Source organism: Paenibacillus thiaminolyticus, from assembly GCF_003591545.1.
GTDB classification, from domain to species: Bacteria; Bacillota; Bacilli; order Paenibacillales; family Paenibacillaceae; genus Paenibacillus_B; species Paenibacillus_B thiaminolyticus_A.
Map to the genome: position 1 here is coordinate 1 of NZ_QYZD01000010.1, position 57,671 is coordinate 57,671.

The following is a 57,671-nucleotide window of genomic DNA, read 5'->3' on the forward strand; positions in this document are numbered from 1 at the left end:
TGAGGTCCTTGAGCGCCAGTTGCCCCTTGAGGTCCCTGATCGCCTTGAGGCCCTTGAACGCCTTGAACGCCTTGAGGCCCTTGAGGTCCTTGAGGTCCAACTCCTCCATCTGTCCGTGCAGCCTCCCAATGATTCAAAATGGGATCGGCTACTACTCTAACCACTCCGGCGTTGGGTACAAGAAATACCCTCATACTGTCACCCGGATTGAAATTCATTTGAGCGGTGAAGTTTACTGTGAAAGGAAAATCAGGTTTATCCGTATTTCGGATGAATAACCTTCCGGAGTTGTTAGGTCCTTCCAATACGAGTGCAATGAATTCGACTTGAGGGTTCGCCACAAGCACAAGGCTGACGCTTATCGTATACACGCCACCCTCGCTGGCGACGAAGGTAGAAGTCGCTGGGTTGTACTCGCCGTTCAAATCATACTCAACGGTTTGAAAGAATAAATTGAACGGTCCTGGATTTAAAATAATTTGATCTGCACTCGCACGAGCTCTAAATGCGGATTCGGCCAACTGGATGTCACCTCCGTATACTGATGCAGCTCCACTCCCAAAAAACTTAAGATAGTAGAGCCTTTAATATAATATGTGGTAATGCGCAGCGAGCCTCGGCTTTTACCAGAGGTGAAATCGTATATTGTGAAATGGCCGTAAAAGCTTCATTTCCGGGTAACCTGTTTTTAACGAGAAAAGTACGCCGGCACGAAGGGAGCAGCTTTGGGGAAGCGCTCGGTCACAATGTCTGCAGGAGCATCTAGAGGAAATCGTGCTGTTCCTCGACGGAGACATGATCATTTCGATGGGGAGCTGATTCCGTTCATCCAGTCAGTTGAGGGAAGGGATGGACGTTGCCTTGAACCGACATTCCAGAGTAACAAACCGCAAGGATGCGCCCGGCTATGCGCCGATATCATTCACGCGCATCAGGGGCTTTTACCTATCGGGGAAGGGGCTGTTGCTTCCCGGAAGCAACCAAGATTTCGCCCGTTTCACCCGCACAAAAAAGCCGTCTCCCAAGCGGCAGCCGGCTCTTTGCTACGGGGGACAGTCGATTCATGGTGCAGGAACAGTCTGCTTGGTCCCGATATACAGCGTATCTTTCTCGGACAAACCGTACAGATTTGCTTCCTCGACACCGTATTTTTCCGCCAAATTAAATAAAACGACATGAAATCCGGCCGCTTCCAATCGGCCAACGAATCCTTTCCGATTATAAATGCGTACATGATCGTCTTGGCCGAAGTGTTCTTGTCTTGCCTGCGGCGAGGTCACCGCCGGGTCCTCTAGAATCTCCTCGAAGTTTAAAGCGATCGGCACTTGCAGGATGCTCCAGCCGTTCGGTTTCAATACGCGGTAGATTTCTCCCATCGCTTTGTGATCTTCGGTAACATGTTCCAGTACATGGCTGCAAATAACGGCATCGAATGTTTCGTCAGCGTAAGGCATAGCCGTTAAGTCCACCCGTTCCATTTCCGAATCCTGAGGCATTAAATCTCCGCATATATAGGAAATGTTCGGATACCCCTTTAACCAATTTCTTAAATTTTTCTCGGGTGCAATGTGCAGTAATTTTTGCGGCCTTGCGAGCAGATCCGTTTCCCGTTCAATATAGAATTTATACAACCTTTCCCTGTCGAAAGAGGAGCACACGGGACACATGGCGGTCTGCTTGTTCCACATTTCATACTGGCACTTGGGAAAATCGTAAATATCCGGCCACGGGCGAAACCGTACAATCGTATTATTGCAATAAGGACAATAGTAAGGACCTTGGTGTTTGAGATGGTCAACCAAATGATTTTACTCCTTTCCTATTTCTCATCAAGCCTTTTTTTGATGACGGCTGGCACCCCCGCAGCCATAGTAAAGTCAGGGATATCGCCTCTGACAAAGGCTCCGCCGCCAATCATAGACCAGGAGCCGATGCGGCATTTCTCCCGAACCGAGGAGCCGATGCCGATGTAGGCTCCTTCGCCTACGGTCACATTGCCCGCCAGATTCACACCCGGGGCGATGGTGACATAATCGTCAATGACCGTATCATGACTGATGTTGGCGCTTCGATTGATGATCACATGGCATCCGATCCGGATATTATCGGTAAGGATGGCTCCTTCGCAGATCATGGTGCCTTGCCCCACGATATTTCTCCTCGACACACGGACACGCGGATGGATCAGCGGATCTGCGACGCGGAATCCCGACCGGATGGTATCATAAGCGAATCGCTTCTTCAATGCCGGGGCTCCGACCCCGGCACAGATGATCTCGATCTCATGCCGCATCGCTTCGATATCGTCAAGCGTTCCCAATACGGGAACTCCATTCACCAGTTGACCTTTCATTTCAGGCCGTTCGTCCAGGAACCCGAGCACACGCACTCCCATCTCTTCGCAAAGCCAGTTGACCTCGCGGGCGTGTCCGCCCGATCCCCAGATGATGATCTTTCTCATATGGCATTCCCCTCAGTAATGCTTCCGAGCACCTCCACAATTCGCCCAACGGTAGCCTCATTCATTTCCTCCCAGAGCGGCAGACTGATAATACGGTCTGCAATCCGTTCCGTCACCTGAAGATCGGAATGTGGGGAGCTTTGAAACTGCTTATGCTGATGGCATGCCGGGGAGAAGTAAGTCCGGGCTTCAATCGAATGGGAGGCTAACCGCCGGATGACTTCCCGGTTACCAGGAGGGTCCGGGCTCAGCATAGAGAAAAATTGCAGGGGCACCCGGCCTTGCATCTTTTGGACAGACCATCCCCGCTGCATTATATCCTGTTGCTGCAGTTCACGGCGATAATAGCCAATGATCGTTTTTCTTCTCTCCTGTACTGCATGGAACCCTTCAAGAGTGGCCAAAGCGATAGCGGCGGTATATTCCGATATTTTGCTGTTTAAGCCCAACATTACGGATTCCCTGGAGCTGGAGAAGCCGAAGTTGCCGGCTCGGCGGATTCGCTGAATGAGATCCTTGTCCGCGCTATACACAAGCCCGCCTTCTCCGATGCCAAACGTTTTGGTCGCATGAAAGCTGAACACCACGGCTCCGCCGAAGCCTTTGCCGAATTGTGCGGCATCCTCCGCAACGGTCGTTCCAAAGCTGGCAGCCGCATCGATGACGACCGGAATTCCTTCCTGCAGCAGTTTATCATATATGGATAAATCGATAGCCGAACCGAAAGTGGCGTAAGGGACGACGACCGCGATCTGTTCACCCAGCCGCTCGACCGTTTCCACCACTTGCGCTCTGTTCATTTGCCAATCGTCCGGTTCAATATCCAAGAAATATGGCTCAAGCCCGCACCACTCGGCGGCAAGAGGGGTCGCTGCAAAAGTAAAGCTGGGCATCACCGCATATTTGCCCCGGGGTCGCTTGCTTTGCGAAATCGCCAGCATCAGCCCGAGAGTAGCATTATGCACCGTCACGGCTGCACCAATTCCGCCGAACATTCGGGCAATCACGCGCGTTTCAAACAGATGATTCAAGGGTCCGTAATTGGAGTAAATCCGGCTTGCTTCTATTTTTTCAAAATAAGAAAGCAACCGCTCCTTTTTGACTAAATTCGGTCGCAAGAACGGAATTTCATACATGAGGCAACCTCTTCTCACTGGAATCCTTTTTTCCAATCAATGTGTACACCTTAGAGTATGAATCCCATGAACCGGGGGAACGGCGAATACCTGGCTCTCCGATTTTCGCGTGCCTCATTCTATTGTATTCAGGATCGTATCGATCCGCTGAATGTCTTCTGCAAATTGCGGATATCCCTGCACGCGTACGCGGTAAGCAAGAAGGGCGGTTTTGTACAACTTCTCCGTTTCCAGAAAACCCTCCTCTCTGGAGGCGATCGTTATATCGAGCCATTCGCTGAACGCTTTAAAGCCAAGCACGCTGTTGTTTTGGCTGGCATGTAATCGAAAATAGCTGAGCGCTTCCGGAATATAAACCGCTTTTCCTTTGGACAAGAGAGATAACCAGGCAGCCATATCGTTGATCAGCGAGTATTGCTTCCCGCGGTATACTCCGAACGGTTCGGTAAGGTCTGCTTTTTTAAACAATACGGTCGTCGGTTCGCCGATCATATTTAAGCAACGGGTTAATGCGATGTTCCCCAGCGTTTTTCCATCCATCACTCTCGTCTCTTCGTAGAGTCTGACCGTTGCGGCGATAGGCGGAAGAAAGCTCCCCGATTCATTAATGGTTTGCCGGTAGGACGTGACTAGCGTGATGTTTTCGAATTCGTTAAAAAAGTAAAGCATTTTGGAGATCTTTTCTTTATGAAATACGTCGTCATCCATCAAGTAATTGATATATTCTCCCGAGGCCAGGTCGAAGCATTTGTGCCAGTTTTCAAGAAAAAGGTTTTTCTCGTTTTTATGGTATTTAATCTGGGGATAAGACGGCAGATAAGCTGCTTCCAGCATTTGTTGCACTTCGTTATTGGAGCTGTCGTCGCAAATGACGATTTCGATATTCGGGTAGGTTTGTTCAAGTACGCTGTCGATGGCGATTTTTAACGTATGGGGCCGATTATAAGCGGGAATCACGACACTAACCAACGGATGTTCCAAGATAACTCCACCTTTCATTAAAAATGAGTTGTGTCCCTCATTGTACGATAGGATTTCTACCTCTCAGACTATTCGGTCTCAAGCGAATTGTGCGTTCATATAAGGCTTTTGGGTGGACAAATAGGAGAGAAGCGGAATACACTGCGTATGTGAAAGAAGAGAATGGATCAACACTTGGGCTCCAGTTTTGCGTTCGACATTTGAGAAAGGGGAATCAACTCTTGTCATCGGACTTCATTCCTTTATTGACGGTTCATCTGTTTTTGACAGACAAGATTTCGAAGGATAAATTGAAAGAACCGATCTTGGGGTTGGAAGAAAACCACATCACCGTGAAAATGTATGGACCTGATGATCCATTAGTCGATACCGGCCCCCGAAAGCCGCGTGTTTATGTGTCCATCGGAGATGATTGGGAACCTTTTGCAACCCTAAGATCGCTGCCTATTCAGGAAAAAAAACGTTGGCTGCACTTCCATTCGCCGGACGAACTCGAATCGCATAAATTGTTTTACTGCTGGATCAGAGCGACGGATCCTCTCCCCGAAAACAAAGCTGTTCCTCCTGCCCGTTTTTCTTCCGATACGCCTCTCATATCCGTGTTCACGGCCAGCTACAGGTCAAAAGAAAGAATTCAACGTCCTTATCGATCGCTTTTAAATCAAACTTACCCGAACTGGGAATGGGTCATTGTGGACGATTCCGGAGATAACGAGGAGACTTATAAGAATGACTTGCTTCCTCTGAAAGACCCTCGCGTGCGCAGATATCGCCAGGATTCCCGCAATGGCTATATTGGGGCGCTCAAAAGGTATGCCGCAGGCCTTTGTACGGGGGAAATCTTAGTAGAGGTGGATCATGACGACGACCTGATGCCCGATTGCCTGGAGAAGATCGTTCGGGCTTTTCAGGAAAATCCCGAATGCGGCTTTGTGTACGGGGATTGCACCGAGGTGTACGCAGAGAACCTTCATGCGCATTGGTACGGCTGGGATTGCGGTTTTGGATACAGCGTATTTTATCGGGTGTGGCTGCGTGAAATGAACCGCTGGCAAAATGCGCACAAACATACGACGATCAACGGCAATACCGTACGCCACTTGGTCGGGCTGCCGAATCATCCACGCGCATGGTCCCGGGATTGTTATCATCTGGTCGGGGGTCATCGCGATGAGTTGCTGGTGGCCGACGATTACGATATGCTGATTCGGACGTTTCTTTGTTCCAAGTTCGCGGCCGTTCCCGATTTGCTCTATATCCAATATCGGAACGAAAGAGGAAACAACACCACTTTTCTAAGAAATAAGCAGATTCAGATCTTGGTCAGAGAACTGGAACGGGTATACCACGATAGAATTCATTCGAGGCTGACCGAGCTGGAGCTGCCGGAGCATCTGCCGTACTGCCGCATATGGGAGACCTCCGTACACGATCCCGCCCGCAAAACGGCTCATGTCATTCATGAAGATACTTCCCGAGTTTCGATATTGTTCCCGATTCCTTACTCTCATCCGGAAACGGAGCATACTCAATTAAGAAAGACCTTCCAAAGGGGGATGGAGTCGGGCTTTAAGAACACCGAGGTTATCGTTGTGGGCCGTATCCCCAAGGAAGTGGAGTTTTTCGCTTCCCAAGCGCCTGCGGGGGCGATCCGCTGGTGGCCGATGGAGGCGGGCGATTCATTGGAAACTTGTATCCAGTATGCGAAGTATTGCGCATCCTGTAAAGAGAAAGTGGTTGTGATGCCTTAAAAGGCCTGGCAGCAAAAAGCGGAAAGGGGAGGGGCAGTCGACGCCAGACAGAAGGGATAGAGCGAGCTGAAGGCATAAAGGTTGGCCCCTACGGTACCTATCAAGTACACCCCTTAGAATGGACATTGGATAATATCCTTGGTTAATCCGATGATTTCTAAGGGGTGCATTTTTATGGCAAGAAAAGGACAGAAGGATCCACATGAGATGGAGGTGGAGGCAACCTGGATAGTTTTATCTGGTTCTTCTTTATTGCATATAAACATACATATCAAACGTTTGTCTCAATTATATGGTTAGGAGAGATACGGAATGAGTTCTTTGGTTCTCGGTTTTCAGGAAATGAAAAACACGCAGCTATTGCACGTTGGCGGAAAAGGGTTGAATTTAGCGGAGTTATCAAAAATTGAAGGAATACAAGTACCAGAAGGATTTTGTGTGACAACAGTGGGATATCAAAAAGCAATCAAGCAAAACGAAACGTATCATGCTTTGCTCAATCGACTAACGATGCTAAACGTAGAAGATCGAGATCAAATTGGTGACATCAGCAGGAAGATTCGACAAATCATTTTGGAAGTAGAAATTCCTTCTGATGTTGTGAAAGCAGTAACTCAATATCTCTCCCAGTTTGGCGAGGAACATGCTTATGCGGTGCGTTCTAGTGCGACTGCTGAAGATTTGCCATATGCCTCTTTTTCTGGTCAACAAGACACTTATTTAAATATTATCGGCAAAAAAGCCATCCTGCAGCATATCAGCAAATGTTGGGCCTCCCTATTTACGGATCGCGCAGTAATCTACCGTATGCAAAATGGATTCGACCACAGTCACGTTTATTTAGCCGTTATCGTTCAAAGGATGGTGTTCCCACAAGCTTCGGGGATTTTATTTACCGCTGATCCGATTACTTCTAACCGAAAGGTGATATCGATCGATGCGAGTTTTGGACTTGGAGAAGCACTGGTCTCTGGCTTGGTATCTGCCGATTGTTATAAAGTAAAGGAAGGGGAGATCGTCGATAAGAGGATCGCGGCCAAAAAATTGGCGGTCTATGGACGAAAAGAAGGGGGAACAGAGACACAACAGATCGCTCCTGAGCAGCAAAAGACTCAAACCCTAACTGAACAACAAATTTTACAATTAGCACGCATCGGAAGGCATATCGAAGCATATTTTGGTTGCCCGCAAGATATCGAATGGTGTCTGGTTGATGATACCTTTTATATTATCCAGAGTCGGCCAATCACGACGTTATACCCGATTCCTGAAGCGAATGATCAGGAAAATCGCGTTTATGTATCTGCCGGTCACCAACAAATGATGACCGATCCCATGAAACCGCTGGGATTGTCTTTTTTCCAGTTTACAAATCCAGCCCCCATGCGTAAAGCCGGTGGTAGGTTGTTTGTTGATGTGACACCAATGCTGGCTAGCAGTGACAATATATTAAATTACCTGGGACGATCCGATCCGCTTATCAAAGACGCACTGATGACCATAATAGAGCGAGATTTTATAAAAACGTTACCAGATGATAACAAAACACCAAGTCCGATCAAAAGCATTGCAGAGACGATGCGTGAAATTGAAAGCAATCCGTCAATCGTTCCTGATTTGATTCAGCGTAGTCAAGCATCGATCGAAGAGTTAAAACAAAATATCCAAACAAAATCAGGATCGGATTTGATTGATTTTATTCTTGAAGATCTCCAGCAATTAAAGAAGTTTGTATTTGATCCGCAAAGTTTACGTGTGATTCTGGCTGCTATGGATGCTGCAACATGGATCAATGAAAACATGAACGAGTGGTTAGGTGAAAAACACGCAGCAGATACACTTTCTCAATCTGTACCGGGCAATATTACTTCGGAAATGGGACTGGCGCTATTGGATGTCGCAGATGTGATCCGTCCTTATCCGGAGATCATTGAATATTTGCAACATGTCAAAGATGAGCAATTTTTGGATGAACTGCTTTCGTTAGATGGCGGGCCGGAAACCCGAGACGCGATCTATGCTTATCTTGACAAATACGGAATGCGATGTGCCGGAGAAATCGATATGACGAGAACGCGCTGGATCGAAAAACCAATTACGCTTGTCCCGTTGATTCTTGGTAACATCAAAAACTTTGAGCCTAATGCTAGCCAGCGGAAATTTGAGCAAGGGCAGCAAGAAGCTTTGAAAAAAGAACAAGAGTTGTTAGAACGACTAAAGCAATTGCCTGATGGTGAACAAAAAGCGAAAGAAACAAAACAAGCGATCGACTTCATCCGGAATTACAGCGGGTATAGGGAATATCCGAAATACGGCATGGTTCATCGCTACTTCGTGTATAAGCAGGCTCTGCTGAAAGAAGCCGAACAACTCGTGCAAGCGGACATCATTCATGAAAAGGAAGATATCTTCTATCTCGCTCTTGAAGAACTTCACGAAGTCGTACGCACCAATAAACTGGATTACCACATCATCAACAAACGAAAAGACGAGTACAACTATTATGAAAAACTAACTCCACCACGTGTTATCACGTCTGATGGTGAAATCATTTCAGGGGAGTATAAACGAGAAAATCTGCCTGACGAAGCTATTATAGGTCTGCCCGTGTCTTCCGGAGTTATAGAGGGACGCGCACGTGTCATCTTGAACATGGAAGATGCTGATCTAGAAGATGGAGATATATTAGTCACCGCCTTTACGGATCCTAGCTGGACACCATTGTTTGTATCTATAAAAGGCCTGGTCACCGAAGTTGGCGGACTGATGACCCATGGAGCAGTTATCGCACGTGAATATGGCCTGCCTGCAGTTGTCGGAGTGGAGAGTGCTACCAAACTGATAAAAGATGGACAACGAATTCGCGTGCATGGTACAGAAGGGTATATCGAAATATTGTAAGGGTTGAATACGTCAAGTAAGAGTCTCTGCCATAATGGACGGCATTAAATGCAACCTGTCATGGATAAAAGGGCGGTTATCCCGTTCGTTCTTTTATCTACCTGGACGCATGCACGGTCCCGACGAACGAGAATAAAGCATTGGACAACCATAAGCACTAATAACAATGTGGACTAAATGCTAATGCTTCGATAGAATATCATTCTATATTGTTGTATTCATGATTTTATTAAGGCAGATTGGAGAGGTAATAATGGGAAATACGGATAAGTTTGAAATGATAGCTAATATATATGACACTTCTGAAAGAATTCAAATTGCAAAGGTATCATCTGATGCCATTCGTGAGTATTTAGTTGACGCTAATAGTAAGCATGCTATTGATTTTGGGAGCCTAAACGTATATCCCGACTTGCGCGTTATCCCAATAACACATATCGAACACGAACACTCTGCGCTATTGAGCCCAAAACAATGTAACATTTTTCTATGAACAAATACAGTTAAAATGATCCATCCAGTGTCTATATGCCATATAGCGAAGAAATGAAGATAAGGACATTTAGTTTTTTTTATTGTTTCTTAAAATTATATTCATAGAAAGTTGAGTGCAGAAAGAACAGCTATTGGTTAAGAAAATTAAATCGACAAAACAATGGCTGCCAAGCTGCAAAAAGCAGTAAAAGAATTTGCGGGGAAAGAGATTAAGCTGAATCTGCAGGATGCTTCCCTACACATAAGCGGTCTAGTGGAGGTTAAGTCGGCAGACGGAAAATACGGCATTGACTATCAACAAAAAACAGGAGAAATCATTACTATTACAGGCAACCAATCCATCGACAAAGTCAGTATGGAGGATCAGAACGAAGTTCTGAAAGTGTTAAAGGGTTGGATGCGAAGAAAAACTATACATTTGATAAAGAAGTTCATGTCAGTCAGTACAATAACAATAAAGGAAAAAAGACGCCTTTCTAGACGTATGTGTTAAGAGGGGAAGGATTCACTGTCTATTTATGGCAAAATAATCCAAATCATTCGACAAAGACTCATGTAGGGGCCCAAATCGAAATTGCCAAGGACGAGCTTGATCCAAAGCTTCTGGAAAAGGCAACCAAAGCAGTGGAAACGGCATTAGGCCGTGATTTTGACGTAACGAAAGCTCTGCTTAGGGGTGACACTAAAAAAATCAATGGCAGCTCAGAAGCGATGATGTTATGCTGGCTTTGGATGCAAAGACAGGGAAAACAGAATATGTCTATGATTTTTCGCGAGAACGGGTGATGTCGAACAAAGATATCACGGAAAAAGAAGTGAAAGAAATCGTTGCACCGATTGCGAAACAATTGTTCAATATGGACATCCAGGGACTTGAAGTGAAATGGGACAACTCGGCCAGAGATTTCTGCTTCGTCCAAAATAAGGAGACAAAGATGGTAGCGGCGCTGGATGCCGACAAAAAAGTAGTTTACTTGATGTCCGGAGAAAGAGTGTATATTGAAGAATAAGCATCATGAAGACGGATTGTAATATGAATTGCGACAGTTACCAGTAAATAAAAAAATGGCTTATGATTGATTCGTGTAAAATGGTGTCACCACAACAATCCATTACACGGAGGAATCAATCATGAGTTACTCACATTTTAGTACAACAGAAAGAGTGAAGCTTGCTACACGCTCAAGGTTGGTCTATTGCTTAGGAGCTAGGACGACATCATTCAAGTATTGCACGTGAGTTGAAGCGCAATCAGGATGTCAACATGTATAAGGCTGACAAAGCACAAATGTCTTATGAATACTTTAAAACGATCTATCGCTGGCTGTAGCAGGCTTGCTTGTACAAGGTTCTGTTCAGGTGCTTCGCGCTTCCTCGCTATAGTTCATGGGTTATGTCTACTTACTAGAAATGTTGTCGGTCCTGCTCATAAGACAATTAATAGGGCGTCGTATTCCTTGAGCCTGGAGAAAGGCGTCAGTGAAGAAGAATTGTTGTCCATGATCAAGTCAGTGCGGTAATACTTTCAAACTTTTGGGACCATAATAAACGCATCCGCATGTAAGTGTACCCGAGAGGCGGAGATAACCTCCCAATGGATGATACGTGAAGCGTGTGATCGACTGTGAAGGCTCGCCAAAACGTTTACCACTTTGCTCAACATAAAGTTACCCACCCGGAAGATTGAACTCTTTGTTCTCGTGTCCATCCTCAGTTAACACTGTTGCGGCAGCCAGAGCCAGATCACTATGGCTATCCGTATTCACTTTCCCTTTCAGTGGCATTTGTAATGATCGTCCCGATCCCTACATTTACTTTTATGACGAATTAACAAAACTCTGTTAACCACCGTTACGTAAGAAGTTGTATCGAATATTCGTAGTAAAAAAAGCATACTCGGTAGTCAGATGAACAAGAGCGAATGGATTGTCCTCAGCAAAAGCGAAGCCGGTATAGGCAATGTGCTTAATACCTGCATTTCGGGCGGATTTTACACGTTGGTATTTTGAACGACACGTAACGGATCATCAGTCTCTGAACTTGAGATAAACAGCAGTTTTTGAACTAACCGCTAAGGCTAACGAGCTCGTCTTGTCGTTGATTTCAGGGAATGATACACAACAGTTAAACTCACACCAATTGTTATTTATATATGGCATATTTTCCTAGTGTTGCTCCGGAATCTTGAATCCCTTCTTATCTCTTCTCAATGATTTTAAAGTTGGACAAACTTGTGAAGAAGGCACTTACAAGTGGCCTCTCCACTTGTAAGTGCCTTTGCCCAAATATAATAAGCAGTGGTTTTATTTACGGATCGGCTGAAAGTGTTTGGACAGACGAGTCTCATGAATTAATGAGGAATTAAATTAACGAAAAATCATTCTAAAAGAGAAGGAAGAAATGTTGCCTCAACCTTCACCTTCCTGGACGATATTGCTGAGTTTCCGGTACTGCACTAAATGACGCCAGAGGGAATTCGAAAGGTAGTCGTCGCCGCCGTTACGGAGGATACGGATCTTCAGGGACCGCACGGGATATTCATCATACGGATTTAAGAGTAGTTATCCTTGCGAAACTTTTAGTTACAAATAAAAGACTACGGTTGCGAGGTTGGTTCAGTAACAAGGAAACGTGAGTTATCCGATGACAAGAACATTATATACTTTGACGATTAGTTGATTATCAAATAAATTTTAATTATCGAATTGTTAGCGTCCTCCTCATATGAATTTGATTATTTCTACACGAATCGGTAACATAAGTAACGGTGCCGTGACCCTTCCTGGCATTAGTAACAAAAGAGACGGGGATTAAGATGAATAATGCAAAAATTCTCATTATTGAAGATGATATTGCGATTGCCGATCTACTTTCATACGGACTTTCTATGGAGGGCTTTCAAACCCGAACGGCGGCAAGTGGAGCAAGCGGAATGATCGAACTGCAAAAATTTCAACCCGATCTTCTGCTTCTCGACTGGATGTTGCCTGACGAAAGCGGACTGGATATTTGCAAAAAGGTAACAGCAAATTATAACATACCGATCTTCATGATTACTGCGAAATCCGATATCACCGATAAAGTGCTTGGCCTTGAATTCGGCGCAGACGACTATATCACGAAGCCTTTTGACTTGCGCGAAGTTGTTGCCCGAATCCGGACGATTCTACGGAGAGTGGATCAAGCGAACAGTGGACAACAAAACGAAGCGAAGCATGGTGTGATTCGTTTCAAACAGATCGAAATTATTCCAGAAGAACGACTTGTAAAAAATAATGGTCACGCTGTTGAATTGACACCAAAAGAGTTTGATCTTCTCATGACCTTGATTGGAAATCAAGGCAAAACGTTCACACGTTCGGAATTACTTGATATGGTATGGGGATACCATTTTGTCGGCGATACCCGTACTGTCGACACTCACATACAAAGACTTCGTAAAAAACTTGACGCCAGCGAGTTCATTACTACCGTTTTCGGGATTGGATACAAATTCGAGAAGCAGGCGGAAAGGGAATGATACGGAAAATCAGCATAAAGTTTCTTATCGGATTTTTTTTGATTTTTTCACTTTCGTTCATTGTCCTTAATCAAACCGTCAAAGAATTCATTCGGACAAGCAATCAAAAATTAGTTACATCTGAATTAGTCGGGGTTAAGAACAACAGCAATGTATACGTTCGCCAAGCGTTCCTGATCAACCATTTTACAAGTAATGAGCTGTACTTTGGCGAGATGGCTCTCGAAATGGCGAATGATCTGAAACACGCCACCGGCAGCAACGTCAGTGTCTATACGGTGGATGGCGAATTGCTGTATTCTTCGGACAAGTCCATGTTCCCATACCAGAAAGATAGCGATTTGAAGCAGGCGATTAAGGGCAGAACTGCATACAGCATCACCTATGATCATAATACAGCATCCGTTCTTTTTTCCTATCCGGTCGTGATTGATGGGTCCAAGGTGGGGATCTTGCGTTTTTCCAAAGATTTCAGTTTAATCTATGCGCAAAGCGGAAGGATTTTGGACATTATCTTTTTTATTACGCTTGCGATTTTTGCAGCGGCATTCCTATTCTCGTATATTCTTTCGAGGCACATCACTATCCCTCTTGTCAAACTGACCTGGGCCTCGACCGAGGTGAAGGATGGGAACTTGGACGTTCGCATCCGTTTTAATCGTAAAGATGAGATCGGCAGGCTGGCCGATAATTTTAATGATATGATCGATCAAATTAGCAGGCAGATCACCATTATTAAAAAGGATCGGGATTATCTCAAGGAACTTCACCAGCAGGAGAAACGTTTTTTTGACAATATAACCCACGAGCTTAAAACTCCACTAACCTCAATTCTAGGGTATGCGGAATTGATCAGAGAGAATGGTGAAAAGGACCCGCATTTTTTTGAAAAAGGAATGAACCATATTATAGAAGAAAGCAGACGCCTCCATACCATGGTATTAAAGCTGCTTGAAGTATCGCGTAACAATTCCATGATAAGTGAGTCCGACAAGATCAATGCTGGAATTATCCTGCAGGATGTGTGCGATTCGATGGCCATTCGTGCACAGCGATATAAGAAAAGCATAAAGTATCAAATCGAAGATGACTTGGTCGTATTCGGTCAAGGAGACAGGCTGCGCCAGCTCTTTATCAACCTGCTGGATAATGCGATCAAATACAGCTTATCGCTTTCGGAAATATCTGTGAAGGCGCTGCATGTTGACGGAAAGGTTCGCTTTGTATTTGATAATCCAAGTGACCCTATAGAGGCAGATCAGCTTGCAAACTTATTTCATCCATTCTATTTGGCTCATCCAAGTGTTTCAGAAGAGGGTAGTGTAGGGCTGGGGCTCAGTATTGTCAAATCCATCGTCCACGACTTCGGGGGAACGATCTCCTTCGATAGCCAAAATCGTCATGTGACCGTCACTGTGGAATTTGACGGTTTCAACTCCAAGAGGACGGAGAATCGATCATGAAGAAAAAACGGTTTATTTTATCACTAGGGATCCTTTCGTTGATGCTCATGCTGTTGTCAAGCTGCAATTTAGGACCCAAAACTGAGACGATTATTATTCCGAGCAAAGAAGAGGAGCATACCGAAGATCAAGGTTCTCGACCATTTCAGGTGAATAAGATCTATCGGCTTCCTGATGATTTCACGAGTGCTGGTCAATTGCTTGGCTGGACCTCTACCAACTCCGTGGTAGCTTCGTATAGGAAAAGCTCGACAGACCGTATGATGATAAAGCGTCTAACCCATCCTTACGAGCAAAGCGAGTTCGTTCCAGGAATTCACATGGAAGTTCCAGATATAGAACTGTCCCCGGATGGTAAATACATCTACGAAATATCCAGATCGAGAGTTGTTCTGAATCTAATATCATTAGAGAACGGCAAAGAAACCGAAGTGGCAAAGATCAATTCCCTTGAGCAACTGTATGTGCAGGATGTTGCTTGGTCAGGCAATGGCAGGTATCTAGGCTATCTGGTGGTGGATCCGCGTGATAACGGAGTCACCAGCCTTGGTGTATACGATGCCGAGACTCAAAGCTCCAAGACTTTTAAGCTGAAGGGAATTCCCTCGGGGAAGACGCTCCTAAAGATCAACGTTTCCGATGATGGGCGCAGCGTGCTATTGACTAGTTTTCAATATGATCAGCCTTGGGAAAAAAATTACATCATGATGGGGACAAATACGGGGGAAGGTGAAATCGAGATTCAATTCGAACACCAAATTGGGCGCGAGCAGAATGCGAATGCATGGATCAACAACAATCAGTTTGCATTCCTTGGAATCGATGGAACGTTATACGAATACGATCGGCGAAACGGCGAACTTTCCGTACTACTGGATAAGGTGGGCAACTTTAAATTTTCTCATGACAAGAAAAGCATTGCTTACTCATTGTACGACCAGGATATTATCTATGCAGGTAAAATTCAAGGGAAAAATGTTTTGTATAACGAGCCGGTTTACCGCGGGATTCTCCCTAGCCATATTTACTGGAGCCTAGACAATAACAGTTTATTAATTCATGGACAGAAGCTGTTTTCCCCTTCACAAATGACACAAACGGATTCCACGGTCGGGCAGTCATTTATCATCGAATTTCAATAGCTGCCTGGAGCAACGACAACCCAATAACGCTCTTCAAGCCTACAACCTTATCTCGGACTTCGGACCGGAGTAAGGTTGTTTTTGTTTGGGCAAAAAATCGTACGTATCGGCTGTGACATTTTGTTTACATGTTGATCAAACTTTAGTGACATCTGCTAGCTATATTAAAATATGGCCCTCCATCCCCCATCGGCCACCTCTGGTCACTGTCCATTGAGAAGAAGTCAATCCCTTTATCGATATCAATTTATCGGTATACGATATGTGGAAGCTGGCTTCAGTGGGATATCAGAATACGGTAGAAAGAAGGGTAAACTCGCCAAATTAGGTACTAAAGAAGACCTATGTGGGAGGAGTAGCTGTTCTATCCGTAACGATAAAAAATTGAGCTGAAAGAATTTTTTCGAGAACGAAAGATTCTGATCCGGTTAAAAATGACGTCTATGTACGTGATTAACCGACATGGTTGTGAGAACAATCGTCGGTGAGATATCGCCGAGCGGGGAAGCCGCCCAGTAAGCCGGAGATGGAACAAGGGGGCCTATGGAGCGTTATTTGGTTCATGACTATTTTTTGCATTAAAAGTGAGCCTACGAGAGAAGAGGAGGAGAAAGGTGTTTAAGAACTTGATCACAAAGCGTTATTTGGCGTTGATTTTGTCGTTTGCGATGCTACTGGGTGCTATGACTCCAGGCATTGCGATGGCAGAGGTTGTGCAGGATATGGGAATCACTGCTTCGTCCGATCAGCAGGCGGAAATAACGACGCTAAACCTGAAAAAGGTTAATAACCCTCAAACGTTGGAACTGGACAACTATGTTGCATCGATGACAGAGAAAAGAACGCTTCATGCTGCGTTCAAGCTTCCGGAAGGTGTTGATGTGAAAAGCTTAAGCTGGACGTACGATGGCAAACCACTGTCCCAATGGAAAAAATATCAGGATCGTGGTTATAATGGTGCACCTTTTATTACAGTTGACAATGTAAAAGTAAAGGACGGTGAAGTTACTGCAAGCGTTACGTTCGATCTTCCTTACGATACTGTCAACCTGTCCGCACCTCGTTTGCAGTACCCGTCACTAATTGGCACATTTGAACTGGCAGCGGTAGCTAACGGACAAGTCATTGCTCACGCGCCTGTTAAATTGACGCCATATGACAGTTTCCGCAGCTACGATGAGCTAAAGCCGGAGATAGATGCAATCACGGCAGGAGCAGCTCAAAAAAATGACAGGTACATCAAAACTACTTCAATTGGGAAATCGGCGGAAGGCCGCGATATCTATTTCACTGTACTTGCCAAGGATCAAGCTACCGTTGACAAGTACCAAAACGTGACGCATCCTGCAATGATGAATGATCCTAAGCAATTGCAAGCCGACATCACATCCGGGACATTTGGGGATTACAAAGTGCCGATCTGGATTAACAATATTCATCCGGATGAATCGCCTGGCGTTGATGCGATTCTGAATTATTTTAAGACGATGGCATTGGACAAGAGTATTACATATGATACAACCTTGCCAAACGGCCAGCGAACCAAGGTCACTTTGAATATGGACGATGTGTTCGAGAACGTTTTCTTCCTGTTCGTTTATACGGACAATCCGGATGGTCGGGTTCACAACACACGTCATAATGCCGAGGGTTTCGATCTGAATCGAGACAATTCCTATCAAACACAGCCTGAAACGCGTATCGTCACGGAACAAATCGCGAAATGGTCGCCACTGTCCTTCCTGGATATGCATGGATTCGACCCGAACTTTCTGATCGAGCCGGCTACACCGCCCCATGCCCCCAACCTCGAGTATGATTTGCTCATTGAGCACATGTTGGAACAAGCGGCCGCTATGGGCGAGGCCGGCATCGCAAACACGAAGTACGACTACTATCATATCCCTTACGAAGAACATCTCAAATCCGTAAAGGATGCGAACTATGTTTCCAAAGGCACTGCCTCCGGATGGGATGATGCATCCGCAGCATATACAGCCGTATTCGCAATGCATCACGGTGCAATGGGGCATACGCTTGAAATACCCGAGTTGAACGAGGATTCTGCCAAAGCGCTGTATTATGCTGCGGCGGGAGCTACCGCTTATGTCAGCGGAAAAAAAGAAGAGCTGTTCATGAACCAATTGAAAATATATGAACGCGGTGTGGACAATATCGATGACCGTGCCGTAGATAAGTACCTTGTTAATGCCAAAAATGAAACAATTGGCCGTCCGCGTCAAGTTAACCAAAACTTCTTCCCGGAGTACTATGTCCTACCGATCGACAAAAGTGTTCAAAAGAATGTTCTGGAAACCTACCGTATGGTTGAATACCTGCTTCGAAATGGAGTTAAGATTGAACGTTCGACAGGAGCCGTAACCGTTGCCGATACGACATATCCTGCAGGATCATTTGTTGTAAACATGCATCAGGCTAAGCGTGGAATCGCGAACCTGGTCTTGTACGATGGAATGGATGTATCCGATTTTGAATCGATGGCCGGTGAAATCATTCAAAACTTCCATGATATGCGCGGATTCGATCGTTACGCAGTAAGAGAAGCCGGTGTATTCACCAACAAAACTTCTCCAATAACATCCGTATCGGTTCCGGCGACACAAATGCCAAATAACTCTGTTTATGTTCTGATCCAGAACACAAACAATGATGCTATAAAAGCGGTCAATGAGTTATTGGCAGCCGGCAAGACCGTTACGATGCTCACCAAAAGCGGGTCAGGATATGAAGCGGGTGACTTCGTGGTTGCCTACAGTGACTTGTCTCCATTGGCTTCCAAGTATTATCTCGACGCGAGCGAATTTGGCAATACCGGGCCAAGCGGTAAAGTCCTTAAGCCTGCTACCGTTGCAGCTCTTGGTGAAACGGCCTATGTGCTGAAAGGGCTGGGCTTTAAGGTGACTACACGCCAGTCGAATGCAGACGTACTTGTTAATACTTTCGGCTCTTCCAGATATGTAGAAGAAGGAAAGCCTTACATCGCATTTGGATACTTTGGATTGAGTAATATCCAAAACTGGATACCTGGATTTTCTTTCGAAGGTCCGAAACAATGGGAAAGATACGAAGGCGTATTCTTGGCAAACGTCATGCAAGATAATCTTATTACAGCCGCTTACGATGAACAGGAATATTTCTACACAGTCACGGGTTCTTACATTAGGACAGTTCCCAAAATGGCAAAAGTGCTTGCCGTTACCAGTGATCGAGACGACTTTTTCAAAGCAGGCTGGTGGCCGGGACATGAGGCTGCCAAAGGAAAGATCATAGCTTTCACATACCATGAAAACAACAAGAACCTGACTGTTTTTTCTAACGATTTCATCAATAACGATCATCCACGGCATCAGTACCGTTTGCTGGCGAACTCGATTTTCAATGCAATTACGGACAAAAATGATGCTGATCAAGCACCATTAGTACCAGGGTCCGGAATAGTTCCTAAATTCAGCGACCTGCAAGGCGCAGAAGCGTGGGCGGGCGATAATGTTCGTGAAATGGCTGCTCTCGGCATCATCAAGGGTGTCTCCGAACACCAATTTGCACCGATGAAGCAAGTAACTCGTGCCGAATTTCTGGCGATGATCGTTCGAGCCCTCGACCTGTCCGACAATCAGGCGACCGTATCGTTCACCGACGTTCAGCCGTCGGACTGGTATTACCCGTACGTAGCGGCCGGGGTTAAAGCCAATCTGGTCCGAGGCGTAGACCGCAACCGTTTTGAGCCAAACCGGGCAATCACGCGTGAAGAAATGGCCATCATGGCCGCCAATTCCCTGAAGCTGACCCGGAATGCTTCGACCGGCAATATCGGCGCAACATTGGCCAAATTCACTGACAGAGGCAACATAGCTTTATACGCTAGAGAGGCTATCGCCCAGTTGACCGAAGAAGGTGTCCTCCAAGGATTAACCGGTACAACTTATGGTCCAAAAGAAATCGCCAACCGTGCGCAAGCTGCAGTCATTATCAGCCGCATGATGCACCTAGGCAAGTAATACAATCCATAAATGAAAATATTTACAAAAACCATCGCTTCGGATTAATTCGAAGCGATGGTTTTTGTGGACTCGAGTTAGCTCCGTCATCCCTTCAACTTGTTTCTACAATCCGATAGGGAGGCGCTGATTTTTATATATTTAATCAAGATATCTGCTCGGTATGAGGGAAGAGCATTGAAAGAACACATTTGTGATTCATGCATTAATTTCCTTAAAATATATACATACTGTTACTCCACATATGGCCCTTTTCTGGAATAACACAACCTGCGTAAATACGCAGCAAAAATTCATACAAATATTACCGGTTTACCAAGGGATTCTACCTACCCATATTTACTGGAGCCTAAACAATAACAGTTTATTAATTCATGGACAGAAGCTGTTTTCCCCTTCACAAATGACACAAACGGATTCCTCGGTCGGGCAGTCATTTATCATCAAATTTCAATAGCTACCTGAAGCTCAACGACAACCCAATAACACTCTACCTGCCTACAACCTTATCTTGGACTTCGGACCGGAGTAAGGTTGTTTTTATGAGGCATAAAATCGCACGCATCGGTTGTGACATTTTGTTTACATCTTGATCAAACTTTTGCGACATCTGCCAGTTATAGTGGAATAAGCATAACAACCACTACTTGCAAGGAATTGAAGAACACCTAAAGAAATAACCATTTTGAGGAGGAATGCTAATTGTCAGTCAGTATCAAGCTGTCGGACGAGTCCGGAAGTGAAAATGAAACAGGAGCAACCATCAAGGATGTAGCGGATTCAAATAACAACGGACTGAAAAACAATGCGGTTTTAGGCGAATCAAACGAGATGTTCGTAGATGTATCGGCTCCACTTCAGGACGGTGGGCAAGTTGACATCGCCAACGGGGAGTCTGCCGGAGTAAGGAAGGCACGGGCTAATTCGAGGACGGCCGGACGTCTCGTTGCGCTTGATGCAGCACGGGGGTTAGCGGTCATAGGGATGTATTTGCAGCACTTCTCATCGAATGAAACGATTTCTGCGATCGTTTCCGGGAATACGACGCTGCTGTTCGTGCTCTGTGGCGGCATTTCTTACTCGATCATGGCGCAACGCATGAAGGATCGAGAAACGGAGACGACCGCGTTCCGAGCACGGATGCTCGCTCGAGCAGTGTTCATTGATGTGATTGGGTATCTTCTCATCCTGCTGAATACCCCGTACGGGGTGATCTTACCCGCCTATGCGGCAATGTTCGTGCTGGCGTTGGTGCTGGTTCGTCGTTCGACGCGTGTGCTCGTTACGACAGCAGCCGTTTTGGCCGTGGTCGCCCCACCGCTGATGATTCTTGGTTTGAGCGCCCTATCGGGAGCGTACCTCCTTTATGATATTGCGGGCGGTCCGATGTCCGCGCTCGCGCTCGCTCCCGCTTTCGTTACCGGTATGGCGATCGGGCGCCTTGACCTCACCAAGGTGCGTACCGCACTCTCACTCGCGGGCGGTGGCGGTATCATGCTCGCCGTCGGTAAGATGCTGAGCGCTTTCGTTATTCCCGGGCTGAGCCGTTCCTTCGATGCGTGGCTCATTGGCCTTCAAGGCACGGTCAGTGCCGTGCCGACCATGCCGGACCCGAATGCAATCTGGCCGCTCAACACGGAACCGCCGCTGTGGAACATGCTTCTCTGGACATCTCCGCACAGTGCGTCGACGTTCCAGACGCTGATTGGGCTGGGAGTCGCATTCCTCGTGCTTGGACTGGTATGTCTCGTACCGAAGAAGTCCTCTGTAGTGTTAATGCCTTTCGCTGCAGTCGGACGCGTGGCATTGACGATGTATGCGGCTCAATTCGTCGTGATATGGTCTCTCAAACTGGTGGGGATAGAATATAGTGTCGGAGGGATTCCATTCGGTGACCTTCTCGTCGCGGCCGCAACGCTGCTGACAGGGTGGTTGATCGCGCGGCTCCCTAACGGTCCTCTCGAGTCATTGATGAGACACTTCGACCGCGCGTTTAGCGCCTCTCGAACGGCACCATCGTCGAGGTAGGAGGTTCGTTCTCGACGGCGGCTTTCTAACTACTTGCTTTAGTCTTACGGGGAGGAGTTCCGAGATATAGCCTGGTACCCAATGGATGAGTATTTCTGGATCAGCGTATGAGAAAGTTGGAATTTGAAATCTGTTGTTAACCTGAACTGAGATGAATATTACGTTGTATCGAAGAATCGTAGACCCTGCTAGAACAGCTCACCCTTGGGTGGCTTTTTTATAAACGCTTATCTAATCACTATACCTTTTCCGCATCTACGTAACACAGTGGAGTATTATGGTCAATTTCAGAGGAGAAAATTAGGTGAAAAGGCAACAGTTAACCCATTAACAATGCATTCGGTCAGATGGTTTTGCATTGGGAGGGGGCGTTAGAGGGGCTGGTCAATGGAATTTTGCTCCTAAAACGTTTAACACCTTCTAAAAGAAAATGATTAGGAGGAGCAACATGATTGGGATTGGAAAAGGAAATCAAAATAATCGAGCTAAAAAAAAGAAGGTATGGATGTACGCTTCGATCAGCATTGGCGTTTTATTACTGTGCATCGTCAGCCTTTTTACCTATCAGGCCATTGGGGCCTTCAATACACTCGATAGTTTGGATAAACCGAAGGACACGATACCGATAGGCCAGTATAAGGAAGATGAGTCAATGAAACCCGTCAAATGGGAAGGCACTGAACGAGTCAACATCCTGCTGATGGGTGGTGACAATCGAGGGTTAAAGGAGAACGAGAAGGCTCGCTCCGACTCTATGTTACTTGCAACTTTTGATCCTGTCACGAAAAAAGCGCATCTGCTGTCCATTCTGCGTGATACCTACGTCAGGATTGAAGGCCATGGCGAAGGACGAATCAACACGGCGCTTGCACTAGGCGGACCGAACCTTGCGATGAAAACGATTGGTGATTTGCTAGGCCTTGACATTCAATACTACGTCTATACTGATTTCGAAGGATTTAAATCACTTATTGATGCGATCGACGGCATCGATTTCTATGTTGAGAAAGACATGACCTATACCGATAAAGCCGATGGCAACCGGTACGATATTCACTTGAAAAAGGGGCAGCAAAAGTTGGATGGCGATAAAGCGTTGCAATACGTGCGTTTTCGTCATGACGCAATGAGCGACTTCAACCGTACCGAACGGCAGCGCAACCTGCTTTCGGCCGTAGCCGATAAGTTGAAGTCCGGTTGGAATCTCATGAGGATGAAGCAAATATTAGAAAGCGTGGCGCCTTACATCAAGACGAACTTGGACATCTCCGACATGTTGAAACTGGCTACGCTCGGTGTGGAGAGCCACATGGCCGGATCCGCGCAAATTCCACCGATGGATCTTCTCGCCGGCAAGTCAGTGAGGGGCGCCTCTGTCCTAGGCGTGAAAAACAACGAGAAGCTTCGTGACTATGTGCAGGAAGTGCTGTTGAAAGACGACAAGGGCAGCGTAAACAGCGGCGGCAGTAGTGATAGGAAATAAGCGATATGTGGATGAGATTTTGACAATGTATCTGGGGAATGCCTCGTCCCACCAACCACATAAAAAACTACTTTAGTAAAAGGGAGGGGAAGTGAAATGTCAGTAACGATGGGGAGGTTGGATAAGCTTCATTCGAATAGGCCTCAAGATGTTATGAAAGACAAACGACGCTATATGCCGGGACTAGATGGACTCCGGGCTCTAGCCGTTCTCGCTGTAATTGCTTATCATTTTAACTGGGGGGTGGCCTCGGGGGGATTATTGGGAGTAGGTGTCTTCTTTGTACTCTCAGGCTACCTCATAACGGATTTGCTGATGGAAGAGCGTAAGAGAAAAGGTCGAATCAACATGAAACAGTTCTGGTTGAGGCGCATGCGCAGACTGTTGCCGGCCATGCTACTTATGCTGTGCATTCTAACCGCCTATCTTGCGATTGTTGATCCAGGAAGGCTGTCTTCGATTCGCGGGGATATTTGGTCATCGTTAACATATACGAACAATTGGTATTTAATTTACCATAATGTATCCTACTTTGAAAGCTTTGGTCCCCCTTCACCTATCGGACATCTTTGGTCGCTCGCTGTGGAGGAACAATTTTACTTGATATGGCCGTTTCTTCTAATGATAGTGATTTCTACTTTTGCCCCAACGCGCGGCAAACTTTTTTTGCTAATTCTTGCGGGAGCAGCCGTTTCGTTTGCATTGATGGTATTTTTGTATGAGCCAGGCACAGACCCGAGCCGAGTTTATTACGGAACGGATACAAGGGCTTTTGGGCTGTTGATTGGAGCAGCACTTGCAATCATATATCCAAGCCACAAATTTTCTGAACCATTTTCGCGAAAGGGAAACGCTTGGGTTAACATTTTGGGCGTTGTCGGTCTCTGTATCGTGATGTATATGTTGACAAAGACCGGGAAATACGATGAATCATTATACCGCGGCGGTATGGTCGTCCTCTCCGTAGCATCTGCATTGGTCATTGCGGCTGCGGCGAGTCCGTTCAGCGAAGTAGGCAAACTGCTTGCCTGGAAACCCCTTCGCTGGATCGGAGTCCGATCTTATGGCATATATTTGTTGCATTATCCGATTATTGTCTTAACGGGATCTGCAGATCCAAACGTAGGTCCGAATCTTATTCTCCAGCTAGCCCAACTAATGATAACTGTTGTATTAGCCGCGCTGTCCTATAGATTTGTAGAGGAGCCCATTCGGAACGGGAAGACATACCATTTAAGGAAAGAGGTTAGATATATGAAAAAATCAAAACCGATCAAACATTTGTTTATGCTGTTTTCCGTCGTTATGATCATCTTCATTTGTGTAGCTTGTGCAAGGGCAGGAAGCGAAAATTCCATCGAAAATTCGAAACAAACTGAATCGGCACCATTGAATAATTCAAAATCGGTGTCATTTAATGCCGACTCGCAAGTCACAAAGTCAACACCCAAGGATGAGAGCCCCTCTAAGTCATCCGTAGAAGTTACAGCAATTGGTGACTCCGTGTTGGTCGGAGTAGCGCCTTATCTGAAAGAACTAATACCCGGCATTGACATAGATGGTAAGGTAAGTCGGCAAATGTCTGAAGCGAAGGATGTCGTGGCACAACTCGATTCGAAAGAGAAGTTAGGAAAGATTGTCATTATTGAGCTTGGCACGAATGGGCCATTTTCTTCCGAAAAACTCGAAGAACTACTCAATACAATCGGTGAGAATAGGCAAATCTATCTCGTTAACTCCCGTGTGTCGCGAGACTGGCAGGATTCAGTAAACGAAACATTGGCCAAAGCGGCCGAGGAGCGTTCCAATGTCACATTGATCGACTGGCACTCGCTTAGCGCAGACAAATCTGAATGGTTTGCGAAGGACGGCGTTCACCCGCAACCGGAAGGAGCTAAAGCATACGCTTCGCTTATTGCTAAGTCAATTCAGTCCAAATAGCATGAAATTGTTATACCAAAATATTCCTGTTACCGTAGGAAACAAGCTATGATGAAAATGTCAGCATGGGCTCCCGCCAACATTTTAACGAAAATAATACGCCAAGCCTTCGGACATGGCCGGCTTGGCGTTTTTTCTTACTCTAAGCTAATTATTCCGAGCGGTTCAACCCGTACCGACGGTTTTTCAGATTCCTGTTGTTTAAGCGGTCGCAATGAACTAAACCCGTAAATTTGAGACTTGTTGTAGCATTTGGGTGGTTTTTACACATCATGGACTAATAATGAGTAGAAGATAGAAATGAGAGGATTTTTTATGTTTATAGGAAAAGTTCGTAAGGTTACCATCACCTTGCTAGCAGCTTATACCGTTGTGATTCTCTACTTCCTGTTCTTCGCCTTTGACAGAACAAGTCGTATTAATAACCAAGAGTATTGGTATAACCTAATACCAAATGGGATTCCTTTGTATTTTCCATTAGGTAGAGACTTTCAAAGTTGGTTTTTTAACTTTGCCAACTTCGCAGCTTTTTTACCTTATGGGATTTTAATCCCGCTACTGTTTCCTTGCCGGTTTTTACGATTTATTATTCTATTTTGTGTGTCTATTTTTATGATTGAAATATTACAAATGATAACACATTTAGGATGTTTTGATATTGATGATATTTTCATTAATACATTAGGCGCTACGATCGGATTTTGCGCACAAAAACTAGTACCTCGTTCTAAAAATACAATAAAGGGTATGAGTAAAGTAGCCATAATAACGCTCCTCCTTTCATTTGGTACAACCGTAATTGTTGAAGGAGTGAACAATTTTTTTGAAATACATCAAAAATAGAAGAAGGCATAGAGATAGGGCTGAATGACTCACTTTGAAGGATGGTTCTGTATCTTGGGATGCAAATCTCACCAGTTTAGAAGTTTACTCCCAATTAAGTGGAGCTCAAAATGAATCTGCTGCGCAGTAGAAAAAGTCCTAGAACAGTACGGGGTGCCCCCCGTTTGTGAGACAGGGATAAAAAACAAAACACCTTGCAAGTTTTATCATCCAGTCGTCGGAATTGAATTGGCGGGTGGTTATTTAGCTTCGTTTGAACTAGAATTGTTAAACGATTGTTGTTGGCTCCCAATTAGTATAAAAATCCAGTACAAAAGCAAGCAGGAGGATTAGTCAAAAAGAGGAAGTGCGTTTGCCGCGCATATTCGGAAGAGACGAACCCTCATGATGAGACGTACGCATATGACGGACGATGACATGAAGGAAGCAATCAATAACATGGATAACTAAAAGTGACACAAAAGTACCCTCATAGTTGGAGAAGTTGCCCCCCTCATTAGAGTAACTGTGACACAAAGTTACCATCTTGCTTGGAGGAGAGGCCAAAGCTACCCTCAATAGATTAATTTAGACCAAAATTAAAAGGGGAACTTTGTGTCAAAGTAAACAGAGTGAAGACGCTTGTTATGCGAGATCTATTCGTCTCAACCAGCTTAAACATGGTTTCTGCAAGTAGGGGGGCGATCAGTTTTAGCGTCGGGTTACAGACCTCAGGGGAACGACCGTTCTGCCCCGGCTACACAAATACATCACCAAAACAAAAGTGGTCAACCAGTAAAAACTGGCTGACCTCATCATACGACTGGGAACGATAGTTCAAAGCTGCCGGCGTCGGATCCGGCAGCTTTTGTCGTTTAGGAGGTCGAATATTTCGGGAACGGGTTTCGCTACATGTTCTTGTCCTTTAACGATTTATGTTCTTGTCTGGGCCGAGCAGCGCCGATCGTAATTAATTACGTAAAAGAATAGTTTAACGAGGAAGTCGAGAGAAGACGCCGGCTTATCGAGCAAAGTCGAAGGCTTAAAATCAATGGTGTCTTAATCGAAGAGTTAGTTGCAATGAAATATCTGGTATGTTACTATTGCGCTAACACTTACGATAGGAGTTGAAGAGGATAATGTAAAATTTCTTGCTTACGTTTAAAGAATAAAACAAGTTCTGTTTGTTCTGTTTTATTCTTTATATTGGCAAGAAAGTTACCTTATTCTTTTCACTCAAAAAATATACCCTTATCTGACTCTGCGTAGGGTTGGATTTGCTTTATTTTTTTGAGCTGTGAGAAAGGTCAACTTTCTTGCGGCTCTTTTTTATTTGTGAACCAAGGAGGTTTCTGGAATGTCATTGATCAAGGTAACGAACCTGACGTTTGCCTATGACGGCAGTTACGACAACATTTTTGAGCATGTAAGTTTACAAATCGATACCAACTGGAAATTGGGCTTTACGGGGAGGAACGGCCGGGGCAAGACTACGTTTCTCAATCTGCTGCTCGGCAAGTATGAGTACAGCGGAACGATTTCCTCTAACGTCAGCTTCGAGTATTTCCCGTTCCACGTCGAACACAAGGAAAATTATACATTCGATGTGGTAGCCGACATCTATCCGGACTATGAGCACTGGCAGCTCATGCGCGAATTTTCGCTGCTGAAGTTATCAGAGGATGTGTTGTACCGGCCGTTCGACTCGTTGTCCAATGGAGAACAGACGAAGGTAATGCTGGCGGTCCTGTTTTTGAAGGAAAACAGCTTTTTGCTTATCGACGAGCCGACAAATCATCTGGATCTGCATGCTCGGAAGCTAGTGAGCGATTATTTGAACGACAAGAGCGGTTTTATTTTGGTGTCACATGATCGGGCGTTTCTCGACAATTGTGTGGATCACATTATTTCGATCAATAAGACCAATATCGAAATCCAGAACGGAAATTTTTCAGACTGGTGGGAGAATAAACAAAGACAGGACAATTTCGAACGGGCCGAGAACGAAAAGCTGAGGAAGGACATTAAGAGGCTGTCCGAAGCGGCCAAGCGAACGAGCAACTGGTCGCACGAAGTAGAAAAAACGAAAAACGGCACGCGTAACTCCGGCTCCAAGGTCGACAAAGGATACATCGGTCACAAGGCCGCCAAAATGATGAAGCGATCCAAATCAATCGAGCAAAGACAGCATTCCGCGATCGAGGAACGATCCCAGCTTCTGAGAAACGTCGATAGCTCGGAAAGCCTGAAAATATCGCAGATGACTTATCATAAACACCAATTGGTCGAGCTTGACCGCATTTCGATTCATTACGGAGAGAAGAACGTTTGCCGCGACATCAGCTTTACTGTCGAGCAAGGGGATCGCATCGTGCTTTCCGGTCCGAATGGCTCAGGCAAATCCAGTTTGCTCAAACTGATTTGCGGCGAGGCGATTCCTTATTCAGGCGTGTTTCGAAAAGGGAGCCAGTTGAAAATTTCCTGCGTTTCACAAGATACCTCGCAGTTGCGGGGCAATTTGTCGGAATTCGCCAGATCCAGCGAGATTGACGAAAGCTTATTCAAAGCGATTTTGAGAAAACTCGATTTTTCGCGCTTGCAATTCGAAAAGGACATCGCTTCTTTTAGCGGCGGTCAGAAGAAGAAGGTTCTGATCGCGAAAAGCCTCTGCGAACGCGCTCATTTGCATGTTTGGGATGAACCGCTTAATTTTGTCGACGTCATTTCCAGGATGCAAATCGAAGAACTGCTGCTGGAGCATTCGCCGACTATCCTTTTTGTGGAGCATGACAGCGAGTTTTGTAAACATATCGCGACAAAAATTGTGGAACTGAAAGTGTAACACACTCTAGGAGGATGAAAACGATGATCATTGAGGTTGAGGTTGTAGATGATTATGTGGACCGGTTCCTTCCGGTTGACCCGGTTCACAAAAAAATAAATCTGTTGCCGGAGGCTTACCAATCTATCGACAGATGCACGTAGCGATTATGTCCGCAAGCGCATCGTGTTTTTGCCTGCGTAGTTGGTTAATGACGCATTAAAGCGCCGTTCGACGGTTGCTATTTTGCACTTTCTCCGGCGGTAAGGAGAACACATGACACCAACCTCGAAATATGAAACGATTGGGCAGATCTTGACCGACTTCAAACAGCCTGCGTACCGGTATGGGCAAATTATGGACGCTATTTTCAAACAAAAAATTGCTGAATACGAACGGATCACCATACTGCCTAAATTTTTGCGTGAGGAGTTGGCCCGGACGCTTGGCCCGGACGTCTCCAGCGTTATTCCGGTAAAAGAATTCACATCGCAGCAGGTGAGCAAGGTGTTGTTTGCCATCGGTGGCGGCGAGCGCGTAGAGGCCGTAAGACTTTCCTATAAACAGGGGTGGAAATCGTATTGTATTTCCACTCAGTGCGGCTGCGGGTTCGGGTGCCGCTTTTGCGCCACGGGTACCATCGGCCTGAAACGAAATCTGACCGCCGATGAAATTACCGACCAATTGCTTCACTTTCACTTGAACGGCCACGCCTTGGACAGCGTGTCCTTCATGGGCATGGGGGAGGCGCTCGCCAACCCGCACCTTTTCGATGCGCTGGCGATTTTGACCAACCCGCATCTTTTCAGGTTAGGACATCGAAGAATTACGATTTCCACCATCGGCCTGTTGCCAGGAATCGATAGGTTGACGCGGGAGTTTCCACAGGTCAATCTAACCTTCTCGATGCATTCGCCGTTCGACGATCAACGGAGCGAACTGATGCCGATCAATAAGCGGTTTCCGCTCTGTTGAGGGAAAGGGGATCTTGGGAACATCTCTACCACGTGAACCTAATTCCCTACAATTCGACTGAAGTAACGCCTCAAAGCTACTTGCCATCTGACTCCGAAAGGATTAAAACGTTCGTTCGAACGTTGAAAATAAATGGTGTGAACGTTACGGTCCGAACCCAATTCGGATCGGACATTAATGCGGCATGTGGTCAGTTATACCGAACTGAATAGCCGACGTTTGAACTTTAACATACAATGCCTGCCGCAATGCATTTGCGACAGTTACGAGAAGCGGTTGCCGTGAAGAAGGCAGCCGTTTTCTCTATGTTAAGAGACGCAATAAAAAATTCAGGAAGTCCGTCAAGGGAACGACGTAGTAATTCAAGCACTTAGAAAAGGGACATAGGAGAACAAAAAACTCAGATCAAAAATAGCTTGATGTTTTAAATAAACGAGAAACTATGCCCCACGGCGATGAAGGCATTGCCATTTTTCTGATCATGTATGCGTAATATGGACAAAAGCCGTTATCCAGATAAAGGGGCTAGAATAATGTAGGATGGAGGTGAGTACATGAGACATAAATTCATCAATAGCAAAATGCTAAAAGGAAAGCCCTTGTCACAGGATCACGTCCTATCTCGTCACGTTCCGAAAACCCATTGGTATCATGCTGCGACTCTTACCAAGATGCTCAAATCCTTCCCTGTATTATATATCAAACCCGATAAAGGTTCCTCAGGAACGGGGATTATCCGGGTCAAGAGGCTTAATAATTCCGAAAGCCTGGTTTCATTCGAGGCATCGTCCAAAAAGTACCCCAATACAAAAATCGCATCCGAAGTAGCAAAGAGAATGCACCGCGGAAAAAAGTACATTATCCAGCAAGGGATTCCACTAGCGACCTATCGAAAGAAACCTTTTGATCTGCGGATTGTGCTACAGAAACCATCCAACCAGTGGTTGCTTACCTGGATGAGCGCCAAAGTCGCGCCTAGATCCAATTCCATCGTCACGAATGTGGCAAAGGGAGCTCGCGATGCAAAGATAAAGGAAGTCCTTCGAGGAGCCGACCAACGGCTAAACGTACCCACAGTTCTGAAAGAGTTAAGCGGTGTTTCCTACAAAATCGCACGTAAATTGGGTTCTCGTTTCCCCCTTCGAATCGTCGGATTGGATATGGGGATCGACAAGAAAGGAAAGGCATGGTTTATCGAGGCTAACACGAGACCTAGCTTTCACGGATTACACAAGTTCGATCCTGTGCAGTACCGAAGATATCTTCGTGCAAAGAAGCAGACAGAAGCAAATAGCTGATAAGTTCGTGTAAAAATCAATCAAATTAAGAAAATAATCGACCGCACCGTGACAAAGCAAAGAGTATATGAAGAATAAAAAAAATAGTTCGTTATTTCTATGAGTTCCAACAACGGCTTTTGCACGATTGGAGTAACAGATGATGGCAAAGGATTCAACATTGAAGAATGTTCACAAAATAGTTTAGGTTTATCTATTGTAAATAGCTAGTTAGAGGATAAACTAAAAGGGAGCATGCAATTTGAATCTACAGCGTGTGGAACAACAGACAGTTTCATTCGCGTTTAAAATGTAATAGAGGACTACAAAGGCGTAGTCTTACTAAAGCAAAGAGGCTTAAGGTTATAGCATTCCTACTTGATAGGAAGCGGTATAACTTTAGGCCTCTTTGTGTTTATTCTCTGGTATGGGAGATGAGGAAATGGCAGAAGAATTGTTGTCGTATCCAAACTTTATATCCAGAATATGGCGTCATCGTTTTCCGTTCCGCGTATTGTGATTACGGAGAAAGAAGTCATATAGCGTAGTGAAATTTGTTTCATACCTCTTTTAGCCGAGAACAGAATCGATGTTCAAAAGTGTATCACAGCTGTATTGGTCGCTATGCTCATTGCAAGTAAAATGGTTCCAAAAGTCTGCACCTAAGAAGTAGAGGAGGGTACACCCATGAGTATCGATAAAAAGATGATTGAAGAGATGGTTCGTAAAATTATCATGGAAAAAGTAGGGGCTGATGCTATTGAACAGAACGTTCATAGAGGTCCTGGAGGGATTACTTCTGTTAAAGTGCCAAATATGAAAGTAACAGAAGAGGATCGTCTCGATACAGGCAACCCTAATGATATCGTCTATTGTAAAGATCTTTTTTCGCTAAAGGAAAGTCCAAGACTTGGCTGCGGTATCATGGAGATGAAAGAAACAACCTTTGACTGGACACTTAACTATGATGAAATTGATTATGTGATTGAGGGACATCTGGATGTTATCATTGATGGAACAAAGGTATCAGCTGGTCCAGGTGAAGTGATCCTGATTCCAAAAGGAAGCAAGATTCAATTTTCTGTGCCAGAATATGCACGATTTATCTATGTAACATATCCGGCTAACTGGGCAGAACAAGCGTAACATTTGTCGAGGGACAAGAACATGGTCCCATTGAAAGTCGCTATTTTAGCGGCTTCCCGATTGCAGGGCAAGGGCAGCGCGCAATATTCGTTGTGGGAGGAAGCGGAAGACCTGACGGCGATCCGGTCGATGTTCGAAGAAAACGCGCAGCCGGTCAGATTGATTAGCTGCGCAAGCATTGCAGGGGTACAGCCTTGAAGCTCAAGTCAAAGAGGTTAAGGCAAAATAGCAAAATATCGGCAGGAATCCAGGAAGTTTCCAGCAACGATGACGTACCTCGGAGCTTCCGATGTGACGCCGTAAACGTTTGTCAATTCCACTGTCGATTCACCGACTGGAGTGCCCCGCGTCGTCTACGACATCACGAGCAAGCCGCCGGCGACGATCGAATGGGAGTAATGAAAGAAACTCCGAAAACCATTCAAGGGTTTCTCGGAGTTTCTTTTTTAGAGTCAACCCTGCACAGGGCTGGTCTTCATTTCATAGATTTTTTGGAGCGTATGGACATGCTTCGTCTTCTCGTCATCGTCCTCTGTGTGGAGATACCACTCCACAAGCCTGTATCCGAATACGAGAAGGATCATCTCGTAGACGCAATGATCAGCGATAGGGGATACATCCGCATACTCCGAAAAGCCTTTGTAATACGCGGGGACACATCGCTGATAGTATTCGACCATATGATCGATATCCGCTTCATCCGCAATCAGGCTTGCGAGATCCTCTCCCAAGTAACCCCATCCGGATGTGTCCCAGTCGATGAGCGCGATTTTCCCGTCGGCATAGATCAGGTTGGTCACCCAGAAGTCCCGGTGGCATAGCACGAGGGGCTTTTTCGATGCGGGCGAGTATCTCGTCTGCGTGCTCATCGATGTCGATGAGCATTTGCCGCACGTGCTGCGGCAATTCGCAGTCCTCCGACCGTATATAATCGTAGACGACCGGCCATGACCGGTAATGCAGATACGTATTCTTCATGAGATCTGCATGGCTCAGGTTGGTCAGGCTCTGCAGCACAGCGGGCTGCTCCGCATACAGCTTGCCTTGATAGCGTCCTAACTCCAGCGCAGCCTGTTCATACATGTCACCGGTCAAGTCTAATCCAGTTACGCCATCGATATATTCCAGCCACAGCTGGAACTCATTTTCTTCGGCATTGATCTCGGCGTGATAACATCTCGGCCAGCGGAAAGCATCCGAGAACGTCGATCCCAAGTCAGACGCATAGAGATCATATTCCCGGCGCCATGAACCCGGATCTCCGTAACGCTCCCATTTTTTCTGGATTTTCAGCACGATACGGTACGGCAATTTTTCGCCATCCGCGGTTTCGGCGATCCCCGTTACCAGGGACACATTTCCCACAGTTCCGCCCTGTAACGGCATGGTTTGCCAGTCGGCAGAGATGATATCCTTCTTGAACCTTCGGCTTAAGGCATAGATCAGCGTTTCGAATGTAATATTCATTTCTTCCATCCTCCGTTTTTCTTCGTTTGCTTGCTCCACATGGCGATTGTTTTGTTTCGAACCCTCTTGTCGATGAGGTAGCTCGTTTTATCCTGGACATACTTGTTTTCATGCTGCTGGGCAACATATTGCTCCCACCGTTCACGCGGCAACGAACCGTCGGCAAGCGCGGCGAGAACGGCACAGCCCGGCTCGGCCTCATGGCGGCAATCCGTAAATCGGCATTGCGGGAACCATTCCTCCACATCGGTAAAGCTTGCGCGTATGCCTTCGTCGGCATTAAATAGCCCTAGCTCACGCATACCCGGCGTATCGATGACCATCGTACCGGAGGGGAGCATGAACAGCTGACGGTGCGTTGTCGTATGCCGCCCCCGGCTGTCCACCTCCCGGATCGCCTGAACCTTCATTACGTCCTGTTCCATCAACGAATTGAGCAGAGACGATTTACCGACGCCGGACATGCCGAGAAAGACGACTGTTTTACCAGGCATCAAGTAGGGATCGAGTTCGTTCAGCCCCAGGCCTGTATGACTGCAGATCGCGTGAACCGGCACATCAGGGATGCTTTGTGTGACTTCTGCGAGCGGGAGATTATAGTCTTCAACGAGATCAGCCTTGGTCAGAATGACGACCGGCTGGGCGCCGCTCTGCCTGGCTTGTGTCAGGTACCGTATGATGCGGGTAACCTTGAAATCCCAATTCAGAGAAGAAAGGATAAACACATAGTCAAAGTTGGTTGCAACGACCTGTTCCCGCACGGTTTTGGCATAGCCTGCGGCATGCCCTGAGTAATCCACGCGTGAGAACTTGGAGCGGCGGGGCAGTACCGTAACGATGAGAGAATCTCCGCTCTCGTTGTAGTGCAGCAAGACAAAATCACCGACGCATGGAAAGTCTACACGCGTTTCCGCGCTGTGATAGAACGCCCCTTTGAGCACCGCCGTTACTTCGCCGCGCTCGGTCACGACCGTGAAGCGCTCGCGCCGAAGCTCCGTCACCCTGCCGGGCAATAATCCATCGGGAATTGCTTCTATTTCTGTGTAGCCATAGGTTTTCAAATCCATCATGGTTTTTTGTAAGCTCCTTTAATGTTGTTTTTTGGACGCAAAAATGCCACGGACAAGCAGCCTCTAAAAAGCTGCTATCACGCGGCATCAGGACGCAAAAAGATACGACCTTCATCGTATCCTGCAAACAGCAATATTCACGAAAGGTTACTTTGAATGGCATACCAAATAATACGGGCGTTTTCCCGCTTTTTTCGCGTATGCCTGCTATTCAGTTTTAAGACCAAACCACCATATAAGTAGTTGCCATTAAAACACATCCCCCTTCGTGTCAGGAACTTGCTTATCGCTAAGCTGTCTATAGAATAAGCTCTTTTGGAAAAAAATCAATGCCTGACAGCACAGATTGTATCGGCCTGCTCCATCGATTCTATCGTAGATAAAGAACTCGCGAGCATCACAAGTCAGCGTGAGCGCTTCCTCAAGTTGTTTGAAGGAACGGCGTCGATGACGACCTGTTCTTCGAACGACTCGGCGAGTTGAATGACCGTCAGGAGCGGCTGTTGTCCAGGAGGAACGAGGTCGAGCGCCAACTGGAGGACAGCATTGCGGAGTCCATTCCCCTCCAGGTGCCTCATCGTTTTGTGGCCCCCAAAAGCTCGCAGAAGCCCGCTGGGCAGGATAATGCGATTATTAAACGAAATTATTACTTGAATATTATTTGAATATTGTTGTTTGGGAGAGAGGAAGTTGAAATGAATAAAGATAAATTATGCTTAGAAATAAAAGAAGCAGAAGAATCCCAGTTGAATTTCCTTGTTACTCAGTTTTCACCTGGTAATCCTATGTTTCAGCACAACCGATATGATACACAAAAGAGGGGTGAGGGACTATACTTAATCGCTTGGCATAATAACACCCCTGTTGGCCATTTCTTACTACGATGGAGTGGTCCTAATGATGAGCCTGTAACTAAATTAGTAGATATTACCCATAGCGCTTTCTTAGAAGCTGGGTTATCAGTATATGAATATCGGAGACAAGGTGTTGCAACAGCCATCATCCAAGAAGCCGAACGTTTAGGAAAAGAAAAGGGATGTACTTGTATAGGGTTAGAGGTGGGAATAAATAATCCGAAAGCCAAACGACTTTATGAAAAATTGGGCTATGTAGATTTTTTGCTGACTTATTGAACTAACGGGAAACGATAAAACAACTTTCCAACCACTGGAAACGTTTTAATCAAGGGAGGTAGCTGGAAAACAACGCATTAATATTTTATAACGGAAGAATAAATGATATGTAAAAATGGAGGAATAGTTATGGAGACGAAGGAAGAAAATTTTCCAAATGATAGCACCATGCAATCTAAAACTTAGAAGATAAAGAATTATCGTGGTCGATGTCTCCGGCATTTTCCGGACTGACTGTTTCACAAAACCCGTATTTTGTACATAAGTCAGTCGGTTGAATTTATCTCTATTCTACTTTGTACAGTGACACAAAGTTCCCCTTTTTATTTTGGTCTAAATTAATCTATTGAGGGTAACTTTGGCTATTTTTTTGAGTAATCTTTCAAATTAATCAGAGTTAAGACTCTCCTCCAAGCAAGATGGTAACTTTGTGTCGCAGTGACTCTAATGAGGGCAACTTCTCCAACTATGAGGGCATTTTTGTGTCATTTTTAGTTATCCATTTTATTGATTGCTTCCTTCATGTGATCGTCCGTTAAATGCGTATAAATCATTGTTGTTTGAATTGAAGAATGGCCCAAATGGTTTCTTAGTTTTGGAACATCATTATTCTCTTTGTGATACCGAGTTGTTCTTTATTTCCTCTTCTGATCACACGTATCAGACTTTTCTTTATGTCGAGATCTTCTAGATTGCAACCGGCCACTTCTGATAAACGAAGCCCCGAACCTAATATAAGTGAAACGATGGCCGTATCACGTTCCCGGTTGTGTTGATGAAATCGGTATATCCTTTTATTTTCTTTATGTATTTCACCATAACCATTCGATATAAATTCACGAAAGGAATCAAAATCATCATCTCTTAATATGGTTCCACCTATTCTGTTTGCTACTGTTTCCTGACTTTCTTTATAAGCGTCAAGCCGATCACACCTATCCAAAGGTATACAAATCCGTCACAATGAATCCATCATGCATACGAAAGGATGGACAAATGGAGACGAATTTGCAAGCGTTATGGAAGGAGCGCATTACCGCTTATCAGGCCAGCGGTCAAACGATGAAAGCCTGATGCGAAGAGCATGACCTGACCGTTCATCAATTAAAATACTGGCTTTATAAGGCGAAAAGGCAACCACCAGTTACCTCGGCGAACACTACATTTCGTCCAGTTGCTGTCGCCGGCCGAATCGAAGCAACCGAGTCCCTTCAGATCCAAGTCGGCGTTGCCCGGATCGACGTTCGTCCCGGTTTTGAACCCGGACTGCTTCGTGACGTTGTTGCCGCCCTTACGCCGTTATGCTGAATTTCACCGCTGCTTCACCTGTTTATCTTGCTTGCGGCGCAACAGACATGCGCAAATCGATCGATGGACTGGCCGCGATTGTACAGGAACAATTTGAGCTCAATCCGTTTTCCTCGGCCCTGTTCGTGTTTTGTAACCGCTTACGGATATTCTGGTTTTCCCGGAAACTTCGCCTATCCAAGAATATAATAAGGTCTACTCCATTAGATGAGTAGACCTTATTACATATATCTATAAGTATTTGAGTAATTGAAGGATTTCTTTTTTAAATTCTGCACTTGATGATTTTAATAAGGACGGGACCTCTAAAAAGTGCACAATAAGAGCTCTACTAACTTTGTAAGAGTAGTCTTTTTTATCTCCTGTAAGTAGATCCACGATATCTCTTTTTAACGAATTACTAACTTTCCCCCATAAAAATTCCGATTCTTCCAGGTGTTTATCAATGAATATTTTAACATGATTAATAAAGGGATCATCTTTATGCTGGATAGTAACCCGTAACTGAGTAATCGTTATTTCTTCTGCTTTAAGTGATTGGTTCACATTAACCTGGTTCTTATTTTCAGCGGCACTTACACTCGTTGCCAATACACCAAGACTACTAAATCCAATTACACTTGCTAACGCAATTCCTGTACATTTTTTCACTAGCGATTTTGGTCTTTTTGTTTTCAAAACTATCCCTCCCAATTTGGATGTAATCCTTCTTTCAGGTAAATCTTACCACGAAATAAAATAGGAGGAATATATAATATGTTACGATATTGTTAAAGATTGGAACATTGAAGTATCCCTGAATCCGTGAAACAAAAAACTGAAAAGGTTAGAAAAACAGCCCCCGGTGAAGTAAACTAACGAAAAGGGAAGAATTCCCGTATGTCTTGAATTCACCTGGGAGGTGCACACATGAACCCTATACGTTTTCAACTCGATCAGTCCGTGGAGTGGCTCACCGCTCACTCCGGTTTGGCTCTCATTGGCCTGCTTCTTTCTCATACTCGAATTGCCAAACGTCTCATTCGGTACTCTCTGCCCGGTGCACAGCACCCTACCGTCACTCACCCGGATGTGGTCCTGGCTTATCTTGGATTGCTGTGCCAGGGGAAAAGCGATTTCGACCAGATCGAGCCCTTTCGGGAGGACCGGTTTTTCGCGAAATCCTTAGGCCTGAAACATGTCCCGTCCTCTCCCACTCTTCGGCAGAGGCTGGATTTAGCCGCCGCCCACAGCTACGACTGGCAGACGATTCTGCTCGAAGAGTCGGCGGACTTGCTGCATGCTCTGAACGCACCGCTGACCCCTGTTCAGGTCACACTCCCTGAAGGGAAAACGTTGTCCTGGCTCCCCCTGGACCTGGACGTCTCGCCGTTCGACAATAGTCATACCCGGAAAGAAGGCGTGTCCCTGACGTACAAAAAGGTGGACGGCTATGCGCCGTTTTTTGCCTATCTAGGGCAGGAAGGCTATGGCATCAACGTCAATCTGCGCGAAGGCAGCATGCATGTGCAAAAAGAAGCGGCTGCGTTTCTATCGCACAGTCTGGACTATGCCCGTCGAATCACCGATTCGCCGCTGCTCGTGCGCATGGATGCTGGCAATGATGCGCTCGAGAATTTGAACGTGTGTCTGAACGTTGGATTTTATCGTCAAGCGCAATCTCCGCCGGGAGTCGTCCGAAGAATGGCTGATGATCGCCAGACAGGACGGGATGTGCTGTGAAGAACGGGAAGGCAAACGCGTGTACTTAGGCTCCATGGAATGGACGGACAAGAAGTTGGAACGTCCGATTCACGCCGTGTATCAAGTCATTGAGCGGACGATGGAAGCCGATGGTCAACTCCTGCTGGTGCCTCGAGTAGAAGTACAGGTGTTTTTCACGACACTGACCTGTTCGCCTTGGCAAGTCATTCGGCTCTACCGTGACCATGCCACGAGCGAACAGTTTCACAGCGAACTCAAGACGGATCTGAATTTGGAGCGCCTGCCCTCGGGTAAATTTGCCACAAATGACCTGGTCCTCTGTACAGGTTTGGTTGCGTATAATCTGCTTCGAGCCATTGGGCAAATTTCGCTGCAAGAACCGGATGCTCCGGTGCGAACGAAGGTCAACCGCAGGCGGGTAAAAACAGTCATTGAGAATCTGATCTGGTTAGCTTCGCGCATGGTGGAGCATGCACGGCAAACGAAGCTTCGCTTCAGCAGGCACAGTCCCTGGTTTCCGACGTTTCAGCGCATTTATAGGAGCTTGTCGGGCTGAAAAACAGAGAGCAAATGTTCGGGCAGGGCTTGGTGCAAGGCAAGCTCTGTTTCCCTATGCCTCAAAGGGGACAAATCCACTCTCCCACTATAATTTAATGTTTTCTCTCGTTTTCTCACTTGTTCTTAGATTTTCAACCATCGACCACCTCAATAGATGGGGAAATCGTCTAGCTATGACATAATTTTCTGAAGGAGCCGGTGGCGGGAATAGAGATTGGAATGTAATTTCCAATCTGTGGATGAGTCGTATGACCGCACTCTGGATATCCACGCCATTCCCCGACGACTTACCCTCCCATGTCACGCTGGGTCTTTGCCCTTACATTCCTTCGTTCTGCCTCTCGAGGGGTGGACGCCGTTTCTTGCTCCTCTACTGGGTCGTTGCCCTTATGGAATTAGATCCTTCGGCTGTTCCGTGCTTCAATTGTTGTTGGTTTATATCAGTTCTGTTGAGAAACGTGTTGGGCGGAACCCAGTATACAGAAGGTGCTTTTTTCATTCAAACCTCGAATTCATTCATTACAGGAATGGCTCCTCTTATTATTTATTCTATCTCTAACTAACATTAATATTCTGTGTCACATTATATAAAAGTGTTTTTGTAATACTTAATCTTAGATATTTTACTAACTTAAAGTAATACGGGTTTTGTGTATAAGCCGAACCCGATAAAGATACTACTTGCACTACTTGCCGGCTATGTATTTTCCTGTCCAATCTCTCCCCAATATATCTCTGTTTCATATATATAAAAGCTACTTTACCGTTTTCCTCATATCGTTTAAATAACTTTCTCAATTCTTCCATCGTAGGTCCGATTCCTATGTTTCTCCAAATATCTTACCATGACATGCTGCCGAAGGTTGGCGCCCAAATCAGCGTTTGTATTGATATCCCCTATTAATAGCAAAAAATGGACTATAAAACATAAAGAACTCCCGCGGTACAGTAGTTCACGGGAGTTCGTCTTCAATCTGAACCCGGCCTAAGGCCGGGTTGTATGAGATTGTTCTTAGTTTTGCGTCCACTTTTTAGGCAAATATTTATTGATCGTACGAATTCCCTCATCGTTAATCGCATAGTACATACATAATTCCCCGTTAACATCCAGCTTGTAATGGACCTCGTCAATCAGTCCGTTTGCCTGCAACGACAGCATATGATCCAGAAAGTTTGCTCTTGTAAATTGACGCTCTCCACCGTATTCGCTTTTCAAAGCGTCCATTGCATCATCAATATTTGCTTGCTGAACAGTGGACATGAAAAGCAGCACCCGGGAGCGGATCGGCAACAATGGCATTTACTTACGCCTCCTTCTTTTTGAAGAAATCCATTGGATTCATCGAAACTAAAAGCGCTCCAAGTGTAATGATAATTGCACCGGCAATTATCGTAGGAGTCAACGCATTACCGAGGAAGATAGCTGCAAAGACAACCCCCCACAGCACATAGGTAATGTTAAGCGACATTCCGACAGCAACGCCAACCATATTGTTGGCCATATACCAAGTCAGGAAAGAGATTGCCGTAAACAGGGCCGCAGCCGCGATAATGAGCATAGGCGATACGGAGCCAAGCGCGGAAGCAAAGAGATCCGTCGCGCCGAAGATAGGGATCAGCACGGCAATATAAACGATTCCGGAAACGCCCTCGCGAATGGTAATGGCGATATTGGAATCAAGCATGGACATCCCGAAAGTGGCAAATACGCCTTCCAGTCCCCAGCCAAGTGCGGCCACGAGAGCAAAAATAATGCCTAGTGTGAAATTATCCACTCCACCTTCAGGCTTGACATAGGAAATGAGCGCCGCCCCGATAACACAGATGAACATGCCGAGGGCCACCCGTTTATCAATCTTCTGCTTCAGGAACATTCGAGCGAATATAGCCCCAAACATCGGACACAGCGCCGATATGGGAATAGCCGCCGCTCCGGCCATATCAATCCCAACCAGATAGGCCCCGTTGGCGATCGGGCCGCCAAACACCGCAGCAATTGCGACCATTAACCCCGGTATTGTTACCAGACTGCGGCCGATTTCTTTGACCTTCCCATTCTTTATGTTCCAGATCAGAAGCCAGATCGCCGCCAAAGCATCATTAATCGCAGATGCCACTATGGGCGCCGCAAACGCTCCTACGACCCCCAGATAGGGCTCCTTCATCATGGCGAGGGCAACGACAGTACTGTAAAGGCCGAACGTTAACCCGGAAATCAGTCCGTAAGCGATTCCATTTCTTCGGAAACGACTATTCATCTTTTGTTTCAGCATGCCGGCAGAAGCCACTGCTTCCTTCATCATCCATACACCTCTGTTAAGTAGATTTGTCTTCGTAGATGTATCTTCATTGTATAGTAAAGCGGCCATTGTGCCTGTCACTAACCGTACCTCTTGTTGGACTTCCTGAATCACTTTTTTCTCCAATCTGGTACTATTCGTACTTTTAGGACGACATAATAAAAAAACTCCCACCCGACATTAGTCGGGGGAAGTTTCCTTGATTCTATCTATAGAGAGCGTTTTTTTAACCTCGAACTAGAACGCTTTTTTTGTATTCCTTCGGCGTCATATTCATTTGCTTGTAGAATACCCGGTTGAAATAAGACGGATCGGTAAAACCGCATTCTGTGGAGATGCGATAGGCGGGATACCCGGTAGTCTCAAGAAGCTTGCAGGCATGTGCAATCTTGAGCTTGTTCACATAATCCGTGTAAGTAACGCCGAGCTCCCTTTTGAATATGCGGCTAAAATATTGGGCATTCATGTACACATGACATGCCACCATTTGCAGGGTCAACTTATCTTTGTAATTCTGATGAATATAATCGACGGCTTCTTGAATAAAGCGCTGACATTCTTGAGCTGATTCTTTCTGATAAGTTTCTGTTGCACCACTTTCTTCTGATTGAGCGGCCTTCTCCAGCCCCTTACGAATGATTTGCCGCAATTTTTCCGGCTTGACCGGCTTAAGCAGATATTCGTGTACCTGCAGACTGATTGCCGCCTGTGCAAAGGAGAAATCCGAGCTGGCCGACAAAATCGTCACGCATGCGTTAGGGAGAAAGCTGCGAATTTCCTGTAACGAGGATATTCCATCCATTTCAGGCAGCATGATATCCATAAAAATAATATCCGGTCGATATTGCTTGGCGAGCTTAATCGCTTGCGTACCGGTATCGCAAATAAGAAGCTTATCTTCAGCACCTAGAATTTCCTGCGCGATGGATTGAAGAAATTCCTGTTCTATCGGCTCATCTTCAACAAACATAACTACGCTCATTGCATCACCTCGCAATTGGTTGGGTGGGGATGCGGATGTTAATAGTGCTCCCGCTGTAATCAGATTTCACGATCGATAACCCATACTCTTCTCCGAAATAACGCTTCAAACGGCTATCGGTACTCCGGAAGCCCACGCCGATCTTGCTGTCCGGCTGATGAATGAGCTTTAGTACCTCCGGCGAGAATCCGTTACCGTTGTCTATAACAGAAATGGTGATATCATTTCTGTACTTCTCAGCAATCAGACGAACGGTTCCCCCGTCTCGCTTGGGGGTAATTCCATGAATTACTGCATTTTCCACAATAGGCTGAATCACCATATTCGGAATACGATAAGCCTTTAATTCATTAGGAACAATAATTTCATACTGCAGACGGTTCTTGAAACGCGCCTTTTGTATATACAAATACTTCTCAATGTTATCCATTTCTGATGCGATAGTATGAAGCTGATCATCCTGCTTCACATTGTATCGCAGCAAGTCGGACAGGCAATAAATCAATTCCTCCGTCGTATGGGACTGTTCGAAATAGGCGATGCGGGCAATGGAATTCAAAGTATTGAACAGGAAATGTGGATTGATGACGAGAGACATGTTTTTTGCTTCTAAGTCAATCACTTGCTTCTCCAGTATTTCCTTTTCTGCAGACAGACGATTGATAATCCCTGTGTTGTCCTGCTCGCTTTCGGCGATGTCGAGCGCAATATTCCTTGCGATATGATGGCAAAGCTGCTCGTGAATATCTGCTTTATCCTCGTCAATGGTTGGAAAAGCCGATATCGCCTTCGCGACAACCTCCAAATCCAGCCCCTTCATTTCGGCCAATTCCGCCGTATTAATCAGATACTTCTGAAATTCCCTCTCCTGGGAATACGCCTGCATCCCCGATATGAAGCCAACAACCTCATCTTTGACCATAATGGGCAACAAAAAATTCTCCAGGCCGTAACAGCAAACAAATCTCCCCTGTTCACCGGTATTAAAGCGCTTCAAATAATCCGCGCAAGGTCGCGTAGGATTCTCCCAACAAAAATGCCTGCAGAAATCAGGGGACGGATTGAACTCTAGCAAAACGTCTCCATTGTTATCGTGCAGCAGCAGCGAGAACTTGGATAGAGATAGGATGCCGCTGTATCGTGCGTATACTTTGCTTGCGATCGGACTATTGGTTTTCAGCATAATCTCGTTGCACCCTTTCACCGAAAATGAACGGGAAAATAGATGTTTCATGCTAAATTTTTCACAATATATCATCTCTATTATAGCAATTTTCAACCTGTTTGGAAATAGTACATCCCTCCTCCTCAAAACCCTATTTAGAGAAATGGACCACTACTACAACCGGGATCTCGCAGACAAAAATAAACAGGCCAAAACTCGGTAAAACGAGTTTTGGCCTTTTGCAGAGTATCGAAATAAATTATAGCTTAGCAGCGGGAAGAATGTGTTCCACTTCGCTGTGAGGACGAGGAATCACATGTACCGACACGAGTTCCCCTACACGCTGTGCAGCTGCGGCACCAGCGTCTGTCGCCGCTTTCACCGCTCCTACATCGCCTCGTACCATTACAGTGACAAGTCCGCCACCTACCATCTCTTTACCGATCAAGGTGACATTGGCCGCTTTGACCATAGCGTCCGCTGCTTCGATAGAACCTACCAGACCTTTTGTTTCAATTAAACCCAATGCTTCCGATTTCATGTTACATTCCTCCTAAAAGTTTTGTGAGATTAAAGCGCTAGCTCACCGAACAAAACTTGCTTCGGAAGCATAGGCTTAGTTTATCATTTTTTGAATTATGCCTTTACAGACGGAAGGATGTTCTCCACTTCACTGTGAGGACGAGGAATCACATGTACCGACACGAGTTCCCCTACATTCTTCGCGGCCACGGCGCCGGCATCCGTCGCCGCCTTCACCGCTCCTACATCGCCCCGTACCATCACGGTAACAAGGCCTCCACCTGCCATCTCTTTGCCAATCAGAGTGACATTGGCCGCTTTGACCATAGCGTCCGCTGCTTCGATAGAACCTACCAAACCTTTTGTTTCAACCAAACCAAGAGCTTCTGATCTCATGTTCATTTCCTCCTAGCGATTTTTTATGATTTTGACAACAGACGCCGATGTCAGATCCATCGCGTTAGCCTCTTCAACGTCGATATGACAGTCGAGAGCGGCGTCATTGCTAACTCTGATTGCGACCTGATTGTACCCTCCGCCCCGGAGACCATCAAATTGAATACTGACCATTTCTCCGTCGGTTACGCCAAAGAAAAGGGCATCATCAGGCGTCATATGAATGTGGCGCTGTGCAACCATCAAGCCGCAGGTAATATATACGCTTCCCTTGGGCCCAACCAACGTGACGCCCGGTGTGCCTTCAAGCTCCCCGGACAAGCGCACTGGAGCTTTCGCGCCCAACTTAAAACAGTCTCCACGCATAATTTCTACCTGGGTCTGTTTCCGCACTGGGCCGAGAACCCGCACTTTTTCGATGGCCCCTTTGGGACCGCAGACCGTAACGGTCTCATTACATGCATACTGTCCAGGTTGGGACAAATCACGCATTTTGGATAGCGTATATCCAGCTCCGAAGAGCGTCTCCACATCAGCCTGGGAAAGATGCACATGGCGGTTTGAAATCCCTAAAGGGATGGAGCGCGGCTCCTTTTCCGCCTTGCCAGCACCGGATACAACCTCCATTAACAATGAAAGTACTTGGTCATAGTTCCCCATTAGCTGTCACCGCTTTTCTGCAAAATAGACATCAGCTCATCGACCAGATTCAACAGCAGCGCATCCTCCTGTTGCTTTGGCTGTTGCGGAGAGGGAGCAGAATAAGGGCTTTGTGCTGTACAGTCCTTAATGCCATAAGCCACGCGCTTGATATTAATCAAGTGCTGTGGTCCCACATTATCTGAAGTGGCGCTGCCGCCCCAGGTTCCACATCCCAAAGTGAAGGCCGGAGCAAGCCCGGTGCTTGCGCCCACGCCGCCCTGAGTAGAGCCTGTATTTACCAAAATGCGGAATACAGGTTTTTGTGCAAATTCCATGACCATATCGTGATTCTGCGTATGGATGGAGAAGCTATGGCCTATTCCTCCATTACGCAGTAGTCCAACACTTATATCGCAAGCCTCACGCCAGTCCTGTACGGTGTAAAACGCCAATACCGTAGTAAGCTTTTCATAGGACAGCGGGAATTTCTCTCCCACGCCCTGCTGTTCGCCTAACAGCACCTTGACCCCTGCTGGAATTTGAATACCAGCCGCTTCTGCGATCACCTGAGGTGAACGTCCTACCAGTCTTGAATTCATGGCATGGCCTTTCACAAACAGCTTGGACGCGACTTTAGTCGTTTCCTCCTGATTCATAAAGTAACCGCCCTGACGCTCAAACTCCGCGATTACCTGAGAACGGATGGATTCCTCCACGATAACAGCCTGTTCAGATGCGCAGATTGTACCGTAATCGAAGGTTTTGCTGGCAATGATATTAGCTACTGCTTTTGGAATATCAGCGGTGCGCTCAATATAGGCCGGTACATTACCCGGACCCACCCCCAGCGCCGGCTTACCTGCGCTATAGGCGGATTTCACCATCGCCGAGCCGCCTGTGGCGATAATCATGGCGATTTCATCGCACTTCATCAGTTCCTGCGTCGCCGGCATAGAAGGCTTGGTAACACAGCCAATGATTCCTTCGGGAGCCCCTGCCTCGACAGCGGCAGCGTGCATCAATTCCGCAGCCCGCATGATGGATTTCTTTGCCGAAGGATGCGGCGAAAAGATTATTCCATTACGAGCCTTTATCGCAATAATAGATTTGAAAATCGTAGTGGATGTCGGATTGGTTGATGGAATAATACCCATGAGCAGTCCGACAGGCTCGGCAATCTCTATTAATTGATTCGTCTTGTCCTCGCGGATAACCCCAATCGTTTTCGTATCCCGAATGGATTCATACAGCTCCGTGGAAGCCAGACGGTTTTTGAAGATTTTATCCTCAATCTTGCCAAATCCGGTTTCCTCCACTGCCAGCGCAGCCAGTTCGGCGGCGTTGACCTCCGCTGTCCGCACCATGTTTTGTACAATTCTGTCAATCTGTTCAGCATCGTACCCGGCAAGGATATCAGTGGCCGCTTTGCCTGCACGGGCCAAGTCCCGGGTTTCCTGAATCGATTGCAAGTCATAATCAAAATTTTCCAAGTGAAATATCCCCCTCTCGAATACGGCTTACTGTTGATAATAATGGCGGAACCGCTTGAGCAGTTTCACCTTGTTGGCCTTGGAAATGGTCGTCATGCTCATCCCATACTCAGGACCGCACTCTCTGGCCAGTCGGCGCAGCTTCACGGCTGTCATCGATTCCAGTTGCTCCATTACTTTGTCAAGCCCTGATTCCTTTACCAGCACGTCAATCTGGTGTTTGAATGGACTATCTAGCACTGGCGGATCTTGTTTGTCCGTTTCCGGACTGGCATCTTCTGATGCAAGATCCTGATTCGGATCGACCGCCAGTATAGGGAGGCCTTCTTCGCCACCGCTATCGATTGAGACATCGGGCGCCGAGTCCAGCGGAACATCAAGCGCTGCGTCAAGTGGAATATCAGACACTGCGTCCAGTGGAGCATCAGACAGTGCATCCGGTTCCGAAGTCTGCTCCGTCATCTGTTCTGCCGCCTGAGTATGCTGTACTGGCAGCGCCGGCTCGTCCTTCTCCTTGGCAATGTTCGAAACATTGCGCCGGCCGATGATGCTCTCAATGTCGCTGTGGGGTCTAGGAATGACATGCCGGCTGACCAACACATCACTGCCCAATTGTTGCGCCGCGGAGGCACCGGCTTCCACGGATGCTTGAACAGCGCCGACATCGCCGGTTACCGCGATCGTCACTAGCCCGCCACCCACATTGCACTTTTCTATCAGTTCTACCTGAGCTGATTTGAGCATGATGTCCAGACATTCAATCGCCGGAAGAAGTCCCCGCGTTTCAATTAATCCAAGCGCCTGCATGCTATCACCTCCTGTTACTGTAGCTTCCGATCAGGACCGCCCGCCGGATAAGTCATATAAAACATCCTCGCGCAGTTCGACGATCCCTTGGTCGCTTTCACCCCTTTGGGGATGAAGAGTACATCTCCCTCATGGGCGGTGAAGGTTCTCTCATTCAAAGTGACATCGAGCGTACCTTCCAACACGATATAAGTTTCTTCGTGGGCCGTCTCCTGCGCGAAGCTATCGTGATCAACAGTCAGAAACCCTGCACTCATGGAACAATCCGGCTTCCCGATTACCTCTTGACGAAATACCTTGGCACCAGATGTTCCCGTTTCGTAAGCTTCCATTTTTACAGTCCGGCCCCGCACAAGTTTCAAGCCAGTCGGATCCGTCTCCGCCTGATAAGGTGGCTCAAGAGTCGTCCCCAACAGCTTTTCAACCATTCCTTTTTCCGATAGAATCTTGAAAAATTTGAAAATGGCATTCATGTCGAGATCATCCTGGGTTTCGCAGCCTGCGGCCTCGGAACTCAAAGTGCCACATGGCTCATCGGTAAACTCCAGCCCCAGCTCCCTTGCCTTATCATGGGCTGCCGGTGTCACAATCGTGTTTCGGTCAATGCAGCACCGCTTCTGTCCGGAAGCCACCCATTCTTCCACATCCGCAGCGCATATCAGTTTTTTCACAGTTCTCGCCCCTTCTCGCTGCATTCGATTTCTATTCGGATATTTATTCGAACATGCAGTCCGCGTCGATGATGCCGACGACGACGGCATCCACAGGAACATCGTCTGTATGCAGCATTTTGCGGGCCGAAGAGCCGGTGCAGACAATCACTCGATCGCCTATGCCAGCGCCGATTGTATCGACTACAATCAAGCGGCGCCCGTCGTCGCTTCCACCAATCACCTCGGCCAGCATCAGTTTCATTCCTACAAGGGAATCTGCTTTACGGGTAGACCAGATATTGTGAATCAATTCAGCCGCAATCATGGCATTCCTTCCTCCCCGCTTTTCCGCTCCTCTGCTTAATCTCGGCGATGGCGTCCTCTACGGAAGCCGTGTCACCAAAAATAGCGAGAAGAATCATGTTCTGCGGGCAGCTGCCGCGAATATCCTCCACTGTCACGCCCACCACTTTTTCAGCTACATCAGCGGCCCATACCATGTCAATCAGCCTTCCCTGCACCAGACCGACCGCGTCGCATTGGGGAACTTCCCGACTACTGGGCGCTCCTCTGCGACGAAGCAAAATGTCCAGCGTCCCCTTGGAAGGAGATTTGATAATCCGAAATTCCACTCACATCGCCTCCCGCGTACAATTCAGAGCAATGCCCAGCGGCGTGACAAACAGAGGGTTGCTAGGCTTATAGGTAGAAATGCCGGTCTTCTGCTCAATAATCGTCTCCATACCGGACAAGCAGCAGGTTCCGCCTACCAAGTACAATTCATTGACCTCATAGCCCACCACATGGCGGTTGATGATAGAGGAAACCTTGTCAATAACCGGCCGGAGCAGCGGCAGCAATTCTTGGTGATGGGCAGGGTCGCGCTTGAAGCAGTCAGCTTCAGAAAAACTCATCTGGTATGCCCCGGCAACCACCAAAGAAAAGTGGGTGCCTCCCGTTGCTTCATCGGCGACATAGACAACCTTGCCATCCTTCAGAATTGAAATGCCTGTCGTTCCGCCGCCAATGTCTACAATGGCTCCGTCGGATATTTGCAGCACGGCATTAGCCGCCGTAGGTTCATCCAGTAAAGCCGTAACTTCAAAACCCGCACCTTGGATTACATGCTTGATGGCGCCAGCATCCAGTAAATCGGTTCCCGGAGGAATCGCCGAAGCCGCATATTCAAGTTCTGCACCCAATTGCTGCTCCAACTGTGCTTTAAGCTCCCTCACAATCTGAATCGCTCCTAGGTAGTCCACCACCATTCCGTCGCGTACGACATCGGCGTAGCGGTAAGCTCCCGCCACCGGTTTCCGAGAATCATCCAACACGGTAAGCACCACACAGGCCGTTCCCAGATCCACACCGGTATAGTAGAACGAAGACCGTCCTGGAATCGGTTTCTGGATGACAGCTTCAAATTGCTTTACGAGTTGGTCGCAGTATGCAAAGGGTTTTGTCTCTGGCATGTTCCACCTCCTGTAGTTCTGCAAATAAACGAGCTCAATGCGTTAATCATATAGTTGATTCCAGGAATAACAGGTTCCTCCGGCTTTTCTTGGGGACTACCTTCTGCGGCTTCCAACACCGCAAACCCAAGCTCCCGCAAAGCGCTGCGCAGACGGTGGAGCAACGCAATTACTCTGCCTTTTTCCAATTGAATGTGAAACTCGGTTACCTCAAAGCAATCTCCCGCATCCTCAAAAAGAACATCGGCAGTAATGCCGGTACAACCCTGGAAAGATAAGTCGGCCGTGGATGTGCCGCCTTGGAGGGCCGAAAACAGCCTTGACAGCTCTAGCACCTTCTGGGCCAGCAGCACATCCCGCTCCAGCAGCTCCTGCCCGGTTAACAAGAACAGGGCTGAGACGGATTGCATCTGACAGCGCAGCTTCCCACGCCGCCAATCCTGCTTTTTCGCCTGTCGCTCCGGATTCGGGAGTGGCTCTTGCTTTTGTTCTTGATTTTGCTCTTGCGTACTATAGGACACGGTGATTTGGCGATCCGTCAAAAACTGGCGTGCCTCCGGCGTCAATCGGCTTCCATGCTCCACCATGTATGATGTAAAAGGCTCAATCCTGTACACATTGCGCAATTCCATTTCGGTAATAAATTTCATGGTATCAACTCCACTCTTATTACCCGAACAAATAACGTTTCAATTCCCCGATTCCCCTTCCCACGGGAAGACTAATGCGGAAAAAGGGTTCGGTTATCCCGGTACGTTTTAAAACTTGTACACAGTAATTCTCATTTTCCAGCGCAAGATCGGTTTTCGTTATTACCCCGACAACCGGCTTTGTGAAAGAAGACGCAAATCCGGGCGAGTAGACTTCCAGATGCCGGGACTGATCCACCAATATCAAAATATGGCTCGCAATATACGTTTTTTCATGTCCGTGTAATTTCCGCCGTCGCAAAACCCAGACTATTGCAGAACGTCTCAATAATGGCTCGCAGCGCCGTTTCCACACTGGCTATATCTCCGGTGAGAAGCACCGAACCAGCAAAGCGATCCAGAAAGCCGATTTCCACATCTGCCACCTTGGTGGCGATATCGGCGGCAATAATGGAGGTTTCGCTGGGCGACAGTGTTAATATGCCAATAGCCCCCGCTTCATCGATGCCCAGTCTTTCATACATGTCAGGCACGGGTGAAGCAATCATATGGGCCAGCGTCACTTGTTTGCCCGGCACCGACTCCTGAATAATCCGCCCGAGATCCGGCCCAGCAGGCTGCTGCATAAACGTCCTCCTCCTGTTTGCGAGTTTGTAATGCGCTAGCTTTACCGAACAAAACTGGCTTCGAAAGCATGCTCTTAATGTTTGATAACCCGTACCGGGAAATCGTATTGGCTGATTTGACGTTCAATACGCTCCAAATCCGCTTCATTAAGGCTTAAATCGCGTTCAACGCTGTAAACCATGTCCAATTGCCTGTACTTGTTAATCCCCAGCTTGTGATAAGGGAGCAAATCGATGCCTTGAAAATTCCGGTATTCCTTATAGGGAAGCAGAAACTCCACCGTTTTGCGGATGGTGTCCGCATCATCATTGAGCCCCTTCATCAGCGGCATCCGCACCATCACGTTATGTTTGCGGGTAATCAGTTCCCGCAAATTTTCGAGAATGCGCTCGTTGCGTACACCCGTCAGTTGATAATGGCGGTCTGAATCCATATGTTTCAGATCGTACAATATCAGATCGGTGAATTCGGCCATGGCCAGAATCGCTTCCGGTTTGGTATGCCCAGAGGTTTCAATGGCCGTATGGATTCCGGCGCGCTTGCACTCCTTGAGCAAATTGACCGCAAATTCGGATTGCGAACATACTTCGCCGCCGCCCAAGGTGACGCCGCCGCCGGACGTCGTGTAGAACAGCATATCCTGCTCTACAATTTCCACAATTTCCGATACTGTCATATTCATCCCGACGATAGAGAGCGCCCGCGCGGGACAAACCTCCTCACATTTCCGGCAGCCAATGCACTCGATCTTCCGGTCAACCACATGCTGCGGCTTGGACGGCTCCTGCGAGCCGGAAGTGTCCAAACGGTGGATTTCCCGGGGACACGCCGCAACACATGCGCCGCAATCGTTGCACAAATCCCGTTGGTACATCACCTGATACTTCTTTTCCAGACCCTCCGGGTTAGCACACCACTGACAGCGCAGAGGACATCCCTTGAAGAATACAAGCGTCCGGATACCGGGGCCGTCGTATATGGAGTATTTTTGAATGTTGAAAATACGTGCCTGCCTTTCCGGCATACCTGAATCCATAGCTGTGGCTCCTCCCTTTCCGCATATCTAAATGCCAGAATGTCTCTTCCCCGACGTACAGCGCCGGAGAAGAGGCACGGGGCTATTTTAGAAATGCTCAATCATCGTTCTGCTGATGATCTCATCCTGCACTTCTTTACACAATTCCACAAAGTATGCGCTATAGCCAGCAACCCGAATGATCAAATCACGGTATTGATCAGGATTTTGCTGCGCTTTAATCAGCGTTTCATTATCCACATAACTGAACTGCATTTGGCCGTTTCCGAGAATGGAGGCCGTCCGCAACAGATTAATCAGTCCGTTCTCTCCCTCAGGTGTTTCCAGCAAACCTCGCAAAAGCTTGAAGTTATGCACCATACCAATATTCATGGCCTCGACATCTATCTTGCTCACCGATTTGATGATAGCCGTCGGTCCCTTCTTGTCATGGCCCTGGGTAGGGCTGATACCGTCGGACAGCGGCAACCAAGCTTTACGCCCATTGGCGGTAGCACCGGTCATCTCGCCGAAAGGCGTATTGTTCGAAATAGAAAGCGTGCCATGGCTGAAGGTAGAGTACAGCGTTTTAAATTTGCGATGATAGTTCTCAGTCCATCCAGTGATATCGGCGGCGATGCCATCGGCATAATCGTCGTCGTTGCCGAATTTTGGCGCGTCCAGACAATCCTTGTGGATCTGCTCATAACCTTCGAAATCGGCCAGCAACGCGTCACGGATTTGCTCAAGCGAATATTTTTTGCAATCGTAAACCAGCTTCTTGATGGCAGCCATCGAATCGGCGTAAGTTGCCAGACCGGACCATATCAAGCCAGGTCCCCAGTTATACATGGCGCCACCGGCAGAAACGTCGCGACCACTTTCCATCGTGCCTTCATACATGATTGACATAAGCGGCTTCGGCGCATAATCGCGGTGAACGCGCTGGCTGATTACAGTACCCACTGCGGAGAGCTCGGTGATGTATTCTACCTGCTTCTTAACCGCCGCTTCAAATTCATCATAGGTCTTGAAGTTGCTCAAATCGCCCATGTCCAATCCTGGATTGCTTCCGTGCCAGAGCATTTTGCCACGGTTAAGGACGAACTCAATGGCAATCGGCCACTGGGTGTATCCGGTGGAGGTCCACTGATACAAGCGTCCGGATTTTTGCGGTTCCACACAGCCCATCAGACAGTAATCACGGGCATCTTCGATACTGCAGCCCTTCATCAGCATCATCTTGATGTGGGAATCGTCGAAATGGCAGGCCGGGAAGCCCAGACCAGCACGAACGACATCCACTATCTTCTTCAAATATTTCTGAGGAGAACTATTGTGGATACGGCAAGCGAGCGAAGGCTGATAAACGCCGACATGACGTACTGCATCCATGAGCAGATAGGTCAAGTCGTTGGTGGCGTCGCCGCCCTCTCGTTTTTGCCCGCCGACACACATATTGACGAACGGTTGGTAGCCGGCAAAAAACTTGGAGCCACCCGCGCTGGAAACCCACATCATTTCCGAGCATTTGATTAGGAAACAGCCTGCAATCTCGAATGCTTCAAACTCTGTCAGACGGCCGGCTTTTCTGTCCGCCTCATAGAAAGGATACATATATTGGTCCACACGGCCGACAGACATGCCTGTCTGATTTTCTTCCACCACGAGCAGAGATTCTACGGTCCAGACCGATTGCATTGCCTCATGGAATGTAGTCGGCGCATGAGCCGGTACGCGAGCGTTGATCTCGCCGATTTTTTGCAACTCCGCCTTGCGCTTCGGATTTGTTTCTTTAGCAGCCAGCTGGTATGCATATTCAGACATCCGCTTGGCATACGCCATTACGCCTTCGGTCGTGTCTAGCACGGATTTATAGTAATAGATTTTGTCGATGTCTTCCGGGTTTTGCATGGACAGCTTCGCAAGATGCTCCTTGGCTTCCCGCTGGATATCCAGCATCCCTTTCTTCATTAGAATGACATCGTAGCCTGGGTTGGAGTCTCCGCCGCCGTTGATCTGATGATAGGAAAGATCGCTGACGAATGCTTCGCCGGAAAACTCCCAAAGACCAGCATCCCGGTATTGCTGTTCACATATTTCATCCACCGATTTGCCTTCCCAGAACGGGAACAGTTCCTCTTGCATGATCCGTTTGTCTTCCTCGGAGATGTAGAACGGGTCCTGAGGACGGTTGTGAATGGTGTCGAGCTCATCCCGGGTCCAGCGCCAAGCAATGTCAGGCGAGAAAGCGCCCGCACGCGGAGCACCGCAAGGATGACCAACGATCAACTCGTTGTCCTGGATGAGCAGCGGAGCCTCTTCACACGCTCTACGGAAAGCCTTGGCACGCAGCATAATCTCTGGAAGACCTGGATTTTCCTTATATACCTGAGTAAAGGCTTTGGCACGGTAGGTTGTAATGCTTGGTCTAATGGTCAAATAATGTTCTTTCAAAGCCCGCAAACGCTCGGTCATTCCTTCCGGGTATGTGCATTCTTCCTTGGGAAGCTGGCCGAGGCTCTGTTCGAGCTGCGGCTGAGCTCCCTTATCCGAAAGCTCTTTTGAAATTCCCTGGAATAGCTTCATGATGGCTTCTCGTTCTTGGGGAGCCATGGCCTTCGTTGCTTTGGCAAATTTGCTTGAAAACTCATGAATATCCAATATTTTTCTCCTCGCAATCTTGTAGGATTAATATATTTAATAGCTTTTACGGTAAATGCGCTCCAACTCTTCTTCCGTTGGCTGACGAGGATTGGTTGGCGTACAGCGGTCAGCCATCGCGGTCCGCGCCATGCGTGACAACGCCTCATCAAAAGCATCCTGGTCAACGCCAAGCTCACGGATTCCGTTTTCGATACCGATGGACCGTTTCAACTTTCCAATTGCCTGGATCAAACTTACGGTTCCTTCACGGGCGGTTCGGGCCGGCAAGTGCAGCAGTGAGGCAAGCCTAGCATAGCGTTCACAAACCCTGTCTATCGCTTTTCCGCCCAAGTTGGCGTTATACTCCATTACCGCCTCTAGAAGCAGGGAATTCACCCGTCCGTGAGCAATGTGAAACGTTCCGCCAAAGGCGTGGGACATACTATGAATGATACCAAGACCGGCGTTAGTGAACGCCATTCCCGCCATACAGGATGCATTCTGCACCCGATCCCGCGCCTCTGCATCTGCCGGATCATGGTAAAGCGTTTCCAGATGAGCAAATACGAATTGGACAGCCTTTTCGGCCAGCGCATCGGTAAAGTCGGTTGCTTTGGTAGAGACATAAGCCTCCAGCGCATGGGTCAGAACATCCATTCCGGTGTCCACCACGACTTTGTTTGGCAATTGCTTGGTAAGGGTGGAATCTAGAATCGCTAAGTCCGGTGCGATAAAATCGTCCACGATAACAATTTTGTCTCCGTCCACCGTAATTACCGAAAAGTCGGTCACTTCCGATCCGGTGCCGCTGGTGGAAGGAATGGCGACAAACGATGGTTTGACAAAAGGCGCGTCTTTCTCCTGTGCATATTGCCGGGCGAAGTACAGAACGCCCTTCGCTGTATCAATGACGGAGCCGCCGCCCAGTGCCAGTAACACATCAGCGCCGTTTTCCCAATATACTTGAAGCGCTTCGGCTACAATACTCACGTCCGGATCGGGCTTAACACCGGTATACACTGCAGTGGAGATTCCACCGCTTTGCAGTAGATCAACCACCTGCCCCAGATAACCCAACTTCTCCATCATCTGATCGGAAACGATACAGGCTTTCGTGCCTTGAATTTCCGCCAGTTTCTTCAGTGACTGTTCTCCTGAATATACCTTCGATTTTATAACAAAGATGTCGTTTATCACGGTCACCTCCCTTGAATTTCTGTCGATAACCTGCCCCTATGAAGGAAGGGCATAACGGGCAATGATCTTTTCAATGTCTGGGTGTGGGTTAGGAATAACGTTTGAAGAGTAAACCTCAGTCCCCATCGCCTGTACTGCGGCGACGCCAGCATCTACTGCAGCCCTTACAGCCCCTACATCTCCGCGAACAAGGACAGATATATAACCGGACGCCACGTTTTCATAACCGATCAAATCTACATTGGCCGCTTTGCACATGGCATCCGCCGCTTCCATGATGAATACAATTCCAAAGGTTTCAATGAAACCCAGTGCATCATGCTTGCTCATGAACCTCTCTCCCTCCCCGGAAATTATGCGTTTATAGAATGCGCTTTCACAATTCCTGCAATAGAACTGAGCGGACGCGGCATCACATTATGGGCAGTAACTTTGCCAATCTTCGCTGCCGCTTCAGCGCCAGCCTCTACTGCCGAACGAACCGCCGCGACATCACCTTTTACCATTATCGTTACGAGCGTGGAACCAACATTCTCATAGGATACTAGAACAACATCTGCTGCTTTAAGCATAGCGTCCGCTGCTTGGATGGCAGGAACCATGCCCAATGTCTCCACAAGCCCGAGAGCTTCTTCTCCCCGGTATTCCATTCGAACCTCACCTCACCTGGGTATTTGTATTTGTGAATCCGCTGTAATATCAGATATTCAACTCCTACTAGCAGGTTAACATAGGTTCGTCCCGTTATTATGGAGGATTCAGTAGCTGATTTTAGTATTCTAATGCCCCCTTTACCAACAATCTGGTACAAAAACGTCTTTCTTGCACCACAAGAACCAGAACGTCCTCAACCTCGTTCATTTCATTGAATTTTTCCAGCTATCTTGTTATAATTGTGGCAAAATCTGTGCGGCAAATGTGTGCCATGTTAACGCATGCATATGGAATGCCGAGAAAAGGCCATCATGAAACCTCTAACCGACTTTTTAACCAAACAAATGAATATGGAAGACCTGGTGCAGCAAAAACTACGTCTTTTTTTTGAAGATGATCGTATTGTTTTTGACAAATCTCGATTTGCGGGCGGGTTGACCAATTATAACTACATTATGAATATCCACGGCAGGGAGTATGTGATTCGCAAGCCCGGTAACCTGACAGATCAAATGATCGACCGCAGGATCGAGCGTGTGAACAACGGCATCGCCTCGGAGTTTGGCGTGAATTCGGAATGTATATATTTCGATGAGGAAAGCGGCATTAAGATCAGCAAGTATATTCCCGATAGCACAACGCTTGCCGCGGCTGACCCCTCGGCTTTGCAAAGCTTGCAGGCCGTTTCTTCTTTACTGAAGAAGATTCACGGTAGTCCCAAGCACTTCCCTAACAAGTTTGATTGGCTCAGTGAACTTGCCAAATATGAAACCATTGTCACGCAGATCAACGGTGAGTTGTTTTTTGACTACGCCTCCTTAAAAGAACAATTGCTTCGTTTCATGCAAGTG

General features: G+C 46.9%; 47 protein-coding genes and 7 pseudogenes (1 of these 54 running past the window's edge). 24 read left to right on the forward strand and 30 right to left on the reverse strand.

Translation table 11 applies throughout. The features are described 5' to 3' along the window. Nucleotides 1-1,061: 1,061 nt before the first annotated feature. From DQX05_RS12600 to DQX05_RS12615, 4 genes are all read right to left on the reverse strand, one after another. Complete coding sequence (locus DQX05_RS12600) at nt 1,062-1,802, reverse strand: methyltransferase domain-containing protein (protein WP_119793989.1); 741 nt, start codon at nt 1,800-1,802, stop codon at nt 1,062-1,064. A 17-nt stretch (nt 1,803-1,819) separates the two neighbouring features. After that, complete coding sequence (locus tag DQX05_RS12605; protein WP_119793990.1) at nt 1,820-2,461, reverse strand: acetyltransferase; 642 nt, start codon at nt 2,459-2,461, stop codon at nt 1,820-1,822. Then, nucleotides 2,458-3,597 carry a DegT/DnrJ/EryC1/StrS family aminotransferase gene (locus DQX05_RS12610; protein WP_119793991.1) on the reverse strand — a complete coding sequence of 380 codons (1,140 nt, stop codon included), beginning with the start codon at nt 3,595-3,597 and terminating at the stop codon, nt 2,458-2,460. Before DQX05_RS12610 ends, DQX05_RS12605 begins: the two co-directional genes overlap by 4 nt. A gap of 114 nt (nt 3,598-3,711) precedes the next feature. Then, nucleotides 3,712-4,578, reverse strand: coding sequence for a glycosyltransferase family 2 protein (locus DQX05_RS12615; RefSeq protein ID WP_119793992.1), 867 nt, complete (start codon nt 4,576-4,578; stop codon nt 3,712-3,714). Between the two features lie 221 nt (nt 4,579-4,799). Between DQX05_RS12615 and DQX05_RS12620 the strand changes: the two genes are divergently transcribed. The 19 genes and pseudogenes from DQX05_RS12620 to DQX05_RS33105 all read left to right on the forward strand — a co-directional run. After that, nucleotides 4,800-6,329 (forward strand): glycosyltransferase, encoded by a 1,530-nt coding sequence (locus DQX05_RS12620; protein WP_119793993.1) that lies wholly within the window; start codon nt 4,800-4,802, stop codon nt 6,327-6,329. Nucleotides 6,330-6,641: 312 nt separating this feature from the next. After that, nucleotides 6,642-9,230, forward strand: coding sequence for a phosphoenolpyruvate synthase (gene ppsA / locus DQX05_RS12625; protein WP_119793994.1), 2,589 nt, complete (start codon nt 6,642-6,644; stop codon nt 9,228-9,230). Between the two features lie 253 nt (nt 9,231-9,483). Further along, nucleotides 9,484-9,723 carry a hypothetical protein gene (locus DQX05_RS31995; protein ID WP_259391952.1) on the forward strand — a complete coding sequence of 80 codons (240 nt, stop codon included), beginning with the start codon at nt 9,484-9,486 and terminating at the stop codon, nt 9,721-9,723. A gap of 162 nt (nt 9,724-9,885) precedes the next feature. Continuing rightward, a complete protein-coding gene (locus DQX05_RS12635) occupies nt 9,886-10,218 on the forward strand; it encodes a hypothetical protein (protein ID WP_119793995.1) in 333 nt (110 codons plus the stop codon). A 226-nt stretch (nt 10,219-10,444) separates the two neighbouring features. Further along, nucleotides 10,445-10,735: a hypothetical protein gene (locus DQX05_RS12645; RefSeq protein ID WP_147385181.1), complete on the forward strand. Its 291-nt coding sequence runs from the start codon at nt 10,445-10,447 to the stop codon at nt 10,733-10,735. Nucleotides 10,736-12,540: 1,805 nt separating this feature from the next. Next, the gene (locus tag DQX05_RS12650; protein WP_119793998.1) at nt 12,541-13,245 is read left to right on the forward strand and encodes a response regulator transcription factor; all 705 of its coding nucleotides are present in this window, start codon (nt 12,541-12,543) and stop codon (nt 13,243-13,245) included. Beyond that, the gene (locus DQX05_RS12655) at nt 13,242-14,708 is read left to right on the forward strand and encodes a sensor histidine kinase (protein WP_119793999.1); all 1,467 of its coding nucleotides are present in this window, start codon (nt 13,242-13,244) and stop codon (nt 14,706-14,708) included. The genes DQX05_RS12650 and DQX05_RS12655 overlap by 4 nt, the downstream gene beginning before the upstream one ends. Continuing rightward, nucleotides 14,705-15,850 carry a WD40 repeat domain-containing protein gene (locus DQX05_RS12660; RefSeq protein WP_119794000.1) on the forward strand — a complete coding sequence of 382 codons (1,146 nt, stop codon included), beginning with the start codon at nt 14,705-14,707 and terminating at the stop codon, nt 15,848-15,850. The genes DQX05_RS12655 and DQX05_RS12660 overlap by 4 nt, the downstream gene beginning before the upstream one ends. 614 nt (nt 15,851-16,464) lie before the next feature. After that, entirely contained in the window at nt 16,465-19,869 is a 3,405-nt protein-coding gene (locus DQX05_RS12665; protein WP_259391953.1) for a M14 family metallopeptidase, read from the forward strand. Nucleotides 19,870-20,571: 702 nt separating this feature from the next. Then, nucleotides 20,572-21,897, forward strand: coding sequence for a DUF418 domain-containing protein (locus tag DQX05_RS12670; protein ID WP_119794001.1), 1,326 nt, complete (start codon nt 20,572-20,574; stop codon nt 21,895-21,897). A 448-nt stretch (nt 21,898-22,345) separates the two neighbouring features. After that, nucleotides 22,346-23,380, forward strand: coding sequence for an LCP family protein (locus DQX05_RS12675; RefSeq protein WP_119794002.1), 1,035 nt, complete (start codon nt 22,346-22,348; stop codon nt 23,378-23,380). A gap of 96 nt (nt 23,381-23,476) precedes the next feature. Continuing rightward, nucleotides 23,477-25,321 carry an acyltransferase family protein gene (locus tag DQX05_RS12680; RefSeq protein ID WP_119794003.1) on the forward strand — a complete coding sequence of 615 codons (1,845 nt, stop codon included), beginning with the start codon at nt 23,477-23,479 and terminating at the stop codon, nt 25,319-25,321. Between the two features lie 315 nt (nt 25,322-25,636). Then, nucleotides 25,637-26,164: a VanZ family protein gene (locus DQX05_RS12685; RefSeq protein ID WP_119794004.1), complete on the forward strand. Its 528-nt coding sequence runs from the start codon at nt 25,637-25,639 to the stop codon at nt 26,162-26,164. A 1,336-nt stretch (nt 26,165-27,500) separates the two neighbouring features. Then, a complete protein-coding gene (locus tag DQX05_RS12690) occupies nt 27,501-28,985 on the forward strand; it encodes an Lsa family ABC-F type ribosomal protection protein (RefSeq protein WP_119794005.1) in 1,485 nt (494 codons plus the stop codon). A 255-nt stretch (nt 28,986-29,240) separates the two neighbouring features. Next, nucleotides 29,241-30,151: pseudogene (locus tag DQX05_RS12695) on the forward strand (radical SAM protein). A 342-nt stretch (nt 30,152-30,493) separates the two neighbouring features. Further along, entirely contained in the window at nt 30,494-31,237 is a 744-nt protein-coding gene (locus DQX05_RS12700; RefSeq protein ID WP_119794006.1) for a YheC/YheD family protein, read from the forward strand. A 666-nt stretch (nt 31,238-31,903) separates the two neighbouring features. Beyond that, a complete protein-coding gene (locus DQX05_RS12710) occupies nt 31,904-32,362 on the forward strand; it encodes a cupin domain-containing protein (protein WP_006679466.1) in 459 nt (152 codons plus the stop codon). A 21-nt stretch (nt 32,363-32,383) separates the two neighbouring features. After that, nucleotides 32,384-32,560 (forward strand): hypothetical protein, encoded by a 177-nt coding sequence (locus DQX05_RS32000; protein WP_259391954.1) that lies wholly within the window; start codon nt 32,384-32,386, stop codon nt 32,558-32,560. 132 nt (nt 32,561-32,692) lie between these two features. Next, a pseudogene (locus DQX05_RS33105) lies at nt 32,693-32,761 on the forward strand (GMP synthase (glutamine-hydrolyzing)); the annotation flags it as partial. A gap of 53 nt (nt 32,762-32,814) precedes the next feature. Here the strand turns inward: DQX05_RS33105 and DQX05_RS12725 are convergent. The 3 genes and pseudogenes from DQX05_RS12725 to DQX05_RS30705 all read right to left on the reverse strand — a co-directional run bounded on the left by DQX05_RS12725 (nt 32,815) and on the right by DQX05_RS30705 (nt 35,477). Further along, nucleotides 32,815-33,829: pseudogene (locus DQX05_RS12725) on the reverse strand (aminoglycoside phosphotransferase family protein). Beyond that, entirely contained in the window at nt 33,826-34,899 is a 1,074-nt protein-coding gene (gene rsgA / locus DQX05_RS12730; protein WP_119794007.1) for a ribosome small subunit-dependent GTPase A, read from the reverse strand. The pseudogene DQX05_RS12725 and the gene rsgA overlap by 4 nt, the downstream one beginning before the upstream one ends. A gap of 404 nt (nt 34,900-35,303) precedes the next feature. After that, nucleotides 35,304-35,477, reverse strand: coding sequence for a hypothetical protein (locus tag DQX05_RS30705; protein WP_182914728.1), 174 nt, complete (start codon nt 35,475-35,477; stop codon nt 35,304-35,306). A gap of 117 nt (nt 35,478-35,594) precedes the next feature. Here DQX05_RS30705 and DQX05_RS12735 point away from each other — a divergent pair, with 117 nt between their 5' ends. Next, a complete protein-coding gene (locus DQX05_RS12735; protein WP_119794008.1) occupies nt 35,595-36,032 on the forward strand; it encodes a GNAT family N-acetyltransferase in 438 nt (145 codons plus the stop codon). A gap of 491 nt (nt 36,033-36,523) precedes the next feature. On the opposite strand, the pseudogene DQX05_RS12740 reads toward DQX05_RS12735, so the two are convergent. Next, a pseudogene (locus DQX05_RS12740) lies at nt 36,524-36,945 on the reverse strand (tyrosine-type recombinase/integrase); the annotation flags it as partial. Nucleotides 36,946-37,118: 173 nt separating this feature from the next. Here DQX05_RS12740 and DQX05_RS33110 point away from each other — a divergent pair. Then, a pseudogene (locus DQX05_RS33110) lies at nt 37,119-37,340 on the forward strand (IS66 family insertion sequence element accessory protein TnpA); the annotation flags it as partial. Beyond that, nucleotides 37,334-37,555 (forward strand): IS66 family insertion sequence element accessory protein TnpB, encoded by a 222-nt coding sequence (gene tnpB, locus DQX05_RS33115; RefSeq protein WP_119794009.1) that lies wholly within the window; start codon nt 37,334-37,336, stop codon nt 37,553-37,555. The pseudogene DQX05_RS33110 and the gene tnpB, both read left to right, overlap by 7 nt. A 16-nt stretch (nt 37,556-37,571) precedes the next feature. Here the strand turns inward: tnpB and DQX05_RS12755 are convergent, their stop codons facing one another. Then, nucleotides 37,572-38,018, reverse strand: coding sequence for a hypothetical protein (locus DQX05_RS12755; RefSeq protein ID WP_119794010.1), 447 nt, complete (start codon nt 38,016-38,018; stop codon nt 37,572-37,574). A 231-nt stretch (nt 38,019-38,249) separates the two neighbouring features. Here DQX05_RS12755 and DQX05_RS12760 point away from each other — a divergent pair. Further along, nucleotides 38,250-39,600: pseudogene (locus DQX05_RS12760) on the forward strand (IS1380 family transposase). A 1,014-nt stretch (nt 39,601-40,614) separates the two neighbouring features. Here DQX05_RS12760 and DQX05_RS12765 read toward each other — a convergent pair. The 21 genes and pseudogenes from DQX05_RS12765 to DQX05_RS12865 all read right to left on the reverse strand — a co-directional run bounded on the left by DQX05_RS12765 (nt 40,615) and on the right by DQX05_RS12865 (nt 56,816). Further along, nucleotides 40,615-40,902 (reverse strand): hypothetical protein, encoded by a 288-nt coding sequence (locus tag DQX05_RS12765; protein WP_119794011.1) that lies wholly within the window; start codon nt 40,900-40,902, stop codon nt 40,615-40,617. 4 nt (nt 40,903-40,906) lie between these two features. Next, nucleotides 40,907-41,905 carry a DMT family transporter gene (locus DQX05_RS12770; RefSeq protein WP_259391955.1) on the reverse strand — a complete coding sequence of 333 codons (999 nt, stop codon included), beginning with the start codon at nt 41,903-41,905 and terminating at the stop codon, nt 40,907-40,909. Nucleotides 41,906-42,128: 223 nt separating this feature from the next. Next, nucleotides 42,129-42,884, reverse strand: a complete 756-nt coding sequence (locus tag DQX05_RS12775; RefSeq protein ID WP_119794012.1) for a response regulator transcription factor — start codon at nt 42,882-42,884, stop codon at nt 42,129-42,131. A 4-nt stretch (nt 42,885-42,888) separates the two neighbouring features. After that, nucleotides 42,889-44,067, reverse strand: a complete 1,179-nt coding sequence (locus DQX05_RS12780) for a histidine kinase (protein WP_119794013.1) — start codon at nt 44,065-44,067, stop codon at nt 42,889-42,891. Between the two features lie 241 nt (nt 44,068-44,308). Continuing rightward, nucleotides 44,309-44,590: an ethanolamine utilization microcompartment protein EutM gene (gene eutM / locus DQX05_RS12785; RefSeq protein ID WP_119794014.1), complete on the reverse strand. Its 282-nt coding sequence runs from the start codon at nt 44,588-44,590 to the stop codon at nt 44,309-44,311. Between the two features lie 95 nt (nt 44,591-44,685). Further along, nucleotides 44,686-44,967, reverse strand: coding sequence for a BMC domain-containing protein (locus tag DQX05_RS12790; RefSeq protein WP_119794015.1), 282 nt, complete (start codon nt 44,965-44,967; stop codon nt 44,686-44,688). Between the two features lie 12 nt (nt 44,968-44,979). After that, nucleotides 44,980-45,627, reverse strand: a complete 648-nt coding sequence (locus DQX05_RS12795) for a phosphate propanoyltransferase (protein ID WP_119794016.1) — start codon at nt 45,625-45,627, stop codon at nt 44,980-44,982. Continuing rightward, a complete protein-coding gene (locus DQX05_RS12800; protein ID WP_119794017.1) occupies nt 45,627-47,099 on the reverse strand; it encodes an acetaldehyde dehydrogenase (acetylating) in 1,473 nt (490 codons plus the stop codon). Before DQX05_RS12800 ends, DQX05_RS12795 begins: the two co-directional genes overlap by 1 nt. Nucleotides 47,100-47,642: 543 nt before the next feature. After that, a pseudogene (locus DQX05_RS33120) lies at nt 47,643-47,906 on the reverse strand (BMC domain-containing protein); the annotation flags it as partial. A gap of 14 nt (nt 47,907-47,920) precedes the next feature. After that, complete coding sequence (locus DQX05_RS12810; RefSeq protein WP_119794019.1) at nt 47,921-48,577, reverse strand: cupin domain-containing protein; 657 nt, start codon at nt 48,575-48,577, stop codon at nt 47,921-47,923. 43 nt (nt 48,578-48,620) lie between these two features. Continuing rightward, a complete protein-coding gene (locus DQX05_RS12815) occupies nt 48,621-48,884 on the reverse strand; it encodes a EutN/CcmL family microcompartment protein (RefSeq protein ID WP_072730882.1) in 264 nt (87 codons plus the stop codon). After that, on the reverse strand, nt 48,871-49,191 hold the full coding sequence (locus DQX05_RS12820) for a microcompartments protein (protein WP_021259267.1): 321 nt from the start codon (nt 49,189-49,191) through the stop codon (nt 48,871-48,873). Before DQX05_RS12820 ends, DQX05_RS12815 begins: the two co-directional genes overlap by 14 nt. Further along, nucleotides 49,192-50,031, reverse strand: coding sequence for an ethanolamine utilization protein EutJ (gene eutJ, locus DQX05_RS12825; RefSeq protein WP_119794020.1), 840 nt, complete (start codon nt 50,029-50,031; stop codon nt 49,192-49,194). Continuing rightward, entirely contained in the window at nt 49,989-50,681 is a 693-nt protein-coding gene (locus tag DQX05_RS12830) for a cobalamin adenosyltransferase (protein ID WP_119794021.1), read from the reverse strand. The genes eutJ and DQX05_RS12830 overlap by 43 nt, the downstream gene beginning before the upstream one ends. 19 nt (nt 50,682-50,700) lie before the next feature. Further along, nucleotides 50,701-51,036, reverse strand: coding sequence for a EutP/PduV family microcompartment system protein (locus DQX05_RS12835; protein WP_259391958.1), 336 nt, complete (start codon nt 51,034-51,036; stop codon nt 50,701-50,703). Continuing rightward, nucleotides 50,954-51,307 carry a BMC domain-containing protein gene (locus tag DQX05_RS12840; protein WP_119794022.1) on the reverse strand — a complete coding sequence of 118 codons (354 nt, stop codon included), beginning with the start codon at nt 51,305-51,307 and terminating at the stop codon, nt 50,954-50,956. Before DQX05_RS12840 ends, DQX05_RS12835 begins: the two co-directional genes overlap by 83 nt. 74 nt (nt 51,308-51,381) lie before the next feature. After that, nucleotides 51,382-52,344: a choline TMA-lyase-activating enzyme gene (gene cutD / locus DQX05_RS12845; RefSeq protein WP_119794023.1), complete on the reverse strand. Its 963-nt coding sequence runs from the start codon at nt 52,342-52,344 to the stop codon at nt 51,382-51,384. Nucleotides 52,345-52,431: 87 nt separating this feature from the next. Further along, nucleotides 52,432-54,987, reverse strand: a complete 2,556-nt coding sequence (gene cutC / locus DQX05_RS12850; RefSeq protein ID WP_119794024.1) for a choline trimethylamine-lyase — start codon at nt 54,985-54,987, stop codon at nt 52,432-52,434. Nucleotides 54,988-55,023: 36 nt separating this feature from the next. Then, entirely contained in the window at nt 55,024-56,166 is a 1,143-nt protein-coding gene (locus tag DQX05_RS12855) for a 1-propanol dehydrogenase PduQ (protein WP_119794025.1), read from the reverse strand. 36 nt (nt 56,167-56,202) lie between these two features. Next, nucleotides 56,203-56,496 carry a BMC domain-containing protein gene (locus DQX05_RS12860; protein WP_119794026.1) on the reverse strand — a complete coding sequence of 98 codons (294 nt, stop codon included), beginning with the start codon at nt 56,494-56,496 and terminating at the stop codon, nt 56,203-56,205. A gap of 23 nt (nt 56,497-56,519) precedes the next feature. Continuing rightward, nucleotides 56,520-56,816: a BMC domain-containing protein gene (locus DQX05_RS12865; protein ID WP_021255521.1), complete on the reverse strand. Its 297-nt coding sequence runs from the start codon at nt 56,814-56,816 to the stop codon at nt 56,520-56,522. Between the two features lie 315 nt (nt 56,817-57,131). Here DQX05_RS12865 and DQX05_RS12870 point away from each other — a divergent pair, with 315 nt between their 5' ends. Beyond that, nucleotides 57,132-57,671 carry the 5' portion of a choline kinase family protein gene (locus DQX05_RS12870; protein WP_119794027.1) on the forward strand. It continues 408 nt past the right edge of the window, so the window shows 540 of its 948 coding nt (coding positions 1-540); it begins with the start codon at nt 57,132-57,134; the stop codon falls past the right edge of the window.

What these genes read in the sequence shown, in the direction of transcription:
- DQX05_RS12815 (WP_072730882.1), bottom strand. Translation starts at nt 48,884, where the DNA reads ATGATTGCGGCTGAATTGATTCACAATATCTGGTCTACCCGTAAAGCA.
- DQX05_RS12690 (WP_119794005.1), top strand. Translation starts at nt 27,501, where the DNA reads ATGTCATTGATCAAGGTAACGAACCTGACGTTTGCCTATGACGGCAGT.
- eutJ (WP_119794020.1), bottom strand. Translation starts at nt 50,031, where the DNA reads ATGCCAGAGACAAAACCCTTTGCATACTGCGACCAACTCGTAAAGCAA.
- DQX05_RS12635 (WP_119793995.1), top strand. Translation starts at nt 9,886, where the DNA reads ATGGCTGCCAAGCTGCAAAAAGCAGTAAAAGAATTTGCGGGGAAAGAG.
- DQX05_RS12605 (WP_119793990.1), bottom strand. Translation starts at nt 2,461, where the DNA reads ATGAGAAAGATCATCATCTGGGGATCGGGCGGACACGCCCGCGAGGTC.
- DQX05_RS12655 (WP_119793999.1), top strand. Translation starts at nt 13,242, where the DNA reads ATGATACGGAAAATCAGCATAAAGTTTCTTATCGGATTTTTTTTGATT.
- DQX05_RS12680 (WP_119794003.1), top strand. Translation starts at nt 23,477, where the DNA reads ATGTCAGTAACGATGGGGAGGTTGGATAAGCTTCATTCGAATAGGCCT.
- tnpB (WP_119794009.1), top strand. Translation starts at nt 37,334, where the DNA reads ATGCTGAATTTCACCGCTGCTTCACCTGTTTATCTTGCTTGCGGCGCA.
- DQX05_RS12860 (WP_119794026.1), bottom strand. Translation starts at nt 56,496, where the DNA reads ATGAGCAAGCATGATGCACTGGGTTTCATTGAAACCTTTGGAATTGTA.
- DQX05_RS12700 (WP_119794006.1), top strand. Translation starts at nt 30,494, where the DNA reads ATGAGACATAAATTCATCAATAGCAAAATGCTAAAAGGAAAGCCCTTG.
- DQX05_RS12795 (WP_119794016.1), bottom strand. Translation starts at nt 45,627, where the DNA reads ATGGGGAACTATGACCAAGTACTTTCATTGTTAATGGAGGTTGTATCC.
- DQX05_RS32000 (WP_259391954.1), top strand. Translation starts at nt 32,384, where the DNA reads ATGGTCCCATTGAAAGTCGCTATTTTAGCGGCTTCCCGATTGCAGGGC.
- DQX05_RS12650 (WP_119793998.1), top strand. Translation starts at nt 12,541, where the DNA reads ATGAATAATGCAAAAATTCTCATTATTGAAGATGATATTGCGATTGCC.
- rsgA (WP_119794007.1), bottom strand. Translation starts at nt 34,899, where the DNA reads ATGATGGATTTGAAAACCTATGGCTACACAGAAATAGAAGCAATTCCC.
- DQX05_RS12840 (WP_119794022.1), bottom strand. Translation starts at nt 51,307, where the DNA reads ATGCAGCAGCCTGCTGGGCCGGATCTCGGGCGGATTATTCAGGAGTCG.
- DQX05_RS12790 (WP_119794015.1), bottom strand. Translation starts at nt 44,967, where the DNA reads ATGAGATCAGAAGCTCTTGGTTTGGTTGAAACAAAAGGTTTGGTAGGT.
- DQX05_RS12770 (WP_259391955.1), bottom strand. Translation starts at nt 41,905, where the DNA reads ATGATGAAGGAAGCAGTGGCTTCTGCCGGCATGCTGAAACAAAAGATG.
- ppsA (WP_119793994.1), top strand. Translation starts at nt 6,642, where the DNA reads ATGAGTTCTTTGGTTCTCGGTTTTCAGGAAATGAAAAACACGCAGCTA.
- DQX05_RS12775 (WP_119794012.1), bottom strand. Translation starts at nt 42,884, where the DNA reads ATGAGCGTAGTTATGTTTGTTGAAGATGAGCCGATAGAACAGGAATTT.
- DQX05_RS31995 (WP_259391952.1), top strand. Translation starts at nt 9,484, where the DNA reads ATGGGAAATACGGATAAGTTTGAAATGATAGCTAATATATATGACACT.
- DQX05_RS12660 (WP_119794000.1), top strand. Translation starts at nt 14,705, where the DNA reads ATGAAGAAAAAACGGTTTATTTTATCACTAGGGATCCTTTCGTTGATG.
- DQX05_RS12765 (WP_119794011.1), bottom strand. Translation starts at nt 40,902, where the DNA reads ATGCCATTGTTGCCGATCCGCTCCCGGGTGCTGCTTTTCATGTCCACT.
- DQX05_RS30705 (WP_182914728.1), bottom strand. Translation starts at nt 35,477, where the DNA reads ATGAGGCACCTGGAGGGGAATGGACTCCGCAATGCTGTCCTCCAGTTG.
- DQX05_RS12645 (WP_147385181.1), top strand. Translation starts at nt 10,445, where the DNA reads ATGCTGGCTTTGGATGCAAAGACAGGGAAAACAGAATATGTCTATGAT.
- DQX05_RS12780 (WP_119794013.1), bottom strand. Translation starts at nt 44,067, where the DNA reads ATGCTGAAAACCAATAGTCCGATCGCAAGCAAAGTATACGCACGATAC.
- DQX05_RS12675 (WP_119794002.1), top strand. Translation starts at nt 22,346, where the DNA reads ATGATTGGGATTGGAAAAGGAAATCAAAATAATCGAGCTAAAAAAAAG.
- DQX05_RS12685 (WP_119794004.1), top strand. Translation starts at nt 25,637, where the DNA reads ATGTTTATAGGAAAAGTTCGTAAGGTTACCATCACCTTGCTAGCAGCT.
- eutM (WP_119794014.1), bottom strand. Translation starts at nt 44,590, where the DNA reads ATGAAATCGGAAGCATTGGGTTTAATTGAAACAAAAGGTCTGGTAGGT.
- cutD (WP_119794023.1), bottom strand. Translation starts at nt 52,344, where the DNA reads ATGGATTCAGGTATGCCGGAAAGGCAGGCACGTATTTTCAACATTCAA.
- DQX05_RS12735 (WP_119794008.1), top strand. Translation starts at nt 35,595, where the DNA reads ATGAATAAAGATAAATTATGCTTAGAAATAAAAGAAGCAGAAGAATCC.
- DQX05_RS12610 (WP_119793991.1), bottom strand. Translation starts at nt 3,597, where the DNA reads ATGTATGAAATTCCGTTCTTGCGACCGAATTTAGTCAAAAAGGAGCGG.
- DQX05_RS12710 (WP_006679466.1), top strand. Translation starts at nt 31,904, where the DNA reads ATGAGTATCGATAAAAAGATGATTGAAGAGATGGTTCGTAAAATTATC.
- DQX05_RS12865 (WP_021255521.1), bottom strand. Translation starts at nt 56,816, where the DNA reads ATGGAATACCGGGGAGAAGAAGCTCTCGGGCTTGTGGAGACATTGGGC.
- DQX05_RS12830 (WP_119794021.1), bottom strand. Translation starts at nt 50,681, where the DNA reads ATGAAATTTATTACCGAAATGGAATTGCGCAATGTGTACAGGATTGAG.